At 60.9% G+C, this 56,181-nt stretch carries 56 protein-coding genes and 1 riboswitch (2 of these 57 running past the window's edge); of the genes, 27 read left to right on the forward strand and 29 right to left on the reverse strand.

All coding sequences use genetic code 11. The features are described from left to right. Both aas and lplT read left to right on the forward strand, forming a co-directional pair. Window positions 1-226, forward strand: the 3' portion of a protein-coding gene (aas, locus tag CWM61_RS12275) for a bifunctional acyl-ACP--phospholipid O-acyltransferase/long-chain-fatty-acid--ACP ligase (RefSeq protein ID WP_074387657.1). Its footprint begins 1,934 nt before the window's first position; 226 of the gene's 2,160 nt are visible here — the last part of the coding sequence; its start codon lies beyond the left edge, outside the window; its stop codon occupies window positions 224-226. Next, on the forward strand, window positions 219-1,412 hold the full coding sequence (gene lplT, locus CWM61_RS12280) for a lysophospholipid transporter LplT (protein WP_023290904.1): 1,194 nt from the start codon (window positions 219-221) through the stop codon (window positions 1,410-1,412). The genes aas and lplT overlap by 8 nt, the downstream gene beginning before the upstream one ends. A 103-nt stretch (window positions 1,413-1,515) precedes the next feature. On the opposite strand, the gene CWM61_RS12285 is transcribed toward lplT, so the two are convergent. From CWM61_RS12285 to CWM61_RS29210, 5 genes are all read right to left on the reverse strand, one after another. Further along, a complete protein-coding gene (locus CWM61_RS12285; protein WP_002915975.1) occupies window positions 1,516-2,556 on the reverse strand; it encodes an NADP(H)-dependent aldo-keto reductase in 1,041 nt (346 codons plus the stop codon). A 220-nt stretch (window positions 2,557-2,776) separates the two neighbouring features. Then, window positions 2,777-2,995 carry a YgdI/YgdR family lipoprotein gene (locus CWM61_RS12290; RefSeq protein ID WP_002915974.1) on the reverse strand — a complete coding sequence of 73 codons (219 nt, stop codon included), beginning with the start codon at window positions 2,993-2,995 and terminating at the stop codon, window positions 2,777-2,779. 123 nt (window positions 2,996-3,118) lie between these two features. Beyond that, window positions 3,119-3,832: a TerC family protein gene (locus tag CWM61_RS12295; protein WP_074387658.1), complete on the reverse strand. Its 714-nt coding sequence runs from the start codon at window positions 3,830-3,832 to the stop codon at window positions 3,119-3,121. A 63-nt stretch (window positions 3,833-3,895) separates the two neighbouring features. Then, window positions 3,896-4,591 carry a DNA mismatch repair endonuclease MutH gene (mutH, locus tag CWM61_RS12300; RefSeq protein WP_047666896.1) on the reverse strand — a complete coding sequence of 232 codons (696 nt, stop codon included), beginning with the start codon at window positions 4,589-4,591 and terminating at the stop codon, window positions 3,896-3,898. 85 nt (window positions 4,592-4,676) lie between these two features. Continuing rightward, complete coding sequence (locus CWM61_RS29210; RefSeq protein ID WP_165451949.1) at window positions 4,677-4,820, reverse strand: hypothetical protein; 144 nt, start codon at window positions 4,818-4,820, stop codon at window positions 4,677-4,679. A gap of 453 nt (window positions 4,821-5,273) precedes the next feature. Between CWM61_RS29210 and rppH the strand changes: the two genes are divergently transcribed. The 12 genes from rppH (at window position 5,274) to recD (ending at window position 23,759) form a co-directional block, all read left to right on the forward strand. Further along, window positions 5,274-5,804 carry an RNA pyrophosphohydrolase gene (rppH, locus tag CWM61_RS12310; protein ID WP_004205443.1) on the forward strand — a complete coding sequence of 177 codons (531 nt, stop codon included), beginning with the start codon at window positions 5,274-5,276 and terminating at the stop codon, window positions 5,802-5,804. 12 nt (window positions 5,805-5,816) lie between these two features. Continuing rightward, entirely contained in the window at window positions 5,817-8,063 is a 2,247-nt protein-coding gene (gene ptsP, locus CWM61_RS12315; protein ID WP_100631300.1) for a phosphoenolpyruvate--protein phosphotransferase, read from the forward strand. A gap of 246 nt (window positions 8,064-8,309) precedes the next feature. Next, window positions 8,310-9,185 (forward strand): prolipoprotein diacylglyceryl transferase, encoded by an 876-nt coding sequence (lgt, locus tag CWM61_RS12320; RefSeq protein WP_061153416.1) that lies wholly within the window; start codon window positions 8,310-8,312, stop codon window positions 9,183-9,185. Between the two features lie 6 nt (window positions 9,186-9,191). Continuing rightward, on the forward strand, window positions 9,192-9,986 hold the full coding sequence (gene thyA / locus CWM61_RS12325; RefSeq protein ID WP_074387660.1) for a thymidylate synthase: 795 nt from the start codon (window positions 9,192-9,194) through the stop codon (window positions 9,984-9,986). A gap of 185 nt (window positions 9,987-10,171) precedes the next feature. Beyond that, window positions 10,172-10,723 carry a prepilin peptidase-dependent protein gene (locus tag CWM61_RS12330; protein ID WP_077268446.1) on the forward strand — a complete coding sequence of 184 codons (552 nt, stop codon included), beginning with the start codon at window positions 10,172-10,174 and terminating at the stop codon, window positions 10,721-10,723. Beyond that, window positions 10,720-11,277 carry a prepilin peptidase-dependent protein gene (locus CWM61_RS12335; RefSeq protein WP_229588981.1) on the forward strand — a complete coding sequence of 186 codons (558 nt, stop codon included), beginning with the start codon at window positions 10,720-10,722 and terminating at the stop codon, window positions 11,275-11,277. The genes CWM61_RS12330 and CWM61_RS12335 overlap by 4 nt, the downstream gene beginning before the upstream one ends. Further along, window positions 11,274-11,681: a DUF2509 family protein gene (locus CWM61_RS12340; RefSeq protein WP_100631302.1), complete on the forward strand. Its 408-nt coding sequence runs from the start codon at window positions 11,274-11,276 to the stop codon at window positions 11,679-11,681. The genes CWM61_RS12335 and CWM61_RS12340 overlap by 4 nt, the downstream gene beginning before the upstream one ends. Further along, window positions 11,666-11,989, forward strand: a complete 324-nt coding sequence (locus CWM61_RS12345) for a prepilin-type N-terminal cleavage/methylation domain-containing protein (protein WP_074387663.1) — start codon at window positions 11,666-11,668, stop codon at window positions 11,987-11,989. Before CWM61_RS12340 ends, CWM61_RS12345 begins: the two co-directional genes overlap by 16 nt. A gap of 12 nt (window positions 11,990-12,001) precedes the next feature. Further along, window positions 12,002-15,379, forward strand: coding sequence for an exodeoxyribonuclease V subunit gamma (recC, locus tag CWM61_RS12350; RefSeq protein ID WP_100631303.1), 3,378 nt, complete (start codon window positions 12,002-12,004; stop codon window positions 15,377-15,379). Between the two features lie 120 nt (window positions 15,380-15,499). Further along, on the forward strand, window positions 15,500-18,385 hold the full coding sequence (ptrA, locus tag CWM61_RS12355) for a pitrilysin (RefSeq protein WP_100631304.1): 2,886 nt from the start codon (window positions 15,500-15,502) through the stop codon (window positions 18,383-18,385). After that, window positions 18,382-21,918, forward strand: coding sequence for an exodeoxyribonuclease V subunit beta (recB, locus tag CWM61_RS12360; RefSeq protein ID WP_100631305.1), 3,537 nt, complete (start codon window positions 18,382-18,384; stop codon window positions 21,916-21,918). Before ptrA ends, recB begins: the two co-directional genes overlap by 4 nt. Further along, entirely contained in the window at window positions 21,915-23,759 is a 1,845-nt protein-coding gene (recD, locus tag CWM61_RS12365) for an exodeoxyribonuclease V subunit alpha (protein WP_100631306.1), read from the forward strand. The genes recB and recD overlap by 4 nt, the downstream gene beginning before the upstream one ends. A gap of 59 nt (window positions 23,760-23,818) precedes the next feature. Here recD and CWM61_RS12370 read toward each other — a convergent pair whose 3' ends face one another. The 3 genes from CWM61_RS12370 to argA all read right to left on the reverse strand — a co-directional run bounded on the left by CWM61_RS12370 (window position 23,819) and on the right by argA (window position 26,091). Further along, window positions 23,819-24,139, reverse strand: a complete 321-nt coding sequence (locus CWM61_RS12370) for a hypothetical protein (protein ID WP_077268448.1) — start codon at window positions 24,137-24,139, stop codon at window positions 23,819-23,821. A 68-nt stretch (window positions 24,140-24,207) separates the two neighbouring features. Further along, window positions 24,208-24,528, reverse strand: a complete 321-nt coding sequence (locus CWM61_RS12375; RefSeq protein WP_100631307.1) for a hypothetical protein — start codon at window positions 24,526-24,528, stop codon at window positions 24,208-24,210. A 231-nt stretch (window positions 24,529-24,759) separates the two neighbouring features. Beyond that, window positions 24,760-26,091, reverse strand: a complete 1,332-nt coding sequence (gene argA, locus CWM61_RS12380) for an amino-acid N-acetyltransferase (protein ID WP_061153427.1) — start codon at window positions 26,089-26,091, stop codon at window positions 24,760-24,762. A gap of 227 nt (window positions 26,092-26,318) precedes the next feature. Between argA and amiC the strand changes: the two genes are divergently transcribed. Together amiC and cobD are read left to right on the forward strand one after the other, a co-directional pair. Then, a complete protein-coding gene (gene amiC / locus CWM61_RS12385) occupies window positions 26,319-27,572 on the forward strand; it encodes an N-acetylmuramoyl-L-alanine amidase AmiC (RefSeq protein ID WP_008806319.1) in 1,254 nt (417 codons plus the stop codon). Window positions 27,573-27,589: 17 nt separating this feature from the next. Then, window positions 27,590-28,666, forward strand: coding sequence for a threonine-phosphate decarboxylase CobD (cobD, locus tag CWM61_RS12390; protein WP_100631308.1), 1,077 nt, complete (start codon window positions 27,590-27,592; stop codon window positions 28,664-28,666). Window positions 28,667-28,669: 3 nt separating this feature from the next. Here cobD and CWM61_RS12395 read toward each other — a convergent pair whose 3' ends face one another. From CWM61_RS12395 to pduA, 21 genes are all read right to left on the reverse strand, one after another. After that, complete coding sequence (locus CWM61_RS12395; RefSeq protein WP_133122271.1) at window positions 28,670-29,536, reverse strand: L-threonine kinase; 867 nt, start codon at window positions 29,534-29,536, stop codon at window positions 28,670-28,672. 91 nt (window positions 29,537-29,627) lie between these two features. Beyond that, complete coding sequence (locus tag CWM61_RS12400; RefSeq protein ID WP_100631310.1) at window positions 29,628-30,842, reverse strand: acetate/propionate family kinase; 1,215 nt, start codon at window positions 30,840-30,842, stop codon at window positions 29,628-29,630. Further along, window positions 30,839-31,279: a propanediol utilization protein PduV gene (gene pduV, locus CWM61_RS12405; RefSeq protein WP_100631311.1), complete on the reverse strand. Its 441-nt coding sequence runs from the start codon at window positions 31,277-31,279 to the stop codon at window positions 30,839-30,841. The genes CWM61_RS12400 and pduV overlap by 4 nt, the downstream gene beginning before the upstream one ends. A 4-nt stretch (window positions 31,280-31,283) precedes the next feature. Beyond that, a complete protein-coding gene (gene pduU / locus CWM61_RS12410) occupies window positions 31,284-31,634 on the reverse strand; it encodes a propanediol utilization microcompartment protein PduU (RefSeq protein ID WP_074387672.1) in 351 nt (116 codons plus the stop codon). Continuing rightward, on the reverse strand, window positions 31,634-32,188 hold the full coding sequence (gene pduT / locus CWM61_RS12415; protein ID WP_023298168.1) for a propanediol utilization microcompartment protein PduT: 555 nt from the start codon (window positions 32,186-32,188) through the stop codon (window positions 31,634-31,636). Before pduT ends, pduU begins: the two co-directional genes overlap by 1 nt. Before the next feature lie 2 nt (window positions 32,189-32,190). Further along, window positions 32,191-33,543 carry a 4Fe-4S dicluster domain-containing protein gene (locus tag CWM61_RS12420; RefSeq protein WP_100631312.1) on the reverse strand — a complete coding sequence of 451 codons (1,353 nt, stop codon included), beginning with the start codon at window positions 33,541-33,543 and terminating at the stop codon, window positions 32,191-32,193. Further along, window positions 33,540-34,652, reverse strand: a complete 1,113-nt coding sequence (gene pduQ, locus CWM61_RS12425) for a 1-propanol dehydrogenase PduQ (RefSeq protein ID WP_074387674.1) — start codon at window positions 34,650-34,652, stop codon at window positions 33,540-33,542. Before pduQ ends, CWM61_RS12420 begins: the two co-directional genes overlap by 4 nt. A gap of 11 nt (window positions 34,653-34,663) precedes the next feature. After that, the gene (gene pduP, locus CWM61_RS12430; protein WP_100631313.1) at window positions 34,664-36,052 is read right to left on the reverse strand and encodes a CoA-acylating propionaldehyde dehydrogenase PduP; all 1,389 of its coding nucleotides are present in this window, start codon (window positions 36,050-36,052) and stop codon (window positions 34,664-34,666) included. Next, entirely contained in the window at window positions 36,049-37,065 is a 1,017-nt protein-coding gene (gene pduO, locus CWM61_RS12435) for a two-domain cob(I)yrinic acid a,c-diamide adenosyltransferase PduO (RefSeq protein ID WP_100631314.1), read from the reverse strand. Before pduO ends, pduP begins: the two co-directional genes overlap by 4 nt. Before the next feature lie 10 nt (window positions 37,066-37,075). Then, window positions 37,076-37,351 carry a EutN/CcmL family microcompartment protein gene (locus CWM61_RS12440; RefSeq protein ID WP_100631315.1) on the reverse strand — a complete coding sequence of 92 codons (276 nt, stop codon included), beginning with the start codon at window positions 37,349-37,351 and terminating at the stop codon, window positions 37,076-37,078. 3 nt (window positions 37,352-37,354) lie between these two features. Then, on the reverse strand, window positions 37,355-37,846 hold the full coding sequence (gene pduM / locus CWM61_RS12445; RefSeq protein ID WP_074387677.1) for a microcompartment protein PduM: 492 nt from the start codon (window positions 37,844-37,846) through the stop codon (window positions 37,355-37,357). Then, on the reverse strand, window positions 37,843-38,475 hold the full coding sequence (locus CWM61_RS12450) for a phosphate propanoyltransferase (RefSeq protein ID WP_012540670.1): 633 nt from the start codon (window positions 38,473-38,475) through the stop codon (window positions 37,843-37,845). The genes pduM and CWM61_RS12450 overlap by 4 nt, the downstream gene beginning before the upstream one ends. After that, window positions 38,475-38,942 (reverse strand): BMC domain-containing protein, encoded by a 468-nt coding sequence (locus tag CWM61_RS12455; protein ID WP_074387678.1) that lies wholly within the window; start codon window positions 38,940-38,942, stop codon window positions 38,475-38,477. The genes CWM61_RS12450 and CWM61_RS12455 overlap by 1 nt, the downstream gene beginning before the upstream one ends. 21 nt (window positions 38,943-38,963) lie before the next feature. Continuing rightward, complete coding sequence (gene pduJ / locus CWM61_RS12460) at window positions 38,964-39,239, reverse strand: propanediol utilization microcompartment protein PduJ (protein ID WP_002915806.1); 276 nt, start codon at window positions 39,237-39,239, stop codon at window positions 38,964-38,966. An 18-nt stretch (window positions 39,240-39,257) separates the two neighbouring features. Then, window positions 39,258-39,608: a glycerol dehydratase reactivase beta/small subunit family protein gene (locus CWM61_RS12465; protein WP_012540672.1), complete on the reverse strand. Its 351-nt coding sequence runs from the start codon at window positions 39,606-39,608 to the stop codon at window positions 39,258-39,260. After that, entirely contained in the window at window positions 39,598-41,430 is a 1,833-nt protein-coding gene (locus CWM61_RS12470; RefSeq protein ID WP_100631316.1) for a diol dehydratase reactivase subunit alpha, read from the reverse strand. The genes CWM61_RS12465 and CWM61_RS12470 overlap by 11 nt, the downstream gene beginning before the upstream one ends. Window positions 41,431-41,442: 12 nt before the next feature. Further along, window positions 41,443-41,967 carry a propanediol dehydratase small subunit PduE gene (gene pduE / locus CWM61_RS12475; RefSeq protein ID WP_100631317.1) on the reverse strand — a complete coding sequence of 175 codons (525 nt, stop codon included), beginning with the start codon at window positions 41,965-41,967 and terminating at the stop codon, window positions 41,443-41,445. A 14-nt stretch (window positions 41,968-41,981) separates the two neighbouring features. After that, entirely contained in the window at window positions 41,982-42,662 is a 681-nt protein-coding gene (gene pduD, locus CWM61_RS12480) for a propanediol dehydratase medium subunit PduD (protein ID WP_074387680.1), read from the reverse strand. Window positions 42,663-42,672: 10 nt separating this feature from the next. Further along, window positions 42,673-44,337 carry a propanediol dehydratase large subunit PduC gene (gene pduC / locus CWM61_RS12485; protein WP_074387681.1) on the reverse strand — a complete coding sequence of 555 codons (1,665 nt, stop codon included), beginning with the start codon at window positions 44,335-44,337 and terminating at the stop codon, window positions 42,673-42,675. 18 nt (window positions 44,338-44,355) lie between these two features. Further along, entirely contained in the window at window positions 44,356-45,168 is an 813-nt protein-coding gene (pduB, locus tag CWM61_RS12490; RefSeq protein WP_100631318.1) for a propanediol utilization microcompartment protein PduB, read from the reverse strand. Continuing rightward, window positions 45,165-45,449, reverse strand: coding sequence for a propanediol utilization microcompartment protein PduA (gene pduA / locus CWM61_RS12495; protein ID WP_100631319.1), 285 nt, complete (start codon window positions 45,447-45,449; stop codon window positions 45,165-45,167). Before pduA ends, pduB begins: the two co-directional genes overlap by 4 nt. Window positions 45,450-45,973: 524 nt before the next feature. Between pduA and pduF the strand changes: the two genes are divergently transcribed. From pduF to CWM61_RS12550, 11 genes are all read left to right on the forward strand, one after another. Beyond that, the gene (gene pduF / locus CWM61_RS12500) at window positions 45,974-46,783 is read left to right on the forward strand and encodes a propanediol diffusion facilitator PduF (protein WP_100631320.1); all 810 of its coding nucleotides are present in this window, start codon (window positions 45,974-45,976) and stop codon (window positions 46,781-46,783) included. A gap of 202 nt (window positions 46,784-46,985) precedes the next feature. Further along, on the forward strand, window positions 46,986-47,897 hold the full coding sequence (gene pocR / locus CWM61_RS12505) for a transcriptional regulator PocR (protein ID WP_100631321.1): 912 nt from the start codon (window positions 46,986-46,988) through the stop codon (window positions 47,895-47,897). A gap of 280 nt (window positions 47,898-48,177) precedes the next feature. After that, window positions 48,178-48,356: riboswitch (cobalamin riboswitch) on the forward strand. Between the two features lie 92 nt (window positions 48,357-48,448). After that, on the forward strand, window positions 48,449-49,825 hold the full coding sequence (locus CWM61_RS12510) for a cobyrinate a,c-diamide synthase (RefSeq protein WP_100631322.1): 1,377 nt from the start codon (window positions 48,449-48,451) through the stop codon (window positions 49,823-49,825). Then, a complete protein-coding gene (gene cbiB, locus CWM61_RS12515; RefSeq protein ID WP_074387684.1) occupies window positions 49,822-50,781 on the forward strand; it encodes an adenosylcobinamide-phosphate synthase CbiB in 960 nt (319 codons plus the stop codon). The genes CWM61_RS12510 and cbiB overlap by 4 nt, the downstream gene beginning before the upstream one ends. A gap of 10 nt (window positions 50,782-50,791) precedes the next feature. Next, a complete protein-coding gene (locus CWM61_RS12520; RefSeq protein WP_074387685.1) occupies window positions 50,792-51,427 on the forward strand; it encodes a cobalt-precorrin-8 methylmutase in 636 nt (211 codons plus the stop codon). Then, the gene (gene cbiD / locus CWM61_RS12525; RefSeq protein ID WP_100631323.1) at window positions 51,424-52,563 is read left to right on the forward strand and encodes a cobalt-precorrin-5B (C(1))-methyltransferase CbiD; all 1,140 of its coding nucleotides are present in this window, start codon (window positions 51,424-51,426) and stop codon (window positions 52,561-52,563) included. Before CWM61_RS12520 ends, cbiD begins: the two co-directional genes overlap by 4 nt. Further along, window positions 52,557-53,162 carry a cobalt-precorrin-7 (C(5))-methyltransferase gene (locus CWM61_RS12530; RefSeq protein ID WP_100631324.1) on the forward strand — a complete coding sequence of 202 codons (606 nt, stop codon included), beginning with the start codon at window positions 52,557-52,559 and terminating at the stop codon, window positions 53,160-53,162. Before cbiD ends, CWM61_RS12530 begins: the two co-directional genes overlap by 7 nt. Further along, complete coding sequence (locus CWM61_RS12535) at window positions 53,152-53,721, forward strand: decarboxylating cobalt-precorrin-6B (C(15))-methyltransferase (RefSeq protein WP_100631325.1); 570 nt, start codon at window positions 53,152-53,154, stop codon at window positions 53,719-53,721. The genes CWM61_RS12530 and CWM61_RS12535 overlap by 11 nt, the downstream gene beginning before the upstream one ends. Next, window positions 53,714-54,487: a cobalt-precorrin-4 methyltransferase gene (locus tag CWM61_RS12540; protein ID WP_004149602.1), complete on the forward strand. Its 774-nt coding sequence runs from the start codon at window positions 53,714-53,716 to the stop codon at window positions 54,485-54,487. Before CWM61_RS12535 ends, CWM61_RS12540 begins: the two co-directional genes overlap by 8 nt. Beyond that, a complete protein-coding gene (gene cbiG, locus CWM61_RS12545; protein ID WP_100631326.1) occupies window positions 54,468-55,523 on the forward strand; it encodes a cobalt-precorrin 5A hydrolase in 1,056 nt (351 codons plus the stop codon). The genes CWM61_RS12540 and cbiG overlap by 20 nt, the downstream gene beginning before the upstream one ends. Beyond that, on the forward strand, window positions 55,523-56,181 hold the 5' portion of the coding sequence (locus CWM61_RS12550; protein ID WP_100631327.1) for a precorrin-3B C(17)-methyltransferase. Its footprint extends 67 nt past the window's final position; only the first 659 of its 726 coding nucleotides appear in the window; it begins with the start codon at window positions 55,523-55,525; the stop codon falls past the right edge of the window. Before cbiG ends, CWM61_RS12550 begins: the two co-directional genes overlap by 1 nt.

Consider the following 56,181-nt stretch of genomic DNA (forward strand, 5'->3'; position numbering starts at 1 on the left):
GATTAAACAGGACGCCAGCAAAGGCGAGGCGCTGGTGCTGTTTACCACCGATAATGAACTGACTCGCGAAGCCCTGCTGCGTTACGCTCGCCAGCACGGAGTACCGGAGCTGGCGGTACCGCGAGATATACGCTGGCTGAAGCAACTGCCGGTGCTCGGCAGCGGCAAGCCAGACTATGTCACCCTGAAAAACATGGTCGACGAGGCGGAAACAACCCATGAGTGAGTCAGTACATACTAACCCTTCGCTGTACTCGAAAGGGATGATGGCGGTGATCTGCGCCCAGTTCCTGTCGGCCTTCGGCGACAACGCGCTTCTCTTCGCCACCCTGGCGCTGATGAAGCAGCTCTATTATCCGGAGTGGAGCCAGCCGGTCCTGCAGATGTTGTTTGTGGGCGCTTACATTCTTTTTGCTCCTTTTGTCGGCCAGTTTGCCGATAGCTTTGCCAAAGGCCGGGTGATGATGGTGGCCAACGGCCTGAAGCTGCTCGGCGCCGGCTGTATCTGCTTTGGCGTCAATCCGTTTATCGGCTATACGCTGGTAGGGATTGGCGCCGCCGCCTACTCGCCGGCCAAGTATGGCATTCTCGGCGAACTGACCACCGGCGATAAGTTAGTGAAGGCTAACGGATTGATGGAGTCCTCGACCATCGCGGCGATCCTGCTGGGCTCGATGGCCGGCGGGATCCTCGCCGACTGGCACGTGCTGGCGGCGCTGATCGTCTGCGCGCTGGTCTACGGCGGGGCGGTAGTGGCAAACCTGTGGATACCCAGGCTGCCGGCGGCGCGTCCGGGGCAGTCGTGGCGTTTTAAGCCAATGACGCACAGTTTCTTCAGCGCCTGCCGCACGCTGTGGCGCAACGGCGAAACCCGCTTTTCGCTGATGGGGACCAGCCTGTTCTGGGGCGCTGGCGTGACCCTGCGCTTCCTGCTGGTGATCTGGGTGCCGGTGGCGCTGGGCATTACCAGCAACGCCATGCCTACCTATCTTAATGCGATGGTGGCGGTGGGGATTGTGCTGGGGGCCGGGGCGGCGGCGAAGCTGGTGACCCTGGAGACGGTATCGCGCTGTATGCCGGCGGGAATATTGATCGGTATCGCCGTGATGGCCTTTGCGGTGCAGCAGTCGCTGCTGCCGGCGTTCGGTCTGCTGTTACTGCTCGGGGTGTTCGGCGGGTTCTTTATCGTACCGTTGAACGCGCTGCTGCAGGAGCGTGGGAAACATTCGGTCGGGGCAGGTAACGCCATTGCGGTACAGAACCTGGGCGAAAACGTGGCGATGCTGCTGATGCTGGGGCTCTATTCGCTGGCGGTGAGCGTGGGCGTTCCGCCGGTCGCCGTTGGGATAGGGTTTGGCGCGGTCTTTGCCGTGGCCATCGCCGCGCTGTGGGTCTGGGGGCGGCGTAAATAACCTCCCGGCTTGCGCTGCGCTTAACCGGGAGACGGGTTCGCCAATGTCTGCTCTTCGGTAGCCCGGGTAAGGCGTATACGCCGCCACCCGGGGCTTTGCTTTCTTACGGTGCCGGGTAGGTATAAACCTGATGCACCGCTTCAATCTCCGCTAATACCTCTTCACTCAGCTCAAGCTGCAAACTTTCCACGTTGGCCTGCAGCTGAGTCATGGTCGTCGCCCCCAGCAGGGTGCTGGCGACAAATGGCTGCCGACGCACAAAGGCCAGCGCCATTTGCGCCGGATCGAGGCCGTGGCGTTTGGCGATATCCACATAGGCCGCTACCGCTTTCTGCGACTGTTCGCTGCTGTAGCGCGTAAAGCGGCTGAACAGCGTGTTACGCGCCCCTGCCGGTTTGGCGCCGTTGAGATACTTCCCGGTTAGTGTGCCGAAAGCCAGGCAGGAGTAGGCCAGCAACTCCACGCCTTCGAACTGACTCACTTCCGCGAGGCCGACTTCAAAGCTGCGGTTCAGCAGGCTGTAGGGGTTCTGAATGGTCACGATCCGCGGCAGGTCGTGCTTATCCGCCAGGTGCAGATAACGCATCACGCCGAAGGCGGTTTCGTTCGACACGCCGATGTAGCGGATCTTCCCGGCACGCTGGAACTCGGTCAGCGCTTCGAGGGTATCCAGCAGGGTCACGGCGGGCGCGGCATCAGCCCAGGTATAGCCCAGCTTGCCAAAGCAGTTGGTTGGGCGCTGCGGCCAGTGTACCTGATACAGGTCGAGATAATCGGTCTGCAGCCGCTTCAGGCTGGCGTGCAGCGCTTCGCGGATATTTTTGCGGTCCAGGACGTGATTAGGCCGAATGCTGCTGTCGTTATTGCGCGCGGGCCCGCTAACTTTCGAGGCCAGCACCAGCTTTTCGCGATTGCCGCGTTTCGCCAGCCAGTTGCCGACATAGGTTTCGGTCAGCCCCTGAGTTTCCGGGCGCGGCGGGACGGGGTACATTTCGGCGACATCGATCAGGTTGATGCCATTGGCAACCGCATAGTCGAGCTGCTGATGGGCATCGGCCTCGCTGTTCTGCTCGCCAAAGGTCATGGTCCCCAGCCCGAGGGTGCTGATTTCAAGAGAACTGTGTGGGATACGGTGATACTGCATAGCCAGCTTCCTTTTTATTTATAAGGTCAGGCATTCCCCGACAAAGGAGTATCAACATGGCAGAGGGTGAGAAAAAGAGGAAGTAAAAAATCAAAAAAGCCGGGTGACGAGGAGGGGCGGTGGGTGGAACCCGCGGTGTCCTGGTGTATCCCGACTCTTCTCAAAAGACTGGTTGTCGGTAAGCGCAGCGTCAACAGAGGCTGGGGCCGACGGGGAAAGATTAACGCTTAATGATTTGCGAAACGTCGTCACGATTGATCTGCATTTTATTACCCTGCTGATCTTCGTAACTGATTAAACCGGTATCGTCATCCACGGTAGGTTTACCGTCGGTCAGGATCATTCGCCCATCTTTGGTCGCCATGACGTAATCGCTGCTGCAACCGGAAACTGAGAACGCCAGTCCTACGGCGGAAATCAATACTGCCCATTTTTTCATCGTCATCACCTCTTGAGTAGCTGCACCCCATACCCGTCTATTAATAGCCTGATTTGTGAGACATAAAAAGCAGTAAAGTCTGAAAAAGGGTTGCAGCCTGTGACCAGGCTGCAATTTTGTGGTTTACAGCGGGTTTTTCTTATTGCGCAGCAGGTTAAGGCTCTCCACCGCAATAGAGAAGAACATGGCGAAATAGATGTATCCCTTCGGCACATGGACGTCGAAGCTTTCAAGCATCAGGGTAAAGCCGACGAGGATCAGAAACGACAGCGCCAGCATTTTCACCGAAGGATGGCGGTCAACAAAATCGCCGATAGGTCGCGCGGCGAACATCATCACCCCCACCGCAATCACTACCGCCGCCATCATGATGAACAGATGATCCGACAGGCCGACGGCGGTGATCACTGAATCGAGGCTAAAGATGATATCCAGCAGCATGATCTGCACGATAGCGCCGAGGAAGGAGTGGACGTTCGTCTTCAGCCCCTCTTCTTCACCTTCGATAGATTCATGGATCTCTTTACTGGCTTTCCAGATAAGGAACAGTCCGCCGAGCAGCAAGATCAGGTCGCGAAACGAAATCTCCTGTCCGAAGGCGCTGAACAGCGGGTTAGTCAGTTTCACCACCCAGGCGATAGAGGCCAGCAGCGCCAGGCGCATGATCATCGCCCCCATTAAGCCGATCCGACGCGCATGGGCGCGCTGGGCGGTGGGGAGCTTGGCCACGACCAGAGAGAGAAAAATAATATTATCGATCCCGAGCACGATCTCCAGCAGCGTCAACGTGCCCAGCGCCAGCCAGGCGTTAGGATCGGTTATCCATGCAAATAACATTGTTCAAAGTCCTGCAAAATAGAAAGCAGCAATTATATGCAAGCCCTAACGCAGAACAAAAAATTAATCGTGTTGTAACAAGAAATGGCGGGCGAGCAGGGCGGCGGTAAAATTCTTTTTCAGGTAAAAGCCGCGCGGCAGCGTCAGGATCGTCTCCCCGTGCGCGCCGATGGCCTCGGTCAGCGCCTTGCTGTTGGCGGCTTTCGGTCTTAACTGCAGCACCTCGCCGTGGCGGGCGGTAATGCGCTCAACTTCGCCCAGAACAATGAGATCCATCAGTTCCTCCCAGTCCATGCGCAACTGGCGCTCCTCGTCTTCGTCGGGGCTCCACAGCAGTGGTGCGCCGACGCGACGCGCCGCCAGCGGGATGGTGCGCTCACCCTCCACCGGGATCCACAGGACGCGCTGCAGCTTATGCCGCACATGGCTGCTCTCCCAGGTGACGCCGCTATTGCCGGTTAACGGGGCGACACAGACGAAGGTGGTCTCCAGCGGACGTCCCTGGCTGTCGATGGGGATCGTTTTGAGCTCGACCCCCAGCGCGGCGAAATCCTGCTCGGGTTTACTGCCTGCGCTGGCGCCCAGCCACAGCTCCAGCAGAATGCCCGTCCAGCCTTTATCGCGTTTCAGATCGCGCGGAATGGGGATCCCGGCCAGCGCCGCCAGCTCGCCCAGCGAATAGCCAGCCAGCTGACGGGCCTGGGCCAGCAACTGTTCCTGACTTTGCGGCGGCGAGGAGAGAGGGGCGATAGTGGGCATAGGGCGCTACCTTTGGCTAAAAAATGAGCGCTATTTTTGCGCGTTGTGGATAGAGTTTACCGTTTTCTGAGTAACTATACCAATATCATGATTTATATGAGTTTTTAAACTTATTGCGCCGCGGGTGAAAACCGTGAAAACAGGTTTTCCAGAACTGGTCACTGACAATAAACAGGATCTTACACCATGTTATCCACAGAAAAGTGGGATAACTGGGGAAAAGCCTCACTACTGGTTCGATTTACAGCCTTGACGTGCGACGAAAATCGAAATTTTAGAGAAAACCTGCCCGCGGTCTGCGCGTAATCTGTGGATAAAATCGACATTGCTCGATCTTTCATCAGTCAGCGGATCGCATATGTGATGATCGTCACGTTACGCTGTAATAAGTGAAAGGAATATATTCTAACTTAATGAATATGCTATCATTATTTTAAGGTGTTAGCGGTGCGATGTTCAGATTACTCCGGGTTTTCCCGGGGTAATTCCGTACTTCTTCACAACTCTATCCACAGAAAAAGTGAATAAAATAGGGCGCCAACCGCATTCATTGTTTATAACTCTGGCAATTACTGTGAGTTATTCAAATGTTATCCGTTCTCAGTGTGCGAACAGAGTGGTTTACCGTTTCCGGCGAGTGTGAAACAATCATTCACATTGAAGCTTATCTTGAGGTAGTCCGGTGATTGATGACGATGGCTACCGCCCAAATGTCGGTATTGTAATCTGTAATCGTCAGGGCCAGGTCATGTGGGCCCGACGCTATGGTCAGCACTCGTGGCAGTTCCCGCAAGGGGGCATAAATCCAGGAGAATCCGCAGAGCAGGCGATGTATCGGGAATTGTTTGAAGAGGTCGGGTTAAGCCGTAAAGATGTGCGGATCCTTGCCTCAACCCGTAACTGGCTGCGTTACAAGTTGCCTAAACGTTTGGTGCGTTGGGACACAAAGCCGGTTTGTATCGGCCAGAAACAAAAGTGGTTTCTTTTGCAGTTGATCGGCAACGATGCGGACATCAATATGCAAACCAGCAGTACACCTGAATTTGATGGTTGGCGCTGGGTGAGTTACTGGTACCCGGTTCGCCAGGTGGTGTCGTTCAAGCGCGACGTCTACCGCCGGGTGATGAAAGAGTTCGCCAGCGTGACCATGTCGCTGGCGGAGAGTGCACCTAAGCCGCAAAGCGCGCCTGCATATCGACGTAAAAGAGGTTAAGCCACGCACATTATGCTCACTCGGTTGCGAGAAATAGTCGAGAAGGTCGCGAGTGCGCCGCGTTTAAACGAGGCGCTGGATATTCTGGTGACGGATGTTTGCCAGGCGATGGAGACGGAAGTCTGCTCGGTTTACCTGGCTGACAATGACCGACGCTGCTATTACCTGATGGCCACCCGCGGGTTAAAAAAACCTCGCGGGCGCACCGTTGCGCTGGCGTTCGATGAAGGCCTGGTGGGGCTGGTCGGCCGCCTGGCAGAGCCCATCAACCTCGCTGATGCGCAAAAACACCCCAGCTTCAAATATATCCCTGCCGTCAAAGAGGACCGCTTCCGCGCCTTCCTTGGCGTGCCGATCATTCAGCGCCGCCAGCTGTTGGGCGTGCTGGTGGTCCAGCAGCGCGAGCTGCGTCAGTTTGATGAAAGCGAAGAGTCTTTCCTCGTTACCCTCGCCACCCAGATGGCGGCGATCCTCTCCCAGTCCCAGCTGAACGCTCTGTTCGGCCAGTATCGTCAGACGCGCATTCGCGCCCTGCCGGCCTCTTCCGGGGTGGCGATTGCCGAGGGCTGGATGGACGTCAGCCTGCCGTTGATGGAGCAGGTGTATGAAGCCTCGACACTGGACACTGCCTCGGAACGCGAACGCCTGACCGGCGCGCTGGAAGAGGCGGCTAACGAATTTCGTCGCTACAGCAAACGCTATGCTGCCGGCGCGCAAAAAGAGACGGCGGCGATCTTCGATCTCTACTCGCACCTCCTCTCTGACGCCCGCCTGCGTCGCGAGCTGTTTGCCGAAGTCGACAAAGGCGCGGTGGCCGAGTGGGCGGTCAAAAAGATCATTGAGAAGTTCGCCGAACAGTTTGCCGCGCTCAGCGACGGTTATCTGAAAGAGCGGGCCGGCGATCTGCGTACCCTGGGTCAGCGTCTGCTGTTCCATCTCGACGACAGCATTCAGGGGCCCAACACCTGGCCGGCGCGCATTATCCTCGTGGCGGACGAGCTGTCGGCCACCACCCTCGCCGAAGTGCCGCAGGATCGTCTGGTCGGCGTGGTGGTGCGCGATGGCGCCGCCAACTCCCATGCCGCCATTATGGTACGCGCCCTCGGGATCCCGACGGTGATGGGCGCCGATATCCAGCCCTCTCTGCTGCATGGCCATACCCTGATTGTCGATGGCTATCGCGGTGAGCTGCTGGTGGATCCCGAACCTGTCCTGTTGCAGGAATATCAGCGCCTTATTAGCGAAGAGAACGAGCTCAGCCGCCTGGCGGAGGACGATCTCCAGCGCGCGTCGGAGCTGAAAAGCGGCGAGCGGGTGAAAGTCATGCTCAACGCCGGCTTAAGCCCGGAGCACGAAGAGAAGCTCGGCAGCTTTGTTGACGGCATTGGCCTCTACCGTACCGAAATTCCCTTTATGCTGCAGAGCGGCTTCCCCTCTGAAGAGGAGCAGGTCTCGCAGTATCAGGGCATGCTGCAGATGTTTAACAGCAAACCGGTGACCCTGCGTACCCTGGACATCGGCGCGGATAAACAGCTGCCGTATATGCCGATCAGTGAAGAGAACCCGTGCCTCGGCTGGCGCGGGATCCGCATCACCCTCGATCAGCCGGAGATCTTTTTGATCCAGGTGCGGGCGATGCTGCGCGCCAACGCCGCCACCGGCAACCTCAGCATTTTGCTGCCGATGGTGACCAGTCTGGAGGAGGTGGATGAGGCCCGTCGGCTGATCGACCGCGCCAGCCGGGAAGTGGAAGAGATGATCGGCTACGCCATCCCACGTCCACGCCTGGGGGTGATGCTGGAGGTCCCGTCGATGGTCTTTATGCTGCCGCAGCTGGCCAGTCGGATCGATTTTATCTCGGTAGGGACGAACGACCTGACCCAGTACCTGCTGGCCGTCGACCGCAACAATACCCGGGTCGCCAGCATGTATGACAGCCTGCATCCTGCGGTATTACGGGCGCTGGCGATGATCGCCCATGATGCTGAGCGCTTTGGCATCGATCTGCGACTGTGCGGCGAGATGGCAGGCGACCCGATGTGCGTGACGATCCTTATCGGCCTCGGTTATCGCCATCTGTCGATGAACGGCCGCTCGGTGGCGAGAGTGAAATATCTGCTGCGCCGCATTGATATCGAAGAGGCGCAGGAGCTGTCGCGTCGCAGCCTCGATGCCCAGATGACCGCCGAGGTGCGCCATCAGGTGGCGGCCTTTATGGAGCGTCGCGGTCTCGGCGGCCTGATCCGCGGTGGGCGATAGCGGTAGCCCGGGTGAGGCGTAAGCCGTAACCCGGGGATCCTCTGTTCGCGCCATCCGGCAAAATGAGGGTACCGCCGGGAAAACGGCATTCTGTTAGCATCCGTATACATATCTTTTACACGTTCGGCGCGGATCGCACCCCAGGCTTATGCTATGATTCGCCTCCTTCGGCATGCCCGTTTTTATCGGGCATAGATCATCACCGCTGTCCACTTTCGGCGGAATAACAAGTCTTTATGGTGACAGATGAATAGTGGCTACCTGCATTTTCCGGAGTTCGATCCGGTCATTTTTTCTCTAGGCCCGGTCTCCCTCCACTGGTACGGTTTGATGTACCTGGTGGGTTTTGTCTTTGCGATGTGGCTGGCCACCCGTCGCGCTAATCGTCCGGGCAGCGGCTGGACGAAAAATGAAGTGGAAAACCTGCTCTACGCGGGTTTCCTCGGCGTCTTCCTGGGCGGCCGTATCGGCTACGTGCTGTTTTACAACCTGCCGGTATTCCTTGCCGATCCGCTGTATCTGTTCCGCGTCTGGGACGGCGGCATGTCGTTCCACGGTGGCCTGATCGGCGTGATCCTGGTGATGATTATCTTCGCCAAACGCACCAAACGCACCTTCTTCCAGGTTTCCGATTTTATCGCGCCGCTGATCCCGTTTGGCCTTGGCGCCGGGCGTCTGGGCAACTTTATCAACGGTGAGCTGTGGGGCCGCGTGGACCCGAGCTTCCACTACACGATGATTTTCCCGGGCTCCCGTGCCGAAGACCTGGCGCTGCTGCCGACGCATCCGGAATGGCAATCGCTGTTTGATACCTACGGCGCGCTGCCGCGCCACGCGTCGCAGCTGTACGAGCTGGCGCTGGAAGGCGTGGTGCTGTTCCTGATCCTGAACCTGTTTATCCGTAAACCGCGCCCGACCGGCTCCGTTTCCGGTCTGTTCCTGATTGGCTACGGCTTGTTCCGCATTATCGTGGAATTTTTCCGCCAGCCCGACGCTCAGTTCACCGGCGGCTGGGTGCAGTACATCAGCATGGGGCAGATTCTTTCGATCCCGATGGTGCTTGCGGGTATCATTATGATGGTTTGGGCTTACCGCCGCCGTCCGCAGCAACAGAATTCTTGAGGAACCATGAAACAGTATCTTGATTTGATGCAGAAAGTGCTCACTGAGGGCACGCCAAAAAATGACCGCACCGGCACTGGCACGATCTCTATTTTCGGCCATCAGATGCGTTTTAACCTGCAGGAAGGCTTCCCGCTGGTGACCACCAAGCGCTGTCATTTACGCTCCATCATCCATGAACTGCTGTGGTTCCTGCAGGGTGACACCAACGTCGCCTATCTGCACGACAACAACGTCACGATCTGGGATGAGTGGGCAGATGAAAACGGCGACCTGGGGCCGGTCTACGGCAAACAGTGGCGCTCCTGGCCTGCGCCGGACGGTCGTCATATCGACCAGATCACCACGGTGATGAACCAGCTGAAAAACGACCCGGACTCCCGCCGGATCATCGTCTCGGCGTGGAACGTCGGCGAGCTGGATAAAATGGCCCTGGCGCCGTGCCACGCCTTTTTCCAGTTCTACGTCGCCGACGGCAAGCTCTCCTGCCAGCTGTACCAGCGCTCCTGTGACGTGTTCCTCGGCCTGCCGTTTAACATCGCTAGCTACGCGCTGCTGGTGCATATGGTGGCGCAGCAGTGCGATCTGCAGGTCGGTGATTTCGTCTGGACGGGTGGCGACACCCATCTGTACAGCAACCATCTTGAGCAGACCAACCTGCAGTTGAGCCGCGAACCGCGTCCGCTGCCGAAGCTGGTCATCAAACGCAAGCCGGCGTCCATTTTCGACTACCGTTTTGAAGACTTCGAGATTGAAGGTTACGATCCGCATCCGGGCATTAAAGCGCCGGTGGCGATTTAACCCCCCTGCAGAGATGACCAACCGGCGCCCGATGGCGCCGGTTTTTTTATGCCTTTTGCACCATCAGAATGGAGGCTATCTTCATAGCCACAGGGATAAGGTCGCTTCAGCCTGCCCACTGCCCCCGGCGGTTGCGGTGGGCGAAGTTGGGTAGACGCTCGCAAAAAAATGTTCTTCTGTCGAGTATGCAAACCTTTTTTGCGTATCTGGCCGGGAAAGCTATTTTCCGTCGTCGCGCCAGGGCCAACCGCCGCGGCATACTCGACGCCATGAACAGAGAACATGGCTATACCCTGATGGAAACCCTGGTAACACTGACATTGATGATGATCCTCAGCGTCGGCGGCCTGTACGGCTGGCAGCGCTGGCAGCAACAGCAACGATTGTGGCAAACCGCCGCCCAGGTGCGGGATTTTCTGGTCTTTCTGCGCGATGACGCCAACGCGTACAACCGTGACCGTGTGCTTCGCGTCGGCCAGGACGAGCAGGGCTGGTGCCTGAGTGCGCAGGGGGAAGGGGCTGACTGCACCGCCGGGTCGGCCTTCACGCTGCGCCCGCGCTGGCCGGGGATCACGCTGGTCGGTGTTACGCCTGGTCTCGGGTTTTATGGTCTGCGCAGCACCGCCTGGGCGGGGAATCTGCGGCTGCAGAGCGCGGCCGGCAGCTGGAGCATCGTGATCTCACACTGGGGGCGGATTCGTTTATGCCCCAGCGACAGCACAGGAGGATGCCAGTGAGCCGCCGCGGATTTTCCCTGGCGGAGGCGCTTATCGCCATGGCAATTGGCTCGCTGCTGCTGATCGGAGCCTGCCGCTTTCTGCCTGCCCTGCAGCGCCATATTCTGCGCCAGGGCGAACAGCTGACCCTGGAGAATGAGCTGTGGCAGCGCGTGCATGCCGTGGGGAAACACCTGCAGCGCGCCGGGTACTGCCGGGGAGCGTGCGGCGGATCCGGGCTGGAGCTAACCGCCGGCGGCGAGTGCCTGATTGTGCGCTGGGATGCGAACAGCAACGGGAGATGGGAAACCTCCCCTGCGGCAATGGCGGAGAGTACTGGCTTTCGCCTGCGCGACGGTGCGCTGGAGACCTTGCGCGGGGCCAGCGACTGCCGCGACAGCGGATGGGAAAAAATCACCAACCCGGCCGCTATCGTAGTGACGCGCTTCTCGGTACAGCGTCTGGTCACCACGGGCTTTGCGCCGGAGCTGAGCGTGACGCTGGCGGCGCGCTCTGCCCGGCAGGCGGGGCTGGTGAGTGAGGTGGAGCAGCGGGTGACGGGGTATAACCTGTGATCCGCCAGCGTGGGATGTCGTCGCTGCTGATGGTGCTCCTGTTGCTGACTCTCGGCAGCCTGTTACTCGAGGGGCTCAACCTGCAGCAGCGGGCGCTGCTGGCGCGAACTGCCAGCGAAACGCAGGCAATCCGCGATACGGCCATCGCCCATTCGGCGCTGCAGTGGGGAAAACAGCAGGCCTGGTCGGCGCAGGTGCCACTGGCCTGCCGGGAGCAGGCACAGCAGGGCTGGCGTGCCTGTCTGCGTATCTTCAGCGACGGTTCGCTGCTGCTCAGTAGCGCCAGCGGCGAGGTGCAGGTCTGGCAGTCCGGCGAGGTGCGCGGCGGACAGGTGCGTTTTTCCGCCCACGGCTGGAGCGATTTTTGCCCTCTCAGGGAGGTGAGCTTATGTCAAATGCCCTGAAGCGTCAGCGGGGGTTTAGCCTGCCGGAGACCGTGCTGGCGATGGCGCTGATGGTGCTGACGGTTACCGCGCTGGGCGGCTATCAGCGCGGAATGGCGCAAGGGGTTCACCAGTTGAACCAGACGCGTCAGCTGTGGCGCGACGCGTGGCGCTATAGCCAGCTCTCCGCGCCGCCGTCGCCGGAACACGGGCAGGTAAGCCGTATGCAGACATCGACGCAAAGATGTGTCAGCATCACGGTAACGATCAGCAGGCCCGTTGCAAAGCGGGCGCAGATGACCCGGCTGCATTGCCCGGTCAGTCAGTAGTCAGGAGCAATTATGTTAAGGGTATACCACTCAAACCGGCTGGATGTTCTCGAGGCGTTGATGGAATTTATCGTCGAGCGCCAGCGGCTGGATGACCCTTTTCAGGCCGAAATGGTGCTGGTGCAGAGTACCGGCATGGCGCAGTGGCTGCAGATGACCCTGGCCTCGCGCTTCGGGATTGCCGCCAATATCGATTTCCCGCTGCCGGCGAGCTTTATCTGGGACATGTTTGTGCGCGTCCTGAAAGATATTCCGGGTGAAAGCGCCTTCAGCAAGCAGAGCATGAGCTGGAAGCTGATGACCCTCCTGCCGCAGCACCTGGAGGAAGACGATTTTATCTTGCTGCGCCAGTATCTGAGCGATGACGGCGACAAGCGCAAACTGTTTCAACTCGCCGCCCGGGTGGCGGACCTCTATGACCAGTACCTCGTCTATCGCCCGGAGTGGCTGATGCGCTGGGAGGCCGGCCAGCGGGTGGAAGGTCTCGGCGATGCCCAGCAGTGGCAGGCGCCGCTGTGGCAGGCGCTGGTGAGCTATACCGCCGAGCTGGGGCAACCGCAGTGGCACCGCGCCAATCTCTACCAGCGCTTTATCAGTACCCTGGAAAAAGCGGACGAACCGCCCGCCGGGCTGCCGTCGCGCGTCTTCATCTGCGGGATTTCCGCGCTGCCGCCGGTCTATCTTCAGGCCCTGCAGGCGCTGGGTAAGCATGTCGATGTCTACGTATTGTTTACCAACCCCTGCCGCTACTACTGGGGAGACATTAAGGATCCGGCGTTCCTGGCGAAGCTGCTGTCGCGCCAGCGGCGCCATCACCGCGAGGCGCGCGCGCTACCCCTGTTTCGCGATACCGAGCAGGCGCCAGGGTTGTTTAATGACGCCGGGGAGCAGGATGTCGGCAACCCATTGCTCGCCTCCTGGGGCAAACTGGGGCGTGATTATATCTACCTGTTGGCAGGGCTGGAGCGCTATGAGGAGCTGGACGCCTTTGTCGATATTGCTCCTGATAACCTGTTGCATAACCTGCAGTCGGATATCCTCGAACTGCGCAACGCGGCGGTGGCCGGGCAGAGCGCAGAGGCGTTCGCCCACAGTCGCGACAAACGTCCGCTGGCGCTGGATGACCGCAGTCTGAGCATTCACGTCTGCCACAGTCCGCAGCGCGAAGTGGAGGTTCTGCACGATCGGCTGCTGGCGATGCTGGAGGCGGATCCGACGCTCACGCCGCGGGATATCATCGTCATGGTGGCGGATATCGACAGCTACAGCCCCTACATACAGGCGGTGTTTGGCGCGGCCAGCGGCGATCGCTGGCTGCCGTGGGCGATCTCCGACCGCCGCGCCCGCGAGTCGCACCCGGTGCTGCAGGCGTTTATTACGCTGCTCTCGTTGCCGGACAGCCGCTTCGCCAGCGAAGATGTGCTGGCGCTGTTGGATGTCCCGGTGCTGGCGGCGCGCTTTAATATCACGGAAGAAGGGCTGCGCTACCTGCGTCAGTGGGTGAACGAGTCCGGGGTGCGCTGGGGAATGGATGACGACAACGTCCGCGAGCTGGACCTGCCGGCGACCGGGCAGCATACCTGGCGGTTCGGCCTCACCCGCATGCTGTTGGGCTACGCCATGGACAGCCGCGAGGGAGAATGGCAGTCGGTGCTGCCGTATGACGAATCCAGCGGTTTGATCGCCGAACTGGTGGGCAACCTCGCGTCGCTGCTGATGCAGCTTAATCTGTGGCGACGCGGCCTCGCCCAGCAGCGGCCGCTGGCGGAGTGGCTGCCGGTCTGTCGCGATCTGCTGAATGACTTTTTCCTGCCGGACAGCGAGACCGAAGCGGCGCTGGCGCTGATTGAGCAACAATGGCTGGCGGTTATTGATAGCGGTCTGGAAGCACAGTATGGCGACCAGGTGCCACTGACGCTGCTGCGCGACGAACTGGCCCAGCGTCTGGATCAGCAGCGGATCAGTCAGCGCTTTCTTGCTGGCCCGGTCAACATCTGCACCCTGATGCCGATGCGCTCTATTCCTTTCAAAGTGGTTTGCCTGCTGGGGATGAACGACGGGGTTTATCCGCGAACGCTGCCACCGCTGGGCTTTGATTTGATGAGCCAGAAGCCGCAGCGCGGCGACCGCAGCCGGCGTGATGATGACCGCTATCTGTTCCTCGAAGCGCTGATGTCCGCCGAACAGACGCTGTATATCAGCTACATCGGCCGTTCGATCCAGGACAACAGCGAGCGCTTTCCCTCGGTGCTGGTGCAGGAGCTGGCGGATTATATCGGTCAGAGCCACTGTCTCGCTGGCGACGAGGCGCTTGATTGTGACGCCAGCGAAGCCCGTGTCAAAGCTCATATCACCCATCTGCATACGCGCATGCCGTTCGACGTCGCCAATTTTCAGGAGGACGAGAACAAAAGCTACGCCCGCGAATGGCTGGCCGCCGCCGGTCAGCAGGGGGAAGCGCATAGCGACTTCATTCAGCCGCTCACCGCGCCGCCGATTGACAGCTTGCCGTTCGAGCAGCTCCTGCGTTTCTGGCAGCACCCGGTTCGCGCATTCTTTCAGCAGCGTCTGCGGGTCAATTTCCGCGCGGAAGAGGACGATATTCCTGACGACGAACCCTTCACTCTTGAAGGGCTGAGCCGTTATCAACTGAATCAGCAGTTGCTCAATACGCTTATCGAGGAGCAGGACGTCTCGGCTATGTTCCGCCGCTTCCGCGCCGCCGGCGAGCTGCCGTATGGCGCCTTTGGCGAGCTGGTCTGGGAGACGCAGCGCCTGGAGATGCAGGCCCTGGCCGAGCGAGTGATGGCCGAGCGCCAGCAGGCGCAGAGTATGGAGATCGATCTCCAGTGCGGCAGCGTAAATCTCACCGGCTGGCTGCAGCAGGTGCAGCCGGACGGTCTGCTGCGCTGGCGGCCTTCGCTGCTGAGCGTCTCCCAGGGGATGCAACTTTGGCTGGAACATCTTGTCTACTGTGCCAGCGGCGGCACCGGCGAGAGCCGGCTGTTTGTGCGTAAAGAGGGAGAGTGGCGCTTCCCGGCGCTGGCGCCCGCCGAGGCGCAGGCGTACCTTAATGCGCTGGTGGATGGCTATTTGCAGGGGATGTCACAGCCGCTGCTGCTGCTGCCGGAAAGCGGTGGCGCCTGGCTGAAAGCCTGTTACGACGCCGAAAAGGATGTCATCTTAATGGACGAAGAGACGCAGCAGAAAGCGCGGAGCAAATTCCTGCAGACCTACGAAGGTAACATGGTGGTCAGCGGGGAGGGCGCCGATATCTGGTATCAACGCCTGTGGCGTTCGCTGGAGCCGGCACATTACGAAGAAATCATTGCCCAGACGCAGCGTTATCTGTTACCGCTATATCGTTACCATCAGTCCACACAAATTTAAATAGTATAAAAATTGCGCAGTGAATGGCGGTTCATTTATTATGCGCAACGTATCACGGACTGATGGACATAAAAGGCTGCACGCTGTGCAGCGCAAGTTTGTTAATGATGAGGTTCGTGAATGCCCCGCAGTTTATGGTTCAAGGTTTTTGTTGTGCTGGCCGCCCTCTGGGCGCCGTTTAGTCAGGCCGACACCGGATGGCAGCCGATTCAGGAGACGATCCGCAAAAGCGAAAAAGATACGCGTCAGTATCAGGCGATCCGCCTTGATAACGACATGGTCGTGCTGCTGGTTTCCGATCCGCAGGCGGCGAAATCGCTGTCGGCGCTGGTGGTGCCTGTGGGATCCCTGCAGGATCCGGCCGATCATCAGGGGCTGGCGCATTTTCTGGAACATATGACGCTGATGGGGTCGCAAAAATATCCCCAGCCTGACAGCCTTGCAGAGTTTCTTAAGCTGCACGGCGGCAGCCATAACGCCAGCACCGCGCCCTACCGCACCGCGTTTTATCTTGAAGTGGAGAATGATGCGCTGGACGGGGCCGTAGACCGCCTGGCCGACGCCATCGCCGCGCCGCTGCTGGATAAGAAATATGCCGATCGCGAACGTAACGCGGTCAACGCCGAGCTGACGATGGCCCGGACGCGAGACGGGATGCGTATGGCCCAGGTCAGCGCGGAGACCATCAACCCGGCTCACCCAGCGGCGCACTTCTCCGGTGGCAACCTCGAGACGCTCAGCGATAAGCCCGGCAGTCCAGTGCTTGATGCGCTGCATACCTTCCGCGATAGCTGGTACTCCGCCAACCTGATGAAAGCGGTGATCTACAGCAACAAGCCGTTGCCGGAGCTGGCGCGGATGGCTGCTGACACCTTTGGCCGCGTGCCGAATCGTCAGATCAGCAGGCCGGAAATTACCGTCCCGGTGGTAACGGATGCGCAAAAAGGCATCATTATTCACTATGTGCCGGCGATGCCGCGCAAAGTGCTGCGCGTCGAGTTTCGCATCGACAACAACAGCGATCGCTTCCGCAGCAAAACTGATGAGCTGGTCACCTATCTCATCGGCAACCGCAGCCCGGGCACACTCTCCGACTGGCTGCAAAAGCAGGGGCTGGCGGAAGGTATCCGCGCCGATTCCGATCCGGTGGTAAACGGCAACAGCGGTGTGCTGGCGATCTCTGCCACCCTCACCGATAAAGGCCTGGCGCACCGCGACGAAGTGACGGCGGCCATTTTCAGCTACCTTGATCTCCTGCGTACCCAGGGCATCGACAAACGGTACTTCGACGAACTGGCGCATGTGCTGGCGCTGGACTTTCGCTATCCGTCGATCAACCGCGACATGGACTACGTGGAATGGCTGGCGGATACCATGATCCGGGTGCCGGTCGAGCATGCGCTGGACGTGGTGAATATTGCCGACCAGTACGACCCGCAGGCGATCAAAGACCGGCTGGCGATGATGACCCCACAGAACGCCCGCATCTGGTATATCAGCCCCCAGGAGCCGCATAACAAGACGGCCTATTTTGTCGATGCGCCGTATCAGGTGGATAAGATTAGCGAGCAGACATTCGCTGACTGGCAGCAAAAATCGCAGGCCATCCAGCTGCAGCTGCCGGTGCTCAATCCCTATATTCCGGATGATTTCACCCTCATCAAAAGCGATAAAGCCTGGCCGCATCCGCAGCTGATCCTTGATGAACCGACGCTGCGGGTGGTGTATGCCCCGAGCCAGTATTTTGCCAGCGAGCCGAAGGCGGATATCTCCCTGGTGCTGCGTAATCCTCAGGCGATGGACAGCGCTCGCCGGCAGGTGATGTTTGCCCTCAACGATTATCTCGCCGGCATCGCCCTCGATCAGCTCAGTAACCAGGCGGCGGTCGGCGGCATTTCGTTCTCCACCGGCGCTAATAACGGATTAATGGTTAATGCCAACGGCTATACCCAGCACCTTCCGGCGCTGTTCAGCGATCTGTTGCAGGGATACTTCAGCTATACGCCGACCGAGGAGCAGCTGGAGCAGGCCAAATCCTGGTATGCGCAGATGATGGACTCCGCCGAGAAAGGCAAAGCCTACGATCAGGCGATAATGCCGATCCAGATGGTCTCCCAGGTGCCGTACTTCCAGCGCGAAGTGCGCCGGGCGCTGCTGCCCTCCATCACTCTTAAAGAGGTGCTCGACTACCGCGCCAACCTGAAAACCAAGGGGCGTCCTGAACTGATGGTGATCGGCAATATGACCGCCGATGCCGCCACGACGCTGGCCCGCCAGATCCAGCAGCAGCTGGGCGCTGACGGCAACGAATGGTGCCGCAACAAAGACGTGGTGGTGAACCGGCAGCAGTTGGCGATCTTCAACAAAGCGGGCAACAGCACCGACTCCGCGCTGGCCGCGGTGTTCGCGCCGCCCAATGTTGATGAGTTCAGCAGCACCGCCGCCAGCACCCTGCTGGGGCAGATTATTCAGCCATGGTTCTACAACCAGCTGCGTACCGAAGAGCAGCTCGGCTATGCGGTCTTTGCCTTCCCGATGAACGTGGGGCGCCAGTGGGGCATGGGCTTCCTGCTGCAGAGTAGCGATAAGCAGCCGGCCTTCCTCTGGCAGCGGTTCCAGGCCTTCTTCCCCACCGCGGAGGCGAAGCTGCGGGCGATGAAGCCGGAAGAGTTTGCTCAGCTCCAGCAGGCGGTGATAAGCCAGATGCTGCAGGCGCCGCAGACGCTGGGCGATGAAGCCTCGAAACTGAGCAAAGATTTCGATCGCGGTAATATGCGTTTTGATTCACGTGATAAAGTAGTGGCTCAGATTAAACTGCTGACGCCGCAAAAACTTGCCGACTTCTTCCATCAGACGGTGGTGGATCCGCAGGGCATGACGATACTGTCCCAGATTTCCGGTAGCCAGAATGGCAAAGCGGACTATGCCCAGCCGAAAGGCGGCAAAGTGTGGGAAAACGTCAGCGCATTGCAGCAATCCTTACCCCTGATGCGAGAGAATGAATGACCGACACCGCTGAGTCTTTGGATCCCCTGCGCTTGCCCCTGAGGGGCGAGCGCCTGATAGAAGCCTCTGCGGGCACCGGAAAAACCTTTACCATCGCCGCGCTGTATCTGCGGCTGCTGCTGGGGCTGGGCGGCGAGTCTGCCTATCCCCGCGCCATCAGCGTTGAAGAGTTGCTGGTGGTGACCTTTACCGAGGCGGCGACCGAAGAGCTGCGCGGGCGTATCCGCAGCAACATCCACGAACTGCGCATTGCCTGCCTGCGCGGCGAATCCGACAACCCGCTCTACAGCGCGCTGCTGGCGGAGATCGCCGATAAAGACGACGCCGCGAAGATGCTGCTGCTGGCCGAACGGCAGATGGACGAGGCGGCGGTATTCACCATCCACGGCTTTTGCCAACGGATGCTGAGCCTTAACGCTTTCGAGTCGGGCATGCTGTTCGAGCAGCAGCTGATCGAGGATGAATCCCGCCTGCGCTATCAGGCCTGCGCTGACTTCTGGCGCCGCCACTGCTATCCGCTGACCCGTGATATCGCGGCGGTGATCCACGACGTCTGGAAAGGGCCGCGCGATCTGCTGAAGTCCCTTGACCGCTGGCTGCAGGGCGAAGCACCGCAGCTTAAGTCGCCGCCAGCCCCCGACGAGACGCTGGCCGAACGCCATCAGCAGATCATCGGCCGCATTGACGCGCTCAAGCAGCAGTGGCGCGAGCAGGTGGGCGAGATCGAAGGCGTGCTGGAAAATTCCGGGCTCGACCGGCGGAAATTCAATCGTGGCAACCAGGGCAAGTGGATTGAGAAAGTGAACGCCTGGGCGCAGGAAGAGACGTTGAGCTACCAGCTGCCCGACGCGCTGGAGAAATTTGCCCAGTCGTTTCTGCATGAGCGCGCCAAAGCCGGTGGCGAACCGCCGGTGCACCCTCTGTTTAGCGCCGTGGAGTCGCTGCTGGCCTCGTCGCTAACGCTCACCGATCTGGTGCTAGCGAGAGCGATGGTCGAGATCCGCGATGCGGTCGCGCGCGAAAAGCGCCGCCGCGGCGAGCTGGGGTTTGACGATATGCTCAGCCGGCTTGACGAGGCGCTGCGCGGCGACAGCGGCGAGGCGCTGGCCAGCGCCATTCGTCAGCGTTTTCCGGTAGCGATGATCGACGAATTTCAGGACACCGACCCCCAGCAGTACCGTATTTTCCGCCGCATCTGGCGCCAGCAGCCTGAGACGGCGCTGCTGCTGATCGGCGATCCGAAGCAGGCCATCTACGCCTTTCGCGGCGCCGATATCTTTACCTATATGAAAGCGCGCGGCGACGTTGCCGCGCACTACACCCTCGATACCAACTGGCGCTCCTCGCCGGGCATGGTGGGCAGCGTCAATCGGCTGTTCAGCCTCAGCGATAACCCCTTCATGTTCCGCGAGATCCCGTTTCTGCCGGTGAAGGCGGCGGCAAAGAATCAAGGGCTGCGCTTTACCGTTGACGCGGCGGACGTACCGGCGATGAACGTCTGGCTGATGCCCGGCGATGCCGTCGGCTCAGGCGATTATCAGACGTTTATGGCGCAGCTCTGCGCCACGCAGATCCGCGACTGGCTGAGCGCCGGCCAGCAGGGGCGCGCGCTGCTGTGGCGTGGCGAAACCTCGCGCCCGGTACAGGCCTCGGATATCACCGTGCTGGTGCGCAACCGGCTGGAGGCGGCGCAGGTGCGTGAGGCGCTGCAGGCGTTGGGCATTCCCTCGGTCTACCTCTCCAACCGCGACAGCGTTTTCGAGACGCTGGAGGCCCAGGAGCTGCTCTGGCTATTGCAGGCGGTACTGGCCCCGGAGCGGGAAAATACCCTGCGCAGTGCGCTGGCGACCTCGATGTTTGGCCTGACCGCGCTGGATATTGAAAACCTGAATCAGGATGAGCAGGCGTGGGACGCGCTGGTGGAGGAGTTCAGCGAATACCGCCAGATCTGGCGTCAGCGTGGGGTGATGCCGATGTTGCGGGCGCTGATGACGGCCCGGCATATCGCCGAGAACCTGCTGGCGACCCGCGGCGGCGAGCGGCGCTTAACCGACATTCTGCATATCAGCGAACTGCTGCAGGAGGCGGCCAGCCAGCTGGAAAGCGAGCATGCCCTGGTGCGCTGGCTGACGCAGCATATCGCCGAGCCGGACAGCAACGCCGCCAGCCAGCAGATGCGTCTCGAAAGCGATAAGCACCTGGTGCAAATTGTCACCATTCACAAGTCAAAAGGGCTGGAATATCCCCTGGTCTGGCTGCCGTTTATCGCCCGGTTTCGTAAACAGGACCAGGCGTTCTACCACGATCGCGACACCTTCGCGGCGGTGCTGGATCTGGGCCAGGCTGAATCCAGCCTCGAGCTGGCGGAGGCGGAACGGCTGGCGGAAGATCTGCGCCTGCTGTACGTCGCCCTGACCCGCGCGGTCTGGCACTGCAGCCTCGGGGTGGCGCCGCTCAGCAGCCGGAAATCTGGCAACAGCGATTTCCACCTCAGCGCGCTGGGGCGGCTGTTGCAGGCGGGCGAAGCCATGGACGCCGCCGGGCTGGCCGCGCGGCTGGCGGACTTCTGTCATGGCGATATTGCATTACAGAGACCGGGCGAGCTGGATCTGACCCCGTGGCAGGCGCCTGCGGCGACCATCCCCCCGCTGTCGGCGCGCGAGCTGCAGCGCCGCATCGCCGACGACTGGCGGGTGACCAGCTACTCCGGACTGCAGCAGCATGGTTTCAGCGGCGGGCAGGATCTGCTGCCGCGCCTGGATGTTGATGCCGCCGGCGTCGGCGAAGTCGTGGAAGAGCCACAGTTGACGCCACACCAGTTCCCGCGCGGCGCCGCGCCGGGGACCTTCCTGCACAGCCTGTTTGAGGAGCTGGACTTCACCCAGCCGGTGCCCGACGGATGGATGGCAGAGAAGCTGCAGCTGAGCGGGTTTGATGCGCAGTGGGCGCCGGTGCTGACCGACTGGCTGGGCGGCGTGCTGAAGACCCGCCTGCCGGGGGCGGATATCGCGCTCAATCAGCTTGCGGCGCGGGACAAACAGGTGGAGATGGCGTTTTACCTGCCTATCGCCCAGCTGCTGACGGCGGAGCGCCTTGACGCGCTTATCCGCCAGTACGATCCGCTCTCCGCCGACACGCCGCCTCTGGATTTCCGCCAGGTGCGCGGCATGCTGAAGGGCTTTATCGATCTGGTCTTCCGCCACGAAGGCCGTTATTACCTGCTGGATTACAAATCCAACTGGCTGGGGGAAGATCGCGAGGCCTACACCCGGCCGGCGATGGAGCAGGCGATGCGTGCCCACCGCTACGATCTGCAGTATCAGCTGTATAGCCTGGCGCTGCACCGCTATCTGCGCCACCGGCTGGCCGATTATGACTATGACCGCCACTTCGGCGGCGTGATTTATCTCTTCCTGCGTGGTATGGACGGACAGGAGGGCGGGCAGGGGATCTTCACCACCCGGCCGGTACGACCGCTGATTGACGGTCTGGATCAGCTTTTTGCCGGCGAAACGCAGGAGGAGGCCTCATGACTTTCGAACAACTACTGCTGGCCGCGGTGGAGCAGCGTCTGCTGCGGCCATTGGACGTCCAGTTTGCCCTGATGGTGGCGCAAAACGACCCGCCGGCGGTTAAGCTGGCGGCGGCGTTACTGAGCCGGGATGCCGGAGAAGGGCACGTCTGCCTGCCGCTCTCGCGGCTGAACGACGATGAGGCGCTGAGCGGGAAAGCGGGGGAGATCCGCGATCGGCTGCTGGCCGAAGCTGGCGCGCCGGAGGACTGGCCAGCATTGCTGCTTTCCTCATCGGCGGTAAGCAGTGGCGATGCCCCGACGCCGATGATTTTGTGCGGCGACCGGCTCTATCTGAATCGGATGTGGCGCAACGAGCTGACCGTCGCCCGCTTCTTTAACGAAGCCAACCGGATGCTGGAGATGGATGAGGCGCGGCTGGCGTCAACGCTAAATGCGCTGTTTCCCGCCACTGGCGAAACCGACTGGCAAAAAGTGGCCGCGGCGGTGGCGCTGACTCGCCGCATCTCGGTGATCTCCGGCGGCCCCGGCACCGGGAAAACCACCACCGTGGCGAAGCTTCTGGCGGCGCTGATCCAGATTGACGACAGTCCGCGCTGTCGTATTCGCCTGGCGGCACCGACGGGGAAAGCGGCGGCGCGCCTGACCGAATCGCTGGGCGCGGCGCTGAGAAAGCTGCCGCTGACCGATGCGCAGAAAGCGTTAATTCCCACCGAGGCCAGCACGCTGCATCGTCTGCTGGGCGCCCAGCCCGGCAGCCAGCGCATGCGCTATCACGCCGGCAACCCACTGCATCTGGATGTGCTGGTCGTGGATGAAGCCTCAATGATTGACCTGCCGATGATGTCGCGGCTTATCGACGCGCTGCCGGCCCACGGGCGGGTGATTTTCCTCGGCGATCGCGACCAGCTGGCCTCCGTGGAAGCGGGGGCGGTGCTGGGGGATATCTGCGCCTGGGCGAGCTCGGGCTACACTGCCGCGCGGGCGCAGGAGCTGACCCGGCTGACCGGTTCGCCGGTGCCAGCGGGCGAGGGGACTATCGCTGGCGCGCTGAGAGACAGTTTGTGCCTGCTGCAAAAGAGCTATCGCTTCGGCAGTCACTCCGGCATCGGGAGCCTGGCGCGGGCGGTGAACGCTGGCGCACGCGCGGAGGTGAAGGCCACGCTGCGCCAGCCGTTTGACGATATCGCGCTTCATCCCCTCAGCACGACCGACGAGTACGAGGCCATGCTCGGCGCGGCCCAGCAGGGCTATGAGCGCTACCTGCAGCTGCGCCGCGAGCGAGCCGAACCGCAGGCCATGCTGGCCGCTTTCAGCGAATTCCAGCTGCTGTGCGCGCTGCGCGAAGGGCCGTACGGCGTGAGCGGCGTCAATGAGCGGCTGGAGCAGCGGCTCAACCGCCAGCGGGCGATCGCCCTGCCGCGCCACTCCCGCTGGTATGACGGCCGACCGATCATGATATCGCGCAACGACAGCGCGCTGGGGCTGTTTAACGGCGATATCGGCATAGCGCTGGAGCGCAACGGCGAGCTGCGGGTGTGGTTCCTGATGCCCGACGGCACCATCAAGTCGGTGCAGCCGAGTCGCCTGCCGGAGCATGATACCGCCTGGGCGATGACCGTGCATAAATCGCAGGGCTCCGAGTTCGAACATGCGGCGCTGATCCTGCCGGCGCGCAGCGTCCCGCTGGTGACCCGCGAACTGGTCTACACAGCGATCACCCGCGCGAAACAGCGATTATCGCTCTATGCCGACGAGCAGGTGCTCTCCCAGGCCATTGTGACGCGCACCGAGCGGCGCAGCGGCCTGGCGGAGATTTTCGCCGGGCGCGAAGCCCCCTGAGAGGCCGCATCCGGGCGATGGGAAAATAATGCAGCCCGTTGCCCGGACTGGCAGAAAAATCAGTAGCTGAAGAACATGGGGATGAGCCAGAGCCCCGATATCGAGTTCATGGCAAAAAAATACCACCCATAGCGCATGGGGAGTGATGACGTTGAGAGATCGGCAATAACGATAACAACCAGTGAAATAATCAGGTTGGCTATCGACATGACGATAAACAGCAATGCCCCCATCAGCCCGGCCGCCATGGCGCCGGATGAGGGGCCTCCGCTACCCGCCATCATCGTTATCAGCAACAGTACCCAGGGATAAAGGGAGATGACCAGCACGATATTTTTGATGTTTCGGGTCACCCAGTTGGGCTGCTTTTCTATAGTCATTATCTGTCCTTAGCGTAATGAAATATTTATCGTGCGTTTCGCCTGAATCATGATGACGGTGGGGCGCTTTAAGGCCATATGACCAGCAGTACGAGCCACAATAGTGATATCGAATTCATCGCGAAAAAGCGGACTGCCGCGCCGCTGGCCAGCGGTGGGGAGGAACAGCGGGCAACAAAAATCACCAGCGAGGAGATGAGAACATTCATGCCGGATGTCAGGGCCAGCAGGAATAATATCGCGATGGCGGCGCCGAGTGCGGCATAACCATGCTGATGATGGCGCTGGTTATCCCAGAGGAGCAATATCATCAGCAACCACGGATAGAGGGTGACCGTGGCGGTAATGAGGTTGATATGTCTGACCAGCCAGTTCGGTTTGGTTTCCATTATTTCAGCGATCCTTGCAGGGCGGGTGGTGGCCGTTGTGCCAGTCGACGTCCTGTCGACAGCCAGTAGCATATCGGTGAGCCAGCGAGAAAGAAATGGTCTGCGCGGAAACCAGGAATTTCGCCCGCGTGTCGCAGACAGGCGCCGTTGCGAAGAGGGGCTGAAGAACGGCCCGGAATGAGACGATAAACGCTGTTTTATCCCGGGCCGTTAGAAAGAGTGAAGAAGGGCTTAAGCGAGGTCGGCCATCAGCACCTTCGACCGGCGCTGATAGTTATACATCTGCTTTTTACTCTCTGGCAGCAGGTCGATATCCACCGGCGTGAAGCCGCGCTCCTGGAACCAGTGGATGCTGCGGGTGGTTAGCACGAACAGCTTGCTCAGCCCCATCTGTCTGGCCTGGGCGGCAATACGCTCCAGCAGCACCTCTCCCCGCGACGAGCTCCGGTAATCCGGATGCACCGCCACGCAGGCCATTTCGCCGATCTTCTCTTCCGGGAAAGGATAGAGGGCAGCGCAGGCGATAGTGGTGTTATCGCGCTGAATAATGGTGAATTTGTCGATCTCCATCTCCAGCTGCTCACGGGAGCGGCGCACCAGGATGCCCTGCTGCTCAAGCGGGCTTATTAGCTCAAGAATACCGCCGATATCGTTGATGGTCGCCCGGCGGATCTGCTCCGCGCTCTCCATCACGATCTGGGTGCCGATGCCGTCGCGTGAGAACAGCTCCTGCAGCAGTGCGCCGTCTTCCTGATAGCTGATCAGGTGGCAGCGCCGCACGCCGCTGCGGCAGGCCTTCACGGCCCCGCGCAGAAAGCGCACGGTACCGGAGTTATAATCTTCGTCCGCTTCCAGCTCTTCGACGCGGGCCTGTGCTTCGTTGGGGAACAGTTCGGAGACAATTTCCCCTTCCTGGTTGTAGACCCCCTGCGACGAACAGAAGCCGATCATTTTCTCTGCCTTCAGCTTAATGGCCAGCTGGGTGGCGATCTCTTCAGAGGTCAGGTTAAAACTCTCGCCGGTGACCGACACCGCGACCGGCCCCATCAGCACAATGGCGCCACTGTCGAGCTGACGATGAATCGCCTCTTCGTCAATGCGGCGAATGCGTCCGCTGTGGCAATAATCGACACCGTCATCGACACCCAGCGGCTGGGCAATGATAAAGTTGCCGCTGACGACGTTGATATGGGCTCCCTGCAGCGGGGTATTGTTGAGGCTCATCGACAGGCGGGCGGTGATCTCCAGCTGCAGCATCCCCGCCGCTTGCTTAACCAGCTCAAGCGTTTTAGCGTCAGTCACTCGCGTCTGCTTGTGATAGACCGGCTCGTGATGGTGCTCGGCGAGGTTAGCGTCAATCTGCGGGCGGGCGCCATAGACCACGACCAGACGAATGCCCAGGCTATGCAGTAATCCTATATCATTGACAATACTTGAAAAATTCTCATGCTCAATGGCTTCGCCGCCCAGCATGATGACAAACGTTTTTCCCCGATGGGCATTAATATAGGGAACAGAATGGCGGAATCCTTCTACCAGTTCAGTGCGACGTTCCTTCACCATGACAAACCCTCAATGCATGATTATTCGTAATTATTGTATTTTTATTCTGTTTTGCCGTTAAACGCAAGTGCCAATTTTAGGCTAAGCCACGAAAAACATGTGACCCGGCGCAGGGTGTCAATGAATGTTTACCCTTTTATAGATGACAGGTTATATGCCTTTCGTTAAAGTTTCTGGTCAATCTGTTTGTTTTGGGTACAAATGCGTTTTTATTGCTTGGGAGTGGCATGTCGGGAAACAACTCTGGATTAAGCCGTCGCCGTCTGTTGCAGGGCGCGGGCGCCATGTGGTTAATGAGCGTGAGCCCTGTGGGGCTGGCTGCCGATGCGCGAGTGGTCGCCGTCCGTGTCTGGCCAGCATCGACCTACACGCGCGTCACGGTAGAATCGAATCATGTGCTGAAATACCGGCAGTTTGCCCTCAGTAACCCGGAGCGGGTGGTGGTGGATCTTGAAGGGGTTAACCTGAACTCTGTGCTGAAGGGCATGGGGGGGCAGATCCGCGATGACGACCCCTTTATTCAGTCCGCCCGCGTGGGCCAGTTTGATCCGCAAACCGTGCGCATGGTCTTTGAGCTCAAGCAGAACGTTAAGCCGCAGCTGTTTGCTCTCGCGCCGGTGGCTGGCTTTAAAGAGCGTCTGGTGATGGACCTCTATCCCGCCAACGCCACCGATGTTCAGGATCCGTTGCTGGCGCTGCTCGAGGATTACAACAAAGGCGATCTGGAGCGTCAGGTGCCGCCGGCGCAAAGCGGACCGCAACCGGGCAAAGCCGGGCGTGACCGGCCGATTGTCATTATGCTCGATCCCGGACACGGCGGCGAAGACTCCGGCGCCGTGGGGAAGTATCGCACCCGCGAGAAAGATGTGGTGCTGCAGATTGCCCGCCGCCTCCGGGCGTTGATCGACAAAGAAGGCAATATGAAGGCCTATATGACCCGCAACGAAGACGTGTTTATCCCGTTGAAGGTGCGTGTCGCCAAGGCGCAGAAGCAGCGCGCCGACCTGTTCGTATCGATTCACGCCGACGCCTTTACCAGCCGCCAGCCCAGCGGTTCCTCAGTGTTTGCCCTCTCCACCAGGGGGGCAACCAGTACCGCGGCAAAATATCTCGCCCAGACGCAGAACGCCTCGGATCTGATCGGTGGGGTCAGCAAGAGCGGTGACCGCTATGTCGACCACACCATGTTCGATATGGTGCAGTCCCTGACCATTGCCGACAGCCTCAAATTTGGCAAAGCGGTGCTGGAGAAAATGGGCAACATCAATAACCTGCACAAGAATCGGGTAGAGCAGGCAGGCTTTGCGGTGCTGAAGGCGCCGGATATCCCCTCCATTCTGGTGGAGACGGCGTTTATCAGTAACGTGGAAGAAGAGCGGAAGCTGAAAACGGCCAAATTTCAGCAGGAGGTGGCCGAGTCGATCCTCGCCGGGATTAAAGCCTACTTCGCCGACGGCGCGACGCTGGCCCGTCGCGGATAACCACACAGGAAAGGGACATGGCCTTACTGAAAAGCGCCCATGGCGGCAATATCCGCGAGGCCGCCGCCCTGCTGGGTATTGCCCCCGCAGAGCTGCTGGATTTTAGCGCCAACATCAATCCGCTGGGGATGCCAGCTTCGCTCAGGCAGGCGATCGTCGACAACCCAGGCTGCGCCGAGCGCTACCCTGACGTTGAGTATCAACAGCTGCACCAGGCGCTGGCGGCCCACCATCAGCTGCCGGCGGCGCATATCCTTGCCGGCAACGGCGAAACTGAATCGATCTTCACCCTCGTCCACGGCCTTAAGCCGCGGCGGGCGATGATCGTCATTCCCGGTTTCGCGGAGTACCGGCGGGCGTTGCAGATTGTGGATTGCGAGGTGGTGGAGTATGCCCTCCGGGAGCGCGATGGCTGGCAACTGACTGACGCGATCCTCGATGCCCTCACTCCGGGGCTAGACTGCCTGTTTCTTTGCACCCCGAATAACCCCACCGGCCTGCTGCCGGAGCGGGGCCTGCTGGAAGCCATTGCGCAGCGCTGTCGGGCGCTGAACATCAGCCTGATCCTTGACGAGGCCTTCCTCGATTTTATGCCCGACCAGCCGGGATTTATTCCCCTGCTGGCGCAGTACCCGCACGTCTGGGTTCTGCGTTCTCTCACCAAATTTTATGCCATTCCGGGGCTGCGTCTTGGCTACCTGCTGAACGCTGACGCACAGGCGGTGGCCCGGCTACGCGAGCGACAAATGCCGTGGTCCATCAATGCCTATGCCGCTCTGGCCGGGGAGATTATCCTCCAGGATCGGGAGTATCAGCGGGCCACCTGGCAGTGGCTGCAGGAGGAGGGGACGCGTCTCTACGCGCAACTGCAGGAGATTGCCGGCCTGACCGTGTGGCCCGGGCGCGCCAACTATCTGTTCTTGCGCTGCGACAGGCCAGGGCTTGACCTGCAATACGCCCTGTTGCGCCAGCATGTGCTGATCCGCAGCTGCGCCAACTACCCGGGGCTGGATAGCCGTTATTTCCGGGTGGCGATCCGCAGCGCCAGCGAAAACGATCAACTGCTGGCGGCGTTGCGCCGGGCTCTGGCCTGAGGCCTACTGCAGGGCGACGCCCCCGGGCACCATCGCCAGCAGATGCTGCTGCGGCCAGTGGGCGGCGATGTCGCTGTCTGCCAGTCGCCATTGGAGAAATTCGACGTCATGACGACGGCGGTCCAGCAGCAGGCCGACGACGCTGCCGCTGTGCGCCACGTTAAGGCCATACAATCCTGCGCTTTCCACCAGTTGCAGTAGCGCGTCAAACCCCGGTTTGGGTAACAGCTGCTGGCTGGCGATGGCGCTGATGGTCGCCGCTTCGCCCAGCAGCTGTGGGCTGCCGCAGTGGCAGGCCTGCTGCACTTTCTCCCACGCGAGCTGCAGCCGGGAGGCGTTAGCCAACAGACCCGCCTCGCGCGGCAACTGGTGGTAGTCGGTGGTGCGTAGCGTCAGCGGGCTCTCCAGTACTAACAGGTCGAGCGCCGGCGGCGCAGGGCAGGCGATTTGCGTGGCGGCGGTATTATGGTCGAACAGCGTCAGCTGGCGAAACAGGGTGCTGTCGGTAGGCTCCAGCGCGACGCACAGACGCGCCAGCGTCGGCTCATCCAGCGGATGGCCCAGATGGTGGGCGGTGGCGACGGCGGTGGCGGCGATATCGGCGGTGCTGCTGGCCATCCCTTTGGCCACCGGGATCGTTGAGTGCAGGGTGATGCGGATCTGCTGGCTCAGCGCTGGGGGATAGCCCCAGTGGGCCAGCAGCTGGTCGACCATCGCCCGCGACAGCGGCCGCTCATCTTTTCGCGGCACCCCGGTCTCGACCTCGACGGTGCTGTACCAGTCCACCGGGCAGGAGACCAGTTTCTCGCTGCCGAGGATCCAGCCCTGGATAAGTTCTCCGCACGAGGCGGGACATTGTGCAACAGCCACGTTTTCACCTTTCCGCTTACCTTCGCCAGGGCGCATAGTGGCATGGCGACCCGCCGGTTACCATGATTCTCCGCAAGAGGAGGTACGTCGTTTATGCCGACACCGCCAGCTCTCGCGCCTGCGGCAAGGCAAGACGCATGACGTCGCGGGCAATCATTAGCTCTTCATTGGTGTTGATCACCGCGACTTTGACCAGCGCGTTATCCGCCTGAATAAAGGTCGCGCTCCGCTGGTTTTTCTCGTCGTCCAGCGCGAGGCCGAGAAAGTGCAAATTGCGGCAGATCGTCGCCCGCGCCCGGGCGGAATTCTCGCCAATGCCGCCGGTAAAGATCAGCGCATCCAGGCCCCCCATCTGCATGATATAGCTGCCGATAGTTGCGCGAATGCGTTCGGCAAACAGCGACAGTGCCAGAGCTGCGCGTTCATTGCCGGCGTCGGCTGCCTGTTCGACGTCGCGGTAGTCAGAGGACACACCGGAGACGCCAAGCAGCCCGGATTCATTATTCAGCAGCTGGCTGAGCTGCTGGGCGGATTTCCCTTCTTTCTCCACCAGCCAGGGAAGAATCGACGGGTCGATATCGCCGCTGCGGGTGCCCATCATCACCCCGGACTGGGGGGTAAAGCCCATTGAGGTATTCACCGACTGCCCGCCTTTGATGGCGCAGACGCTGCAGCCATTGCCCAGGTGGCAGCTCACTACCCGCAGGGCGCTCAGCGGTACGCCCAGCTTTTCCGCCAGCGCACTGCTGACATAGTGATGGCTGGTGCCGTGAAAACCGTAGCGCCGAATGCCCAGCTCGGCGTAATAGCGCCAGGGCAGGGGATAGAGCCAGGCCTCCGGCGTCAGGGTCTGGTGAAAGGCGGTATCAAAGACCGCCACCGCCGGTACCGCCGGCAGCCGCTGGCGAAAGAGACGAATGCCCAGCGCATTGACCGGGTTATGCAGCGGCGCCAGCTCCGCCAGGCGTTCGATCTCCCGCAGGGTGTCGTCGCAGACCAGCGCGGCGTCTTTGAAGCGTTCGCCGCCGTGGGCGACGCGGTGGCCAACGCCGTCTATCTCCTGCAGGCTGCTCAGGATACCGCGGCCGGTCAGCGCCTCCAGCAGCAGGGTCACGGCCTCGTGGTGATCGGCGATGGGCAGCGTCTCCTGCCATTTCTGCGCCGGCGTTTTCAGCGTAAAGCGGGCCTCGGGCAGGCCGATACGTTCGATCAATCCCTGGCAGAGCAGCGCTCCCTGCGGCATGTTAAGCAACTGAAACTTCAGGGAAGAGCTGCCGGCATTAATCGCCATGATTTTATAGGTCATTGATGTTCCTCTGCATTCAGGCAGGCGAGCAGGTCGTCAAGCCCGTCGCCGGTTAACGCGCTGGTGATAAAGATATGTTCGGCGCCCGCCGCGTCGAGCCATGCCCGGACCTGTTCCAGACGGGGCGGGGCGGCCAAATCGGCTTTGGTGATCACCCCGATAACCGGGCGGTTCATCGGGGCGGTAAACCCCGGAGAAAAGGGTGACCAGGGCGCATCGGCATTCAGTACCAGCGCGATGACATCGGCCTCGCAGGCGCTGGTGAGCAGCGCGCTGTACAGGCAGCGGTTTTCCAGATATTCCCCTGGGGTGTCGATCGCGGCCGGCGTCCAGACGATGGCCTGCGTTTTCTGATAACGCAGCGTTTCGCCACGCAATACCTGGGTCAGCGAGGTTTTGCCGCACTGACTGGGTCCGATAAGCATCAGGCGCTTCATGGGCTCAGGTCCGGGTGATCGGGCAGGCGGTGAAGCGCATCAACTCGCCGAGCGTGCGCGTAACCTGCTTTAGCGCGTACTCCACGGCGGAGACATCGCCGGTTAACACCACCGCGCCGGTGAAGCGATCGAGAAAGCCGATCTCCACCGCGCCGGACTTAGTGGCGATGTCACAGGCGATGATCGACGCCTCACTGGGGGTAATGGTGAGAATGCCGATAGCGGAGACCGCGTCCGGCAGGCCCAGCTTTTTGAACAGGTCTTTGCCCGGATTGGCGATGAGGTGTGCCAGAGTGACCTGTTTGCCCGGGACATACTCCTGGATCATGCGTTCGGTAGGGGGTTGCGGTTCCATTATCCCTCCATCAGCTGTTGCCACAGCGCGTCGTGCGGTCGCGGGATCACTGCCCGGTAAACCAGCAATCCTTTCTCGCCTGCACTGTCGCTGGCCACCGTGACGGCGTTGTCGACATCGGCGATATCGCCAGCCACCACCATGTAGCACTTGCCGCCGATACCAAACGCCATATGGATGCGCACCAGGGTGACGTTGGCCGCTTTCACCGCACGGTCGGCGGCGCTGATGCACGCCGCCACGCTCCAGGTTTCGACGATCCCCGCTGCCTGCCGCTGCTCGACCACGTTGAGTCCGCTGATCGCCGGCAGTACGCTGGGGTGAATGTTGGCCAGCACCAGGCTGTCCACCAGCATCTCCCCGGCGCGCGCCGTGCCGGCGGCGATTGCCTGCTGCACGGCGCCGACGTCGCCGCCCAGCATCAGCAGGAATTTTCCGGGGCAAAGGGTTCTGCAAAGCAGGAGCTGTACGTTCGCGCTTTTTAGCATGACGTCGCCCAGCTCCATCCCCCTGGCGATGCTGGTTAGTTCTAAAATTCCGATAGCCTGGGTCATGATTAACCTCTTACAAGCGTAATGGCCTGCTCCGTGATGGCGGAGACCTGGCCGTCAATACTGGCGTGTACCGGCGCACCGAGGGCGTCGGCAGGGATGTCTGCCAGCAGCTGGCCGCGCGTGACTCGCTCTCCCGGTGCGACGCAGGGAATGGCGCTGATGCCGATATGCTGGCGCAGCGGCAGGGTGACGCAGCCCACCTCCGGCTCCACCGCCGTCAGCGGCGCCTCCTGATACCAGGGATCAAGCCCCAGTTTGCTGATGAGCCGTTTGACCGGCACCAGGCGGTGTTTCGCCATCTCGTCCGCCGGACGCAGCAGGCCTTCGTAGCGCAGGTTTTTCGCCCTCAGCTCACGTTTCAGCAGACGGTTGATGCGCATGGGGGAAATCCCCACCGGGCAGGCGACGCTCTCGCAAACGTTGCACTCCGAACAGGTCAGGGCGCTGAGCAGCAGCGACGGGGTGGCCGCCTGGCGATAGTTCACCGCCCGCACCAGCAGATGAGGGGAAAGCTCATGGCCGATCAGGTGCCGGGGGCATAAATCTGTGCATAAACGGCACTGTTCACAGACGGTACGGGCGATGGCGAGCAGCGTTCGCTCATCCTGCCGCCGTCGCTGGATCAGTAGGTGGTTGCCCGGGAGCACCAGCAGGCCGCCGGTGGTTTTGGTGACTGGTGTCTCCAGGGAGGTCATAAGCGAGCCCATCATCGGACCGCCGTTGATAAAGCCCGGATCGGCAACCGTCGCGCCGCCGGCCAGATCCAGCACCTCGCGCAACGATATGCCCAGCGGTACGGTCAGTGTCAGCGGACGGGCGACAGCGCCATTGACGGTCAACGTCCGGCGGGTCACCGGATAGCCCTGCTCCACGGCTCTGGCGATATTCAGCACCGTCTGCACGTTATTGACCACTACGCCGACGCTGACCGGCAGCGCGGCAGGCGGCACGCGACGACCCGTCGCCAGCCAGATAGTGAGCACCTCATCCCCGGCCGGATAGACGTCAGGCAGAATATGCAGCCGGGCCCATTCCGGGAGGCGCGGGGTTAACGCCGCAATCGCCGGAGCATATTTCGCCTTCAGGGCAATGATCCCTTCCCGGGCGCCGGTGGCGGTCATTGCGTAACCCAGGCCGCGAATCAGTCGGTCAGCCTGCTGCGCCATCAGCTGTTGATCAACCTTCAGCATCGGTTCGCATTCGGCGGCGTTCACCAGCACGGTATCTACCCGGGCCTGCAGTTTGATGTGGGTCGGAAAGCCCGCCCCACCGGCGCCCACCACGCCGGCGGCCCGGACGCGCTCGCGGATCTCCGCCGCGTCAATGTCTGGTAGTGGCACTATCGCTTCACTCATTGCAGGCTCTCCAGCAGTCGCGCGATGGCCTCACCATCGACCGGGCGCGGGTTGGTGCGCAGGGTGGCGTCGGCCAGCGCGGCCGGCACCATGGCGGGAATTCGCGATAAGAAAAGGGGATATTTTTCCTGCAAGGCGCCCTTGAGGGTGGGAATGGCGCACTGCTGTTTCAGTGTTTCCACCGCGGCAATCAGCGCCTGGAGAGCCTCCTGTTCGCCAGCTTCCGGCGGGCAGAACCGGCAGGCCCTGGCCAGGCGCGCATAGCGCTTCGCCGCTCGCGGCTCGCCGGCGTTGAAGCGGATCACCGCGGTCAGCAGCAGCGCGTTGGCCAGGCCATGGGGGAGGTGAAACTGGCCGCCAAGCTGATGGGCGATAGCATGATTGAGCCCGAGGCCAGCCTGGCTAAAGGCCATGCCGGCAAGGGTTGAGGCATTGTGCATTTTACTGCGGGTCGCGACGCAGTCGCCCTGGCGAACCGCAACGGGCAGGGCGCGAAATACCAGCCTGGCGGCTTTTTCCGCCAGCGCATCGGTAAAATCGGTGGCCTGCGGCGATACCCATGCCTCAAGGGCGTGGGTCAGGACGTCCAGTCCGGTATGGGCCGTGATGGTGGGCGGTACGCTGACCACCAGCACCGGGTCAAGGATCGCCATATCGGGACAGAGTGCCTCATGGAACAGCGGGTATTTGATCCCTTTTTCCGGATCGCTGATGACGCAGGCGCTGGTCACTTCCGACCCGGTACCGCTGGTGGTGGGGATCGCCACGCAGGTGTCGACAGGCAGCCCGCCCTGCTGGCTGAACCAGACGATCGCCTTGGCGGCGTCCATCGCCGAGCCGCCGCCGAAGCCGATCACCACCTGCGGACGCAGGGCCTGCATCTGCGCTATCCCTTTCGCCACGGTGTGAATGGTCGGATCCGGTGTAATATCGCTGAACACGCTGACGCGGTTGCTGGCGGGCAGCGCGGCGCGCAGCCGCTCGAACAGCGGCGATCGTGCCAGGAAGCCGTCGCAGACGATCCAGATGTGCTGATGGCTAAAACGCTGCAGCGCGGCCAGGCTGCCCGGGCCGCTATAGAGGCGCGTTTGCAAAGAAAAGGTGTGCATGGCGCCCCCGGTTAGCGAATGGAAAAACCGTTGGTCAACACGCAGCGCCGCAGGCGGGCGAACGTCCGCGCGGAGGTGGTGCCTTCCCCGGTTGGCGTGGCGATGGTGAAGGTGGTAAACCCTTCGCCGCCGACGCCGATTCCCGCGTAAGACGGGCCATTTTTGACAAAAATGGAGGTCTGCAGCGTGCGTGCCGCCAGATTGAGCCGCGAAACATTCTGCGAGTGCATGATAGCGGTGTGGTGCAGACCCTCCTCAACGCGCAGCGCCAGCGCCAGGGCACTGTCAAAATCGGCGACCCGGACGATCGGCAGCACCGGCATCAGTTGCTCGCAGGTCACCCAGCGGTCGTTCGCCTCCACCTCGGCTATCAGCAGGCGAGGGAGGCGGGGCGGAACGGCGAGACCGGCGGTCGCCAGCAGCGCAGCCGGACTTTTACCGACCAGTTTTTTATTCGCCGCGCCGTCGGGCAGGCAGACGGCGCGCAGGGTATCGGTCTCCTGCGGGCTCAACAACAGCGCGTCAAAATCCTGCAGTTGCTGGATCAGGCGGTCAGCGACGGAGGCGACGACGATCAGGCTTTTTTCGGCGATACAGGGCAGGTTGTAATCGAAGGCGGCGCCGCTGATGATATCTTCGGCGGCTTTGACGAGATCGGCCGTTTCATCAACGATGCACGGTGGATTGCCAGCGCCAGCGCCGATCACTTTTTTTCCGCTTTTCATCCCCATCGCCACAATGCCAGGGCCACCGGTGATAGCCAGAACGGCGATCTGCGGGTGGGCCATCATCTGTTGGGTGGCCTCAAAGGTCGGCTCGGCGACGGTTACCACCAGGTTACGGATCCCGCTGCAGCGGTAGGCGATGTCTTCGATCCTGGCAATAAGCTTTAACGAGACCTTTTTCGCGCCTGGATGAGGGCTGAAATAGACGCTGTTGCCCGCCGCCAGCATACTGATACTGTTATTGATAATGGTTTCTGTTGGGTTGGTGCTGGGCGCCACGGCGCCAATGACGCCAAACGGCGAGTACTCAAACAGCACCATCCCGCCATCGCCGGTGAGGGCGCTGGTGGTGAGATCCTCAATGCCCGGCGTGTTTTCAAGCGCGGCTTTATTTTTCAGATATTTATCTTCTTTGTTGCCCATGCCGGTCTCCGTGGCGCTCTCCTCCGCCAGCGTCGCCAGCTCGGGGGCCAGCGTCTCCCGCAGGGCGCTGATAATGGCGCTGCGGGTTTTTAGCGGACACTGCTGATAGCGCAGAAAAGCCTGATGGGCGGCGCCGATGGCGCTGCCGACGTCGCGGAAAATGCCCTGCTCTTGCTGAGGGACAGGAGGCGTCGGCGCGAGCTTTTCGCTGAGAATGGTGCGGATAAGGGTTTCCAGTTCTGCTGTATTCATTGATGTGTTCTCACGTTAATGGCCGCAATGGCAGCCTGTGCAATAGCCATATCCTGCTCGACGCTGCCGCCGCTAATCCCGAGGCCGGCTATTAGCTCACCATCGCGCCACAGCGGATATCCGCCGCCAAAGGTGACGACTTTGCCCTGCAGATGGCTCTCCAGACCGTACAGCGCAGCGCCTGGCTGTACGGTCGTCGCGAGCTCGTGGGTGGCGGTTTTCATGGCGACGGCGGTCCAGGCTTTTTTGGGCGCCAGCTCGCTGCTGACCAGCAGCGCATCGGGCATTCGCCAGGCCACGGTTTCGGTACCGTGTGCGTCAACGATGCTGACCACCACCGGCACCTGCAGCTGGCGGGCGTGTTCGATGGCCTGACGGGTGAGTTGATGCAGCTCGTGAAAGGAGAGTGACCCGGCCTGGGCTTTGGGCGCGTCGGACGCAGGCGACCCGCTGGCGGCCAGGTAGCGGGCCGCGATCTCCGCCACGAGGCGGCGCTGGTGATCGGCCTGATCCTCGCTGCGCGCCAGGGCATACAGGCAGTCAGATAAGCGGTTCAGATAACGCAGCAGTATCTGACGGATAGTAACCTCTGCCGCCAGCTCGACCAGCCGACGCTCCGCCCGACGGGAAACGGTGCGGGCCAGGTGCAGAAGACTGGCGGCTTCGCAGCGTCCGGGCAACACAAACTGGTGCAGCGCCGGCACGCGGGCCATCTCGCGATCGATGGTCTGCTCCAGCAGGGCAATCTCTTCGCTGCTGATATAGCGCTGACCCGGTGATGGCTGTTCGCTGTCGCTGGCGAGCTCCGCGCTGAACCAGAAAATATGCTGCTGCAGGGCTTCGAGCAGGACGCGATGTTCCTCTTCAGCGACGGCGCAGACGCACAGGCTCAGCACCGCGTTCAGTTCATCCAGGGTGCCGTAGGCTTCGACGCGCGGATGCGTCTTGCTGACCCTCTGGCCGGTAAAGAGTGATGTACTGCCGGCATCGCCGGTTCGGGTATAGATAGCCACAGGCGCCCCCTTAGCGTGCAAGTGAGTCAACAATGCCCACAACGGCAAGATCGATGGCCTCATTCGGGCCGCTAAAGACGTGGCGTGCACTCGAGCCGCTGCAGAGCAGCACCAGCTCGCCGACGCCAGCGCCAACCGAATCTACCGCCACTTCATCGCCGCTCGCGGGCGGAAATGGATGTTCGTCGTCTGTGCTTACCCGGCGCACCAGCAGCAGTTTTTTGCCGTTCAGAGAGGGCGATTTTTGCGTCGAGACGACGGCGCCGGTCACGCGTGCCAGATGCATAGTTCACTCCTGCTTAATCAATTGAACATGCCGCGCGACGGCCGCTTCGCGGGCGAGGGCGGTGATAATGGGGTGGCGGCGCAGCACCAGATAACCTCCGTGGAGGCGGGCTACATCGGCGTAGGTGAGCACCGACGCGGCGTGAAGTCTGACGGGCTGGCCAAGCGGGTCGCTGAACGTCAGCGGCAAGCGGGCGAGTTTTTTTACCGCCAGCGCGGGGAGCAGGGCGGGAAGCAGCGTTAGCTGTACCCGAACGCCCCAGGCCATCGCCTCATGCAGTGCGCAACCGGCGGCCGCCAGCGCGCGCTGGCCGGTAAGCTGTTCCAGCAGCGGTAAATCCACCTGCACGATGCGCAGCGAAGCGTGCTGGCACAGCAGGCTGCGGATATCCGCTTCGCCGAGCTGGGCCACGCTGAGCGTGGCCGTACTCAGGGCGCGACGGCGCAGGCGGGCGGCGACCTCCTCGACGATACGCTGCAGCATCGCGTGGTTCATGGCTTCGTCACCAGCGTAGCCCAGGCCTGCGCAGCGTCAGCGCCTGCCGCATTGGCTTCGTCAGTATCGATGTGCATCTCAAGACGCATATCCGGGGCTACGCGGACCGCTACATTGTCGAAGATAAGCCGCCTGTCGCTACCTTCGATCGCCACCGCGACGCTATCGCCATGGGCGACGCGCAGGATCAACGCATCAAGCGGGGACATATGAATATGTCGTTGGGCGACGATCGTCCCGCTGCTCAGCTCCAGTTCGGCAAAGGGGCTTATCAGGCGGATCCCCGGCGTGTCCTGCAGATTGCCTGACATGCGCAGCGGCGCGGCGATACCGAGGGTCCGGGCGTCGGTGCGTGAGATTTCCACCTGGCTGGTCTGGCGCAAAGGGCCGAGCAGGCGCACGTTATTTAATCGTCCTTTGGGGCCAACCAGGGTCACCGTCTGCTCTGCAGCATACTGTCCGGGCTGCAGCAGCGCTTTTTTCGGCTGGATGGGCTGAGCGGGAAAAAGCCTGGCATAGTCCTCCGCCGCTAAATGGATATGGCGACTGGAGATACCGATTGGGATGGGACGCTGGCGCATCTCATCCAGCACTTTGTTGACTGTCGAAGCCAGCTGTTGTTTATCCATTACGCGTCACCTCGTTTACCGGCGTGCAGGCACTGCGAGCGGGGTTCGCCTTTTTGCCGTGGACAGTGCGGGTCCAGGCACAGGTTGCAGGTCACCTGCTCCGCAGGGCGGGGGAGGGTGTCTGCGGGATCTCTGCGCTCATCCATTACGGTGGCGTTCTCCTCTTCCTGAGCGGCGTCAGGCGTTGGTGAAGGCGCTTCGACGCGGGCTGGCAGCAGGCCTGCGCCGGGCCTGGCGATAACCTTCTGCGCCACCAGCCCCTGCTGCCGTTCGGCGAGTTCGGCCCCGGTCATCACCGCTGCCTGGACAGAGGCCACATCACCGGCGATCTTCACCACCATCCAGCCGGAGCCGTTGGTCTTTTCCAGGGCGAGCAGCGTGATGGCGGCCGCTTTCGCCATGGCGTCGGCGCAGGTGATGGCCAGGGCCAGGCCGCTGACCTCAAGTAATCCCAGTGATTGCTTCACGCGGTGCTCCTTCTTTCCAGGTCAGACGGATTTCGGCAGAATGGCCTCAACATCGCTGTGCGGACGTGGGATCACATGGCTGGACTTGACCTCGCCGACCACGCTGGCCGCCGCGCTCCCGGCGTCAACGGCGGCTTTGACCGCGCCGACGTCTCCGCGGACCATCACGGTAATCAGCCCGGAGCCAATTTTTTCGTAACCAATCAACTGCACGTTGGCGGATTTCACCATTGCATCAGCGGCTTCAATGGCGCCAACCAGGCCTTTCGTTTCAACCAGTCCTAGTGCGTTATTCATACTGTGTTCTCCTGTGGATTAAGCATTGCGATCCCGAAATGGGATCCCTTTGACGAGACGAGCCGCATTGTTGCCAGTGTTTCGCCGGGCCAGCCTGTCCTGGTGATACCTCAGCGAAAACAGCGGAGTTGATGCGGGTAAATTTTTGTAGTGCACGATGAGCTGTTCCCGGTCGCAGGCGATGCCCACCAGCAGCGGCGAACGCTGCGCCGCCTGCCAGGCGTGATGGACCAGATCGCCGCCGGTCCGCGGTTGCAGAACGAAAGGAATGCCTTCCTCTTCAATGCCCAGCAGGACATCGCGCCACTGTTCGCTGCATTCGTCAGTGACCGCAATGACGATGGCGGGGGTGACGAGGCTACTCTCCATGCGTACCCCCTTTTTGCCAGGCAAGGAGTAATCCGCTGGCGACCGCATTGCGCGGGCCTTCACTGCCGCGGATGTTGCCGCGCCCGGCAACCAGCCGGTAGTGCGCCAGCGCGTCGGTGACCAGCTGGGGGATCTCGAAATCGAGGGACGAGCCGCCCACCAGCACCACGAACGGGATGTCGCGAATGTTGCCGGTAGGGCTCACCTGGCGTAACGCCCGCAGGGCGTTAGTGACAAAGACGCGTGATTTGGCGCTACGGCGAATGGCGCGCACTTTCTCCAGCGGCAGATCGCCGGGCAGGGGAACCAGTTCATCCGGTTTCACCACGCAGACGCGGGCAAATACCGCCGGTGGTAAGGCCGACGGAAAAAACTGGACGCTGCCGTCTTCATGACGCAGATGAAACAGGCTTTCGACTTTCGCCAGCGGGTATTTTTTGATCTCTTCCGCCAGGTAGCGGTCCTCAAGCCCCAGCTCGCGGGCGATGATCATCGTGACCATATCGCCGGCGCCGGCCAGGTGAGTGGCGCTGATCTCCCCTTGCGCATTGATAATCGAGGCGTCGGTCGACCCGGCGCCCAGATCGAGGATCGCCAGCGGGCGCGTGGTGCCGGGAGTGGTGAGCGCCCCGAGAATGGCCGCTTCCGCCTCGGCGCCACCCACCTGAACCGCAATCTGCAGTTTGTGCTCAATTTCACGGGCGATCAGGGCCATCTGCAGGCGATCCGACTTGACCATCGAGGCGATACCCACCGCCTGCTCCAGCGAGAACTCACCTGCCAGGCCGCCGGTCACACTGACCGGCACCGCCGTATCAACGGCCAGCAGATCCTGAATGCGGATCTCCTGAGCTGGCTTATTGGTGAGCTCCGCCATGGTCTGGCGCACATGCTCAAGCATGCCGCCGATATTCGTGCCCGCTTCTCCCGCGACGTTGTCCAGTTTGCCGCAGCCGTCAACCGCCTTCATGATGGCTTCCGCCCCGGCGGCCACATCAACCTGTACGCTGCGCCCCTGAGCGATGAGCAGCAGATTCCCCGCCGGAATAGTGCGGGCCTTAACGTCACCGGAGGGGGTTTTCACCACTACGGCCGAACGATTACCAATCAGCGCCCGCGCCATTGGCACGATATTTTTGGTCTCCTCGGCGTTGAGATCGAAAACGGTCGCAATACCGTAGGGGTTGGAGAGCGTTTCGATGATCTTGCCGGGTAAAGCGACCTCGACCGCCGCCAGCATGCCAAGTGGAATACGGTCGATATGGTGAACTTCATCGATCACCGGCAGCGGTTGCTGTAGCCGGTTATTAACCAGCACGCCGTCATCCTGCTGCAAAATAATGCCGGTTATCTGATAGCCCGCCGCCGTTGCCGCATTGACCATCGCGGCGACATCGGCAAAGTCAAAGGCCGAGGAGACCACCAGAATATAGGGGGACTCCGCGGAGCAGGACAGCAGCGCCTCCGGTGTGATGGTGATACCGACCCCCAGTCCGACGCCGCCGGGTGTCTTCGGGTTGTGGCCGATCATGGTGGACTCGGTGATGATGGTTTCCGTAATGGTCTCCATCGCCACATCGCCAATGACCGGCGTGGCTTCGTTAATGCGAATAAGCGAGATATCGCTGACCTGAATGCCTGCCGCTTTTGCCGCCTGTGTTAGCGCCTCCTGAATACCGAACACATTACGTAATGTGCCTTTAATACCGGTGGTTTCAGCCAGCGCGCTGTGGCGGATGTTCAGCACACCTGCGTCATCGACCGTCGCCAGGGCGACCTCTGTCGATGAGTTGCCAATATCAATGCCAGCGATATAGCGCATGCTTGCCCCCTGTTAATCGTCGCCTTTCAGTTTCTTACGCTCGACGTACAGCCCGGCCGCTTCCCGAACAAAGGCGGCACAGATCCGGGCCTGGTAGCGATGCTCCAGGTCGTCAGCGATCGCCAGTAGCTCCGCCTGGGTGGAACGGTATGGGCGCAGGGCGTTGTAGATCTCAAGGATCCGGTCGTCGGGAACCGCGGTGAGCTCGGCGGCCCGCTCAAAGTTCATCGCCAGCCGATCGCGTCCCGCATCCTGAGCGATCGCCGCCTGCATGCGCAGCGTTTCCGGGGTGATGCGCATGTCCTGCGCCGTAACACGATCGCTTAATACGTTCTCCAGCGTCAGGTCATCGAGCGTTTTATTGGTAGCGGTTTTGACCCACTCCGGATGGCGGGTGGCTAACGGGTAGTCGCTGACTTTAGGCTGGCGAGCGGGGTCGTTTGTCGGCGCGGCTGGCGCGGGCGTTGCCCCGTCCTGTAGGCTGTTCATCCGGCTCAGCACGTCGCGTACCATGGATTCAATTGCGTCGGTATTCATCGGGATATCCTTTGTTAAAGCGCCACGCGCAGTTCCTGCGGGTTTTTGCCGGTCACTACGTATTTGGTCTCTTTAATGTGCAAAATGGCCGACTTCGCCTGGTATTTGGGACGAGCCATCTGATCGTTGAGCGTCGGCACCGGCTGCGGCGACTCGCGTTTGGCGTAGCGCGCGGCGTTTTTGCCAATCTGGCGGTAGGTTTCCAGGGTCAGCAGCGGCGCCTGCGGGAAGAGTTCCAGATTGGAAAGCGGCGGCAGGCCCCGTTGGTGGATGACGGTGGTGCCTTTCGACTGAATACCGATCGAGATGCCGGAGCCGCTCAGGCGGTTGCCTTCCACCGCCACGAAGGCGACGTCAGAAGATTTAAAGCAGCGGATCACCCGGGCTTTGATGCCTTCTTCCTCAATGCCGGCGATCACTTCGCGCAGGATATTTTTATGCGGAATGCCGACGATATTGGCGGTTTGCGCCAGGCCAAAGGCGGGCCCGACGGCAATGATGACTTCATCCTGCTGTGTACCGGGTGTGGCTTCGCCGATTTCCGTCAGGAAGCTGTCGCTGGACACAGGAGCAACAGCGGCCGACGCGACAGAAGCGGCAGGCGCGCTAAAGGAGACCGGCTTATCTGCGCCTGTTTTCATCTCCACCAGCACCTCTTCGATAATCTGGCGCAGCAGCGTTTCGTTAATTTCCATTTTTTACCCCTTAGCCAAGTTCATTGGGATCGAGCGCGCCCGGGATATTTTTAATCTCTTCCCAACGCTCGCCTTGCAGGCGGTAGCCTGTTGCCGGACCGGCATAATCGTTCACGTCATTCACGGCCGAGAGCACCTGGCCCTCGCCGACGATAATGGCGGAGGTGTGCAGGTAGTCGCCGGTGAGCTTGGCTTTCTGAATATTGAGCATGTCCTGGGCGATATCGGGGAAGCCGCCTTTCGCCAGGGCTTTCACCACCTCCAGGCCGTTGCGGTTCTTGTTGATGATCTCCTGGGCAAACTTGATGTCCTCGACGATATTGCGCTCCGGCATATCTTTTGAACCGTGGGCGTAGGTGGCGGCTTCCACCTCTTCATCCGTAATTGGCGGCAAACCCATGCCGGCAAATACCGCCTGCAGCGCGCGGGCGGCTTTATTACGAATGGCGATCACGTCCTCTTCACGCACTGGCCGCAGGCCACCATCGACCTTCAGATCGCGCTGGATCACGTTGTAGTCGTCGAAGTCTTCGGCATCTTCGTTGGAACCGGCGAACATGTTGTCGTAGTTCGGCACCGCCGAGTAACCGGAGGAGATAAAGTCGGTGCCTGGCAGGAACTGCATTAGCAGGCGCGCGGTACGCCGCATATCCGAGTGGGTAAAGGTTTGATCGTTACTGGAGGCGCACTCCAGATCCAGCGCTGAGCAAATCAGGTTTTCCGCCAGTACGGCGCGGATCCCCGACGGCACGGCGGACGGCACGCCGATACAGCTGACGGAGCCATTCTGCAGGCCTTGCACCCCGGCGGCTTTGGTGATGTAGATGCAGCGCGCTTCGAGATAAAGCATCGATTTGCCTTCGGCATAACCCATCTGCACTTCAGAGCCGGAGCCGGAGGTAAAGCGCATTTTCAGGCCGCGCGAGGCGTAGGAGGAGGCGAGGAAGCCTTTCGACCACGGGGTGTCATCACCATCGGTAAACACCGGTTCCGTACCGTAGACCGAAATAGTTTCGGCATAGCAGGTGTGGCCCAGCATGCCCAGTTTCAGCTCGGTGGCTTCTTCCAGGGAACACTGGGTGAGGACGCCGGGGCGGCCTACCTGTGAACCGACCAGCAGGGCGATGGCGTTGAATGGCGCGTAGCGCGCCACGGCGACGGTGGTCTCCTGCTCGTCAAAGCCGCGCCATGCGCCTTCAGCGGCGTCGGCGGCAATCTGTACCGGGTTATCTTTGATATTGGTGACATGCGCCTGCTGGGACGGCGTGCGGCGGGCGCGCATTTTTTGCATCGCCATCATCATCTCGACCACGTTCATATGCGACACCACTTCGACGATTTTCGCCGGGGTCATCGCGGTGGTGAGCGGCACGATGTCGCTGCGTTTAACGTTCGGGTCGCAGAGCATATTGGCGAGCTTGACCGAATCCATGGCCATCACTTCTTCGGCACGCGCCAGATTGATGCCGTAGCGCGCGATAAAGTGGTCAATCAGGTCGAACTGGTCAACCGGTTTGCCGTCGAGTTCGGTCACCGCGCCGTTGACGATGCGAATAGAGGGTTTGGGATCGTTAGGGCTTTCCATCGCGATAAAGCCCTCTTCGATCCACTCCTTAACGAAACCATCCTGATTCACAGGGCGTTTCGCCAGTGCTTCAAATCTTTTCGATCTCATGAATCAGCCTCGCGGGTATTAAATGTAGGAGGGGCGATCGTTTTTCGGTTCGGCGCCCAGCGTCCCCAGTACGGTTTTGCCGATCTCCCGGGCGGAGATCACCGCCTGGCGCACCGCGCCGGAGTCGCCGGAAATCACCAGGATGGCTTCGTTGCTGAAGCTGGTGCCGCGGGCCGGTGAGCTGTAAGCCACCACTTCGACGTTGGCTGATTTCAGCGCGGTATCGGCCATCAGCACCCCGACAGACGCCGGTGCGCCGACGATAATCCCGCAGGCGCGGCCCAGCGGGGCGCCGAAGGCTTTTTCAAGGGCGTAGCTGGCGCGCGCGGTATACTGCAGCTCGATATGACCCGCCTCGTTGCCGTAAACATCGCCGAAGGTACGGTCCAGCTCTTTCAGCGCGACCTCAATCCCGCGTTTGACGTCGGAAACATCGTTCCCGCCCAGCACAATCAGCGAGCCATGGCCGGCGCCGCCTTTGGTGTCGCGTGGAAGTTCGATGCTGACCACTTCGGTGTTGGTGGCTTTGACCGCTTCATCGGCGGCCATAATGTGCGGCCCGGCGCCGGTGCGAGCGCCGAGGATGCCGATAGAGCGATAGCGTTTTTCAAGCTTCATGGCTTCCAGCAATGCGGCATCCACGTTGGCGATGACCAGCCCGAGGGTGTCGCCAATGGCGGTCCCGACAAATTCCGTTAAGCTGCAGCTTTTCTCTGCCATAGCCGTCTCTCCTGTGGGATGGGGGGTATCGGGAAGCGCCTGCTGCTCTGGTGTCGCCACACGGGCTATGACTTGCGCCATGATCTGTTCAACCAGCTCATTGCTGCTCATTGGCTATTCCCCTTCGGTAAGATTTTTTCAACATCGATATGGGGGCGGGGAATGACGTGTACGGCTTTCACCTCGCCCACGTGGCGGGCTGCGGCGGCACCGGCGTCGGTAGCGGCTTTAACTGCCCCCACGTCGCCACGCACGATAACGGTCACCAGACCTGAACCGATCCTTTCATAGCCAACTAATAAGACGTTAGCCGACTTAACCATTGCGTCAGCGGCCTCTATGGCTGCGGTTAAGCCTTTGGTTTCTACCATTCCTAATGCTTCTTGTTGCATAAAGACCTCGCAGGGTATGTTCCAGTGAGAGAACTATATGGCGGGGCGGCGAAAAAGAATGGCTGAGTTGATAGTGTAGAGCGAAAAAATAGTGGTTTTTATATAATAATAAATAGTCATGGTTTGTTTTATATTGTTGTTTTTATTGGTTTTTATTTTAATTATTAATGTGATTATCTTGCGGGTGCTGTTCCGTATTTACATTTTTAGGCGTGATTTTTTAAATTATTTTTGCTATGCGATATTTTGCGTGGTGTGATATTTGTTGGAAAATAAGTACTGCGCTTTTGCAATTTTTTATTATTGAGTTGGAAATAAAAATATCCCCTGAACGCCCGCCATTGCTGTATGGATTCGCGAGCAAATAGCAATAAATTGCTCTTCTTCAGCGATTTTACGCTGCCCGTTTTCAGCAGGATGCCAACACTTTGCTGCCGCCGGTTTCTATAGTGGGCCTCGCCGTACCCAAGGCGCCAGCGGATGGTTGGCTGGCCTGGACACGAACTTCGTCAAGAGGTGTCACAATGAATGGTTCTTTACGTGCGCAATGTATCGCCGAGTTTTTAGGCACCGGGCTGTTTCTGTTTTTTGGTATCTGCTGCCTGAGCGCTCTGAAGCTGGCTGGCGCCAGCCTGGGGCTGTGGGAGATCTGTATTATCTGGGGACTGGGTATTTCTCTGGCGGTTTACCTGACGGCCGGCATTTCGGGGGGGCATCTGAACCCCGCGGTCACCGTCGCCCTGTGGTTGTTTGCCTGCTTCCCGGGCAGAAAAGTGTTGCCCTATATCGTGGCCCAGGTCGCCGGCGCGTTTAGCGGCGCCGTGTTAGCCTGGATACTTTACAGCACCCTGTTTACGCAATTTGAAACGGTGCATCACATGGTACGTGGCAGCCTGGAAAGCCTGCAGCTGGCCAGTATCTTCAGTACCTACCCGGCGCCTGAGCTCAGCATCTGGCATGCGGCGCTGGTGGAGGTGGTGATCACTTCAATGCTGATGGGGATGATCATGGCGCTCACCGATGATGGCAATGGCGTACCCAAGGGCCCGCTGGCACCGCTGTTGATTGGCATTCTGGTGGCGGTGATCGGCGCCTCGACCGGGCCGCTTACCGGCTTTGCGATGAACCCGGCGCGTGATTTTGGCCCGAAATTATTTGCCTGGCTCGCCGGGTGGGGAGACATCGCGATGACTGGCGGAAGGGATATTCCCTATTTTATCGTGCCCATCATCGCGCCATTGCTGGGCGCCTGCCTCGGCGCCGCAATTTATCGTTTTCTCATCGCCAATAATCTTCCCTGCCATACCTGCGTTGAGGAGAAAAATACGCGTTAGCATCCAGTGAAAAATGTATTACTGAAATAGCAAAACTATTTCATGAACCGATATCACGAACCGCTCAAAAAGTCTCCCCGGGTTGGGAGACTTTTGTTATTGTCAATGCACTTTTTTATCGTCGAAGGAATCTGATGCTAAAAAAGGTAAATATGAAAAATATGTTTTATTTATAACAAAAAATTAACTGAGGGGTTTTATCATGATTTCTGCGAGTACCCTGAACTCAGAACTCATCAATAAAATCGCACAGGATTTTGCGCAAGCCACCAGTCTGGCGGTTGTGGTCGTCAATATTCACGGTGATGAGATTTCTGAACTGTTTAATTTCACGCCGTTTTGCCAACTCATGCGTCAGCACCCGGAGCGCAGCGGACGCTGTCGCATGAGCGACCGCTGCGGCGGGCTGGAAGCCTCGAAAAATGACCAGCTGTGTATCTACCGCTGTCACGCGGGGTTAACCGATTTTTCCATCCCGCTGGTGATCGCCGGCCACCTCGTTGGCTTCGTGCTATGCGGCCAGGTGCGTCTGAGCAATGATATTGAACTGGTTGATATTCTGAACGTGGATGACCGCTGGCAGGACGATCCGGCGCTGGTCCAGGCGTTTCGCGATGTGCCTGAAATGGACTATTCGCGGGTTATCGCCTCGGCGGATCTGCTGAAGCTGATCGTCGAAAATTGCCTGAAAAAACAGCTCAACTTTGTGGTTATCAAAGATAACCCGCCGCAGAACGACCCGGCGCAGGCCAGCCGGGCGGCCTCGCCGCACGATGGCAAAATGAAGAAGGCGCTGCGCTATATCGACGCGCATCTCTCCGATGAGCTGCGTCTGGAGGACGTGGCGGCGCATGTCTATCTCAGCCCGTACTACTTCAGCAAACTGTTTAAAAAGTATCAGGGGATCGGCTTTAACGCCTGGGTCAATCAGCAGCGGATGGCGAGCGCAAAAGAGCTGCTATGCCACAGCGACTGGAGCATTGCCAGCATCGCGCGGAATTTAGGTTTTTCGCAAACCAGCTATTTTTGCAAAGTGTTTCGCCAGACCTATCAGGTCACGCCGCAGGCATTTCGTCAGCAAATTAATGCCGGATCACAAACTGAGTCTTTTTAAATGACAATATTTTGCTATTGCCGATTTTTGATATCCCGGAGTATCTTCATCATTATAAAATGAAAAAAACGACAGTAGAGCAATAAATTGTCATAGCGCAACAAAATAGTGATATTCGAGGGATAAACTACACCAGTTTTTATTTTTGTGATGGGATAGAGTGTCCGTTAATACGAGACTGATGAATATCACAACACCGCTTCACCTCGCTGACGTCATTTTGCAGGTGATGAGACGGTAAAAGTAAGCTTGAAACATTAATCGCGGATGCATGGCGCATCGGCGAATACAACCGACAGGTTCGACACCAGTTTGGTGTCAGGGAAGGGGGTGTAAATCCCCCGCAGCCCCCGCTGCTGTGATGCTGACGACCCCGCAAAAACCACTGATCGAAAGATTGGGAAGGGCGGGCGAGAACGAGGCTAAGCCAGAAGACCTGCCTGCCGGTAACTGACCAACAACTTCGGTGGGAAGTGGGTGGCTTAGCGGTGCGTGGTCGCAGGACCAGGCATGCGCGCAGCTATACCCCGACCACCTGAACAGGACAGGGTATGGCAACCAGGCATGCGTTTATTCTTGCGGGTACCGGCAGCGGTTGTGGCAAAACCACCGTTACGCTTGGCCTGCTCAGCTTGCTCAAACAGCGCGGTTTGCGGGTGCAACCCTGTAAGGTAGGGCCTGACTACCTGGACACCGCCTGGCATACCGCCATCAGCGGCATCGCCTCCCGCAATCTCGACAGCTTTATGCTTCCCTCCCCGATACTCAACGCGCTGTTTGCTGAACAACTGCAGCAGGCCGACATCGCGGTTATCGAAGGGGTGATGGGCCTGTATGACGGCTACGGCATCGACCCCAACTACTGCAGCAGCGCGGCGATGGCTAAACAGCTTGGTTGCCCGGTGATTTTGCTGGTGGATGGCAAAGCGGTGTCGACCTCCATCGCCGCCACGGTGATGGGCTTTCAACACTTTGATCCGGCCCTCAACATTGCTGGCGTTATCGTCAATCGGGTCAACAGCGACGCGCACTTCCAGCTGCTGAAAAGCGCCATTGAACGCTACTGTCAGGAGCCAGTGCTCGGCTATGTGCCGCGCGTGGAAGGCGTGGCGCTGCCCGAACGGCATCTGGGGCTGGTGACCGCCCGTGAGTCGGTGGTCAATCAGCAGGCATGGCGGGATTTTGCCAGCCTGCTGGGGCGCACCCTCGACATAGACCGGCTGCTGGCCCTCAGCGAACTGGCCGCCATGCCGGTCGGCGAGTGGGGGGAACAGCTTGCCGCCGACGCCGGCGAAGGACTGACGCTGGCCCTCGCTGACGATGAGGCCTTCAATTTTTATTACCCCGATAACCTGGCGCTGCTGGCGCGCTGCGGCGTGAAGATGGTGCGCTTTAGCCCGCTGCGCGATCGCCATCTGCCGGCCTGCCAGATGATCTGGCTCGGCGGCGGCTACCCGGAGCTGCATGCGGCCGGGCTGTCCGCCAACCACGAGATGCTGGCGCAGCTTCGCGCGGCGCACCGGCGCGGAGTGGCGATCTACGCCGAGTGCGGCGGCCTGATGTATCTGGGCACGACCCTGGAAGTCACCGGCGGCGAGCGCTACGCCATGGCGGATATTATTCCTGGACACAGCCGAATGGGGACGCGTCTGACCCGGTTCGGCTACTGCGAAGCGCAGGCGCAGCAGCAGACGCTGCTGGCCGCTCCTGGAGAGTGGCTGCGCGGCCATGAATTTCATTACTCCGATTTTTCTCCCGCCACCCCTGCCGTACTGGCCTGCCGTAAACAGCGAGACGGTAAGACACTCCAGCAGTGGCCGGGAGGATGGCAATCCGGCAGCGCGTTTGCCAGCTATCTCCATGTCCACTTTGCCCAGCGTCCCACCATGCTCAACCACTGGCTGCGAGCGGCAAGGAGGGCGCAATGACTCTCCTCGCCTGGTGTGTGGCCTGGATACTTGATGTGCTCATTGGCGATCCGCCGCACTGGCCGCATCCGGTGCGCTGGATAGGTCGCCTGATCACCGTCAGCCAGCGAGTAGTGCGGCGCGTCTGCCATAGCGACCGGGCGCTGCGCATCGGCGGCGGAGTGATGTGGCTGGTGGTGACCGGCCTGACGTGGGGCGTGGCCTGGGGCGTACTGGCGCTGGCGCACGGGATCCATCCCTGGCTGGGATGGCTGGTGGAGGTGTGGATGATCTTCACCGCGCTGGCGGGGCGCTGCCTGGCGCAGTCGGCGATGGCGGTGTCCCGGCCGCTGCAGGCCGGGGATCTCGCCGAAAGCCGGCATAAGCTCTCCTGGATTGTCGGGCGCGACACCTCTCAGCTCCAGCCAGCGCAGATCAACCGTGCGGTGGTGGAGACCGTGGCGGAAAACACGGTGGATGGCATTATCGCGCCGCTCTTTTTCCTGCTGCTGGGCGGCGCGCCGCTGGCCATGGCCTATAAAGCGGTCAACACCCTTGATTCCATGGTCGGCTATAAACACGAAAAATATCGGGCGATCGGCATGGTCAGCGCCCGTCTTGACGATGTGGCCAACTTCCTTCCCGCCCGGCTGAGCTGGCTGCTGCTCAGCCTTGCCGCAGTGCTATGCCGGGAAGATGGCGCCCGGGCGCTGCGGACAGGCTGGCGCGATCGCTATCAGCACAGCAGTCCTAACTGCGCCTGGCCGGAAGCGACCGTCGCCGGCGCGCTGGGGATCCGCCTTGGCGGCCCGAACGATTACTTCGGCCAGCGCGTTGAAAAGCCCTGGATAGGCGACGCCGTCCGCGACATCGCGGTGGACGATATTTCCCGAACCATTCGATTAATGTGGGTGGCGTCAACCCTGGCGCTGGCGCTATTTATCGGCGTGCGCTACTGGCTGGTCGGCGCGGCCTGAGGAGAACCTGATGCAGTACATCCAACAACCGCAGGCGATCGAGGCGAAAAGCTTCGACATCATCAGCGAGATCATCGCTGAAACGCGCCCGGACTACCGTTTTGCCAGCCCACTGCATGAGGCGATTATCAAGCGGGTGATCCACACCACCGCTGACTTCGACTGGCTGGATATTCTGTGGTTTTCTCCGGATGCCCTGATCGCGCTGAGCGAGGCGTTGAGCCGGCCCTGCACGCTGTATACCGATACCACCATGGCGCTGTCCGGGATCAACAAAACCCTGCTGGCCCGCTTTGGCGGCGAATGCCGTTGCTATATCAGCGACCCGCGGGTGGTTCGCGAGGCGCAAAGCCGGGGGATGACCCGTTCGATGGCGGCGGTGGATATTGCGGTGCAGGAGCCAGGGGAGAAAGTGTTCGTCTTCGGCAATGCGCCAACCGCGCTGTTTCGCCTGCTGGAACATCGCGAGATCGCCATCGGCGGCGTGGTGGGGGTACCGGTCGGGTTCGTCGGCGCGGCGGAGTCGAAAGCGGCGCTCAGCGAGAGTGGCCTGCCGGCTATCGCCGCGCTCGGCCGCAAAGGGGGAAGCAACGTGGCGGCAGCGATTGTGAACGCTCTGCTTTACCACCTGCGGGAGGCGCAATGAGCGACCAGACCTTTGACGCTCCGGTGTGGCATCACGGCAAAGCGCTGCGCAAGGGCTACACCACCGGCTCCTGCGCCACGGCGGCGGCAAAAGTGGCGGCGTTGATGGTGATGCGCCAGCATCTGATCCATCAGGTCTCGATCGTCACCCCCTCCGGCGTCACCTTGTGCCTGAACGTTGAGTCCCCGCACGTCGAAGGGCAGCAGGCGGTCGCCGCGATCCGTAAAGACGGCGGCGATGATGTCGACGCCACCCACGGCATGCTGATTTTTGCCCGGGTGACCCTCAATGACAGCGGAGAGATTAGCCTGCAGGGCGGCGAGGGCATCGGCACGGTGACCCGCAAAGGGATCGGTCTGCCGACAGGCGGTCCGGCGATAAACCGTACTCCGCGGCACACCATCGAGACCGCCGTTCGCGAAGCGATTGGCCCTTCCCGCGGCGCGCAGGTGGAGATCTTTGCTCCGGAAGGTGTACTTCGCGCGCAAAAAACCTATAACGCGCGGCTGGGGATCCTCGGTGGGATCTCGATTATCGGCACCACCGGGATCGTCACCCCGATGTCGGAAGAGAGCTGGAAGCGTTCGCTCTCCCTCGAGCTGGAGATAAAACGCGCCGCCGGGCTGGATCGCGTGGTGCTGGTGCCGGGCAACCACGGCGAGCGCTTTGTCCGCGAGCAGATGGGCATCGACCCGCAGGTGGTCGTCACCATGAGCAACTTCGTCGGCTACATGATTGAAGAGGCGGTTCGGCTCGGTTTCCACCAGATTGTGCTCATCGGCCACCCCGGCAAACTGATCAAAATCGCCGCCGGGATCTTTCATACCCACAGCCATATCGCCGATGCGCGGATGGAAACCCTCGTCGCCCATCTGGCGCTGCTTGGCGCGCCGCTGCCGCTGCTGACGCTGGTCAGCGAGTGCGATACCACCGAAGCGGCAATGGAGCATATCGACGCCTGGGGATACCAGCGCCTCTATAACCATCTGGCTGAGCGTATCTGCCAGCGCGTTCTTGAGATGCTGCGCTTCACTCAGCAACCGCCCACCTGCGACGCGGTTCTGTTTTCGTTTGATAACCAGGTGCTGGGCAGCAGCCGTCCGCTGGAGGCGATTGCCCGGGAGCTGGCATGTTGACGGTCGTGGGGATGGGCCCGGCGGGGCTACACTGGCTGACCCCGGCCGCGCGCGAGGCGATCGGCGCCGCCGAGGCGCTGGTGGGCGGCAGCCGCCATCTCCAGCAGTTTCCCGCCTTCGCCGGCGAGCGCTTTGCGCTGGGGGCTGATATTCCGGCGCTGCTGGCGTGGATCGAGGCCCGCGCCGGGCGCCACGTCGTGGTGCTGGCCTCCGGCGATCCGCTGTTCTATGGCATTGGCACCCGGCTGATTGCCCACTTTGGCCGGGAACGAGTGCAGGTGATCCCCGGCATCAGCGCGGTGCAGTACCTCTGCGCCCGGGCGGGCATCGACATGAACGACATGTGGCTGACCAGCAGCCATGGCCGGGAGGTGAGCGTCGATGCGCTGGCCGCCCACCGGAAAGTCGCCATGGTGACCGACGGCCGCTGCGGACCGCGGGAGATTGCCGCCCAACTGACGGCCCGCGGCAAAGGCCATCGCTGGATGGTGATTGGCGAGAACCTGGCGATGGAAAACGAGCGGATCCACTGGCTGCCGGTCAGCGCTGTGGAGGACGAATATGAAATGAATGCGGTGGTGATCCTCGATGAAAGATGAGCTGTTTTTGCGCGGCGCCCAGGTGCCGATGACCAAAGAAGCCGTGCGCGCGCTGGCGCGGGCGAAGCTGGAGCTGCACCGGGCGCGCCATCTGATTGATATCGGCGCGGGCACCGGCAGCGTCAGCATTGAGGCCGCCCTGCAGAACCCGGCGCTACGGGTGACGGCGATTGAGCGTCAGGCCGACGCGCTGCGCCTGCTGGCGGACAACCGGCAGCGCTTTGGCTGCGACAACATCGCTATCGTGGCGGGCGTCGCGCCGCTGGCGGTCGCCGACAAAGCCGACGCTATCTTCATGGGCGGCAGCGGCGGCCACCTGACGGCGCTGATCGACTGGTCGCTGGCGCAGCTGCATCCCGGCGGCCGGCTGGTGATGACCTTTATTTTGCAGGAAAACCTTCATAGCGCCCTGGGGCACCTGCAGCAGTGCGGCATTCGCGAGGTGGACTGCCAGCAGCTGGCAGTCTCCACGCTGGCCACGCTGGGCAGCGGCCACTATTTCAAACCTCATAATCCCGTTTTTGTCATCGCCTGTCAGAAGGAAGAAAACCATGGCTGAGACTTTTGATCCCCATTGCGTGTGGTTCGTCGGCGCCGGTCCTGGCGATCGCGAACTGATTACTCTCAAAGGATACCGTCTGCTGCAGCAGGCGCAGGTGGTGATCTACGCCGGGTCGCTGATCAACACCGAGCTGCTGGCCTACTGTCCGCCACAGGCGGAGTGCCACGATAGCGCCGCGCTGCATCTGGAGCAGATCCTCGACCTGATGGAGGCGGGGGTGAAGGCGGGAAAAACGGTGGTGCGTCTGCAGACGGGCGATGTTTCGCTGTACGGCTCGGTGCGCGAACAGGGCGAAGAGCTGACCCGCCGCGGGATCCGCTGGCAGGTGGTGCCGGGCGTCAGCGCCTTCCTCGGCGCGGCGGCCGAGCTGGGGGTGGAGTACACGGTGCCCGAGGTATCGCAAAGTCTGATTATTACCCGTCTGGAAGGGCGCACGCCGGTTCCCGCGCGCGAACAGCTGGAGGCCTTTGCCAGTCATCAAACCTCCATGGCGATTTACCTGTCGGTGCAGCGTATTCACCGGGTGGCGGAGCGGCTAGTGGAGGGCGGCTACCCGGCGACCACCCCGGTTGCGGTGATCTACAAGGCCACCTGGCCGGAAAGCCAGACCGTCCGCGGTACCCTCGCGGACATCGGCGACAAAGTACGCGACGCCGGGATCCGCAAAACGGCGCTGATCCTGGTCGGTCCCTTCCTTGGCGATGAGTATCACTACTCAAAACTGTACGCAGCGGATTTTAGCCATGAATACCGTAAAGCCTGAATCCATTGCCCTGTTTTGCCTGACGCCCGGCGGCGTGCGGTTGGCAAAACGGCTGGCGGCCATGCTACCGCTCACCTGCTACACCAGCGAAGCGCTGCAGGAAGAGGGGTTTATCCCCTTCAATGGCGGCTTTGCCTGTGCAGCCCGCGAGGCGTTCAGCAGCTTCTCGGCGCTGATTTTTATCGGCGCCACCGGGATTGCCGTGCGGGTGCTGGCCCCGCTGGTGAATGACAAGTTCAGCGACCCGGCGGTGGTGGTGATTGATGAGCGCGCCCGGCACGTCATCAGCCTGCTCTCCGGCCATGCCGGGGGGGCGAACGCGCTGACCCGCTATCTGGCCGGGATGCTCGATGCCGACCCGGTGATCACCACGGCGACTGACGTCAACGAGCTGGCCGCCCTCGACACGCTGGCCTTCCAGCTGAACGCCAGGATGACCGATTTTCGCGCGGCGGTGAAAACCGTCAACCAGATGCTGGTGAGCGGTAAGCGGGTGGGGCTGTGGTGCGACGCTGAATTTACCGAGGCGCTAAGCCGGTGCGACCAACGCGGCTTTATCCCGGTAAGCGACCTTGCGCGCTTGCCGGCGCTCGACGCGCTGATCTGCGTCACCCTGCGCCGGTCGCTGCCGCCGCTGCCGGTACCTCACTGGAAGCTGGTGCCCCAGCGGGTGGTGGCGGGGATCGGCTGTCGGCGCGACACCCCCTGTTCCCTGCTCTGTACGTTGCTGGATCGCCAGCTTGCCGCTCAGCGTCTTGACCCGCTGGCGCTGAAAGCGATTGGCAGCGTGAGCCTGAAGGCAAACGAGCCGGGGTTGCGCCAGTTGGCTCACCGCTGCCGGGTGCCGTTCGAAACCTTCAGCGCCGAGGCGCTGCGCGAGCACGAGCACCGCTTTCCGGCCTCGTCTTTTGTCCGGGAGACGGTCGGCGTCGGCAGCGTCTCCGGCCCGGTGGCCTGGCTGCTGAGTCAGGGAAACCTGTCCGGCGAAACCCTGCGCGAGCAGGGCGTGACCATTACTTTGGGAGTAACACACTGATGTTAAGCGTAATCGGAATTGGCCCTGGCTCGCAGGCGATGATGACCATGGAAGCCGTGGAGGCCCTGCAGGCGGCAGAGATTGTGGTGGGCTACAAGACCTACACCCACCTGGTAAAAGCCTTTACCGGCGACAAGCAGGTGATCAAAACCGGCATGTGCAAAGAGATTGAACGCTGCCAGGCCGCCATTGAGCTGGCGCAGGCCGGGCACAACGTTGCGCTGATCAGCAGCGGCGACGCCGGCATCTATGGCATGGCGGGGCTGGTGCTGGAGCTGGTCAATAAGCAGCAGCTGGACATTGAGGTTCGTCTGATCCCAGGGATGACGGCCAGTATCGCCGCCGCCTCGCTGCTCGGCGCGCCGCTGATGCATGATTTCTGCCATATCAGCCTCAGCGATCTGCTGACGCCGTGGCCGGTGATTGAAAAACGCATTGTCGCCGCAGGGGAAGCGGACTTCGTCATCTGTTTTTACAACCCCCGCAGCCGCGGCCGCGAAGGGCATCTGGCGCGCGCCTTTGCGCTGCTGGCGGCCAGCAAAAGCCCGGACACGCCGGTCGGCGTAGTCAAATCTGCCGGGCGCAAAAAGCAGGAGAAATGGCTGACCACCCTCGGGGAGATGGATTTTGCCCCGGTGGATATGACCAGTCTGGTCAT

Origin of the sequence: Klebsiella sp. K-Nf6 (genome assembly GCF_002806655.1) — a bacterium.
Lineage (GTDB): Bacteria > Pseudomonadota > Gammaproteobacteria > Enterobacterales > Enterobacteriaceae > Klebsiella > Klebsiella variicola.

What these genes read in the sequence shown, in the direction of transcription:
- lplT (WP_023290904.1), top strand. Translation starts at nt 219, where the DNA reads ATGAGTGAGTCAGTACATACTAACCCTTCGCTGTACTCGAAAGGGATG.
- CWM61_RS12285 (WP_002915975.1), bottom strand. Translation starts at nt 2,556, where the DNA reads ATGCAGTATCACCGTATCCCACACAGTTCTCTTGAAATCAGCACCCTC.
- CWM61_RS12290 (WP_002915974.1), bottom strand. Translation starts at nt 2,995, where the DNA reads ATGAAAAAATGGGCAGTATTGATTTCCGCCGTAGGACTGGCGTTCTCA.
- CWM61_RS12295 (WP_074387658.1), bottom strand. Translation starts at nt 3,832, where the DNA reads ATGTTATTTGCATGGATAACCGATCCTAACGCCTGGCTGGCGCTGGGC.
- mutH (WP_047666896.1), bottom strand. Translation starts at nt 4,591, where the DNA reads ATGCCCACTATCGCCCCTCTCTCCTCGCCGCCGCAAAGTCAGGAACAG.
- ptsP (WP_100631300.1), top strand. Translation starts at nt 5,817, where the DNA reads ATGCTCACTCGGTTGCGAGAAATAGTCGAGAAGGTCGCGAGTGCGCCG.
- lgt (WP_061153416.1), top strand. Translation starts at nt 8,310, where the DNA reads ATGAATAGTGGCTACCTGCATTTTCCGGAGTTCGATCCGGTCATTTTT.
- thyA (WP_074387660.1), top strand. Translation starts at nt 9,192, where the DNA reads ATGAAACAGTATCTTGATTTGATGCAGAAAGTGCTCACTGAGGGCACG.
- CWM61_RS12330 (WP_077268446.1), top strand. Translation starts at nt 10,172, where the DNA reads ATGCAAACCTTTTTTGCGTATCTGGCCGGGAAAGCTATTTTCCGTCGT.
- CWM61_RS12345 (WP_074387663.1), top strand. Translation starts at nt 11,666, where the DNA reads ATGTCAAATGCCCTGAAGCGTCAGCGGGGGTTTAGCCTGCCGGAGACC.
- recC (WP_100631303.1), top strand. Translation starts at nt 12,002, where the DNA reads ATGTTAAGGGTATACCACTCAAACCGGCTGGATGTTCTCGAGGCGTTG.
- ptrA (WP_100631304.1), top strand. Translation starts at nt 15,500, where the DNA reads ATGCCCCGCAGTTTATGGTTCAAGGTTTTTGTTGTGCTGGCCGCCCTC.
- recB (WP_100631305.1), top strand. Translation starts at nt 18,382, where the DNA reads ATGACCGACACCGCTGAGTCTTTGGATCCCCTGCGCTTGCCCCTGAGG.
- recD (WP_100631306.1), top strand. Translation starts at nt 21,915, where the DNA reads ATGACTTTCGAACAACTACTGCTGGCCGCGGTGGAGCAGCGTCTGCTG.
- CWM61_RS12370 (WP_077268448.1), bottom strand. Translation starts at nt 24,139, where the DNA reads ATGACTATAGAAAAGCAGCCCAACTGGGTGACCCGAAACATCAAAAAT.
- CWM61_RS12375 (WP_100631307.1), bottom strand. Translation starts at nt 24,528, where the DNA reads ATGGAAACCAAACCGAACTGGCTGGTCAGACATATCAACCTCATTACC.
- argA (WP_061153427.1), bottom strand. Translation starts at nt 26,091, where the DNA reads ATGGTGAAGGAACGTCGCACTGAACTGGTAGAAGGATTCCGCCATTCT.
- amiC (WP_008806319.1), top strand. Translation starts at nt 26,319, where the DNA reads ATGTCGGGAAACAACTCTGGATTAAGCCGTCGCCGTCTGTTGCAGGGC.
- cobD (WP_100631308.1), top strand. Translation starts at nt 27,590, where the DNA reads ATGGCCTTACTGAAAAGCGCCCATGGCGGCAATATCCGCGAGGCCGCC.
- CWM61_RS12400 (WP_100631310.1), bottom strand. Translation starts at nt 30,842, where the DNA reads ATGACCTATAAAATCATGGCGATTAATGCCGGCAGCTCTTCCCTGAAG.
- pduV (WP_100631311.1), bottom strand. Translation starts at nt 31,279, where the DNA reads ATGAAGCGCCTGATGCTTATCGGACCCAGTCAGTGCGGCAAAACCTCG.
- pduU (WP_074387672.1), bottom strand. Translation starts at nt 31,634, where the DNA reads ATGGAACCGCAACCCCCTACCGAACGCATGATCCAGGAGTATGTCCCG.
- pduT (WP_023298168.1), bottom strand. Translation starts at nt 32,188, where the DNA reads ATGACCCAGGCTATCGGAATTTTAGAACTAACCAGCATCGCCAGGGGG.
- CWM61_RS12420 (WP_100631312.1), bottom strand. Translation starts at nt 33,543, where the DNA reads ATGAGTGAAGCGATAGTGCCACTACCAGACATTGACGCGGCGGAGATC.
- pduQ (WP_074387674.1), bottom strand. Translation starts at nt 34,652, where the DNA reads ATGCACACCTTTTCTTTGCAAACGCGCCTCTATAGCGGCCCGGGCAGC.
- pduP (WP_100631313.1), bottom strand. Translation starts at nt 36,052, where the DNA reads ATGAATACAGCAGAACTGGAAACCCTTATCCGCACCATTCTCAGCGAA.
- CWM61_RS12440 (WP_100631315.1), bottom strand. Translation starts at nt 37,351, where the DNA reads ATGCATCTGGCACGCGTGACCGGCGCCGTCGTCTCGACGCAAAAATCG.
- pduM (WP_074387677.1), bottom strand. Translation starts at nt 37,846, where the DNA reads ATGAACCACGCGATGCTGCAGCGTATCGTCGAGGAGGTCGCCGCCCGC.
- CWM61_RS12450 (WP_012540670.1), bottom strand. Translation starts at nt 38,475, where the DNA reads ATGGATAAACAACAGCTGGCTTCGACAGTCAACAAAGTGCTGGATGAG.
- pduJ (WP_002915806.1), bottom strand. Translation starts at nt 39,239, where the DNA reads ATGAATAACGCACTAGGACTGGTTGAAACGAAAGGCCTGGTTGGCGCC.
- CWM61_RS12465 (WP_012540672.1), bottom strand. Translation starts at nt 39,608, where the DNA reads ATGGAGAGTAGCCTCGTCACCCCCGCCATCGTCATTGCGGTCACTGAC.
- CWM61_RS12470 (WP_100631316.1), bottom strand. Translation starts at nt 41,430, where the DNA reads ATGCGCTATATCGCTGGCATTGATATTGGCAACTCATCGACAGAGGTC.
- pduE (WP_100631317.1), bottom strand. Translation starts at nt 41,967, where the DNA reads ATGAATACCGACGCAATTGAATCCATGGTACGCGACGTGCTGAGCCGG.
- pduD (WP_074387680.1), bottom strand. Translation starts at nt 42,662, where the DNA reads ATGGAAATTAACGAAACGCTGCTGCGCCAGATTATCGAAGAGGTGCTG.
- pduC (WP_074387681.1), bottom strand. Translation starts at nt 44,337, where the DNA reads ATGAGATCGAAAAGATTTGAAGCACTGGCGAAACGCCCTGTGAATCAG.
- pduB (WP_100631318.1), bottom strand. Translation starts at nt 45,168, where the DNA reads ATGAGCAGCAATGAGCTGGTTGAACAGATCATGGCGCAAGTCATAGCC.
- pduA (WP_100631319.1), bottom strand. Translation starts at nt 45,449, where the DNA reads ATGCAACAAGAAGCATTAGGAATGGTAGAAACCAAAGGCTTAACCGCA.
- pduF (WP_100631320.1), top strand. Translation starts at nt 45,974, where the DNA reads ATGAATGGTTCTTTACGTGCGCAATGTATCGCCGAGTTTTTAGGCACC.
- pocR (WP_100631321.1), top strand. Translation starts at nt 46,986, where the DNA reads ATGATTTCTGCGAGTACCCTGAACTCAGAACTCATCAATAAAATCGCA.
- CWM61_RS12510 (WP_100631322.1), top strand. Translation starts at nt 48,449, where the DNA reads ATGGCAACCAGGCATGCGTTTATTCTTGCGGGTACCGGCAGCGGTTGT.
- cbiB (WP_074387684.1), top strand. Translation starts at nt 49,822, where the DNA reads ATGACTCTCCTCGCCTGGTGTGTGGCCTGGATACTTGATGTGCTCATT.
- CWM61_RS12520 (WP_074387685.1), top strand. Translation starts at nt 50,792, where the DNA reads ATGCAGTACATCCAACAACCGCAGGCGATCGAGGCGAAAAGCTTCGAC.
- cbiD (WP_100631323.1), top strand. Translation starts at nt 51,424, where the DNA reads ATGAGCGACCAGACCTTTGACGCTCCGGTGTGGCATCACGGCAAAGCG.
- CWM61_RS12530 (WP_100631324.1), top strand. Translation starts at nt 52,557, where the DNA reads ATGTTGACGGTCGTGGGGATGGGCCCGGCGGGGCTACACTGGCTGACC.
- CWM61_RS12535 (WP_100631325.1), top strand. Translation starts at nt 53,152, where the DNA reads ATGAAAGATGAGCTGTTTTTGCGCGGCGCCCAGGTGCCGATGACCAAA.
- CWM61_RS12540 (WP_004149602.1), top strand. Translation starts at nt 53,714, where the DNA reads ATGGCTGAGACTTTTGATCCCCATTGCGTGTGGTTCGTCGGCGCCGGT.
- cbiG (WP_100631326.1), top strand. Translation starts at nt 54,468, where the DNA reads ATGAATACCGTAAAGCCTGAATCCATTGCCCTGTTTTGCCTGACGCCC.